This window comes from Aureimonas sp. Leaf324 (assembly GCF_001423245.1).
Taxonomy (GTDB): Bacteria; Pseudomonadota; Alphaproteobacteria; order Rhizobiales; family Rhizobiaceae; genus Aureimonas.
The window spans coordinates 55958-111755 of sequence record NZ_LMOH01000004.1; the positions used below are offsets into that span (position 1 = coordinate 55958).

The 55798-nt window shown below is 69.9% G+C and carries 55 protein-coding genes (2 of these 55 cut by a window edge); 30 read left to right on the forward strand and 25 right to left on the reverse strand.

The features are described 5' to 3' along the window. The 6 genes from mnmE to hemE form a co-directional block, all read right to left on the reverse strand. Window positions 1-1087 carry the 5' portion of a tRNA uridine-5-carboxymethylaminomethyl(34) synthesis GTPase MnmE gene (mnmE, locus tag ASF65_RS04790; protein WP_055885960.1) on the reverse strand. The gene continues 224 nt to the left of window position 1, outside the view, so the window shows 1087 of its 1311 coding nt (coding positions 1-1087); the start codon lies at window positions 1085-1087; its stop codon lies beyond the left edge, outside the window. Next, window positions 1084-1569, reverse strand: coding sequence for a YbaK/EbsC family protein (locus tag ASF65_RS04795; protein ID WP_055885964.1), 486 nt, complete (start codon window positions 1567-1569; stop codon window positions 1084-1086). Before ASF65_RS04795 ends, mnmE begins: the two co-directional genes overlap by 4 nt. A gap of 121 nt (window positions 1570-1690) precedes the next feature. After that, window positions 1691-2956 carry a transcription termination factor Rho gene (gene rho, locus ASF65_RS04800; protein ID WP_055885966.1) on the reverse strand — a complete coding sequence of 422 codons (1266 nt, stop codon included), beginning with the start codon at window positions 2954-2956 and terminating at the stop codon, window positions 1691-1693. 204 nt (window positions 2957-3160) lie between these two features. Further along, window positions 3161-3709 (reverse strand): gluconokinase, encoded by a 549-nt coding sequence (locus tag ASF65_RS04805; RefSeq protein ID WP_348271163.1) that lies wholly within the window; start codon window positions 3707-3709, stop codon window positions 3161-3163. Between the two features lie 71 nt (window positions 3710-3780). Continuing rightward, complete coding sequence (gene hemJ, locus ASF65_RS04810) at window positions 3781-4308, reverse strand: protoporphyrinogen oxidase HemJ (protein WP_082505181.1); 528 nt, start codon at window positions 4306-4308, stop codon at window positions 3781-3783. 138 nt (window positions 4309-4446) lie between these two features. Further along, on the reverse strand, window positions 4447-5472 hold the full coding sequence (gene hemE, locus ASF65_RS04815) for a uroporphyrinogen decarboxylase (RefSeq protein WP_055885972.1): 1026 nt from the start codon (window positions 5470-5472) through the stop codon (window positions 4447-4449). Between the two features lie 615 nt (window positions 5473-6087). Between hemE and ASF65_RS04820 the strand changes: the two genes are divergently transcribed. From ASF65_RS04820 to ASF65_RS04840, 5 genes are read left to right on the forward strand one after another with little or no spacing between them, the layout of a single operon-like run. Then, the gene (locus ASF65_RS04820) at window positions 6088-6687 is read left to right on the forward strand and encodes a Maf-like protein (protein WP_055885974.1); all 600 of its coding nucleotides are present in this window, start codon (window positions 6088-6090) and stop codon (window positions 6685-6687) included. Beyond that, window positions 6680-7516: a shikimate dehydrogenase gene (locus tag ASF65_RS04825; RefSeq protein ID WP_055885977.1), complete on the forward strand. Its 837-nt coding sequence runs from the start codon at window positions 6680-6682 to the stop codon at window positions 7514-7516. The genes ASF65_RS04820 and ASF65_RS04825 overlap by 8 nt, the downstream gene beginning before the upstream one ends. Then, entirely contained in the window at window positions 7513-8106 is a 594-nt protein-coding gene (gene coaE, locus ASF65_RS04830; protein WP_055885980.1) for a dephospho-CoA kinase, read from the forward strand. The genes ASF65_RS04825 and coaE overlap by 4 nt, the downstream gene beginning before the upstream one ends. A 59-nt stretch (window positions 8107-8165) precedes the next feature. Then, window positions 8166-8876, forward strand: coding sequence for a DNA polymerase III subunit epsilon (dnaQ, locus tag ASF65_RS04835; RefSeq protein WP_055885983.1), 711 nt, complete (start codon window positions 8166-8168; stop codon window positions 8874-8876). Window positions 8877-8924: 48 nt separating this feature from the next. Continuing rightward, window positions 8925-9815: an EamA family transporter gene (locus ASF65_RS04840; protein ID WP_055885986.1), complete on the forward strand. Its 891-nt coding sequence runs from the start codon at window positions 8925-8927 to the stop codon at window positions 9813-9815. Window positions 9816-9876: 61 nt separating this feature from the next. Here ASF65_RS04840 and secB read toward each other — a convergent pair whose 3' ends face one another. Both secB and ASF65_RS04850 read right to left on the reverse strand, forming a co-directional pair. Then, the gene (gene secB, locus ASF65_RS04845) at window positions 9877-10398 is read right to left on the reverse strand and encodes a protein-export chaperone SecB (RefSeq protein WP_055885990.1); all 522 of its coding nucleotides are present in this window, start codon (window positions 10396-10398) and stop codon (window positions 9877-9879) included. A gap of 120 nt (window positions 10399-10518) precedes the next feature. Next, window positions 10519-11046, reverse strand: coding sequence for an FxsA family protein (locus ASF65_RS04850; protein WP_055885993.1), 528 nt, complete (start codon window positions 11044-11046; stop codon window positions 10519-10521). Between the two features lie 150 nt (window positions 11047-11196). Here ASF65_RS04850 and ASF65_RS04855 point away from each other — a divergent pair, with 150 nt between their 5' ends. The 6 genes from ASF65_RS04855 (at window position 11197) to ASF65_RS04880 (ending at window position 15049) form a co-directional block, all read left to right on the forward strand. Next, on the forward strand, window positions 11197-11889 hold the full coding sequence (locus tag ASF65_RS04855; protein WP_055885996.1) for a Tim44/TimA family putative adaptor protein: 693 nt from the start codon (window positions 11197-11199) through the stop codon (window positions 11887-11889). Window positions 11890-11914: 25 nt separating this feature from the next. Continuing rightward, window positions 11915-13033 (forward strand): MltA domain-containing protein, encoded by a 1119-nt coding sequence (locus ASF65_RS04860; protein ID WP_055885999.1) that lies wholly within the window; start codon window positions 11915-11917, stop codon window positions 13031-13033. Further along, on the forward strand, window positions 13030-13572 hold the full coding sequence (locus ASF65_RS04865; RefSeq protein WP_055886002.1) for a Smr/MutS family protein: 543 nt from the start codon (window positions 13030-13032) through the stop codon (window positions 13570-13572). Before ASF65_RS04860 ends, ASF65_RS04865 begins: the two co-directional genes overlap by 4 nt. Beyond that, window positions 13569-13964, forward strand: a complete 396-nt coding sequence (locus ASF65_RS04870; RefSeq protein ID WP_055886006.1) for a helix-turn-helix transcriptional regulator — start codon at window positions 13569-13571, stop codon at window positions 13962-13964. The genes ASF65_RS04865 and ASF65_RS04870 overlap by 4 nt, the downstream gene beginning before the upstream one ends. A gap of 75 nt (window positions 13965-14039) precedes the next feature. Then, window positions 14040-14567 (forward strand): hypothetical protein, encoded by a 528-nt coding sequence (locus ASF65_RS04875; protein ID WP_055886010.1) that lies wholly within the window; start codon window positions 14040-14042, stop codon window positions 14565-14567. Beyond that, on the forward strand, window positions 14567-15049 hold the full coding sequence (locus ASF65_RS04880) for a YetF domain-containing protein (RefSeq protein WP_055886014.1): 483 nt from the start codon (window positions 14567-14569) through the stop codon (window positions 15047-15049). The genes ASF65_RS04875 and ASF65_RS04880 overlap by 1 nt, the downstream gene beginning before the upstream one ends. 4 nt (window positions 15050-15053) lie before the next feature. On the opposite strand, the gene ASF65_RS04885 is transcribed toward ASF65_RS04880, so the two are convergent. Next, window positions 15054-16019 carry a DUF1402 family protein gene (locus ASF65_RS04885; RefSeq protein WP_055886109.1) on the reverse strand — a complete coding sequence of 322 codons (966 nt, stop codon included), beginning with the start codon at window positions 16017-16019 and terminating at the stop codon, window positions 15054-15056. 131 nt (window positions 16020-16150) lie between these two features. Beyond that, window positions 16151-16612, reverse strand: coding sequence for an Lrp/AsnC family transcriptional regulator (locus ASF65_RS04890; RefSeq protein ID WP_055886111.1), 462 nt, complete (start codon window positions 16610-16612; stop codon window positions 16151-16153). 173 nt (window positions 16613-16785) lie between these two features. Here ASF65_RS04890 and ASF65_RS04895 point away from each other — a divergent pair, with 173 nt between their 5' ends. From ASF65_RS04895 to ilvD, 3 genes are all read left to right on the forward strand, one after another. Beyond that, the gene (locus tag ASF65_RS04895) at window positions 16786-17511 is read left to right on the forward strand and encodes an aspartate/glutamate racemase family protein (RefSeq protein ID WP_055886016.1); all 726 of its coding nucleotides are present in this window, start codon (window positions 16786-16788) and stop codon (window positions 17509-17511) included. A gap of 212 nt (window positions 17512-17723) precedes the next feature. Further along, a complete protein-coding gene (locus ASF65_RS04900; protein ID WP_055886019.1) occupies window positions 17724-18518 on the forward strand; it encodes a class II glutamine amidotransferase in 795 nt (264 codons plus the stop codon). A 151-nt stretch (window positions 18519-18669) separates the two neighbouring features. Continuing rightward, on the forward strand, window positions 18670-20514 hold the full coding sequence (gene ilvD, locus ASF65_RS04905; RefSeq protein WP_055886114.1) for a dihydroxy-acid dehydratase: 1845 nt from the start codon (window positions 18670-18672) through the stop codon (window positions 20512-20514). A 6-nt stretch (window positions 20515-20520) separates the two neighbouring features. On the opposite strand, the gene ASF65_RS04910 is transcribed toward ilvD, so the two are convergent. Both ASF65_RS04910 and hslU read right to left on the reverse strand, forming a co-directional pair. Then, complete coding sequence (locus ASF65_RS04910) at window positions 20521-21711, reverse strand: GGDEF domain-containing protein (RefSeq protein ID WP_055886022.1); 1191 nt, start codon at window positions 21709-21711, stop codon at window positions 20521-20523. Between the two features lie 162 nt (window positions 21712-21873). Next, a complete protein-coding gene (gene hslU / locus ASF65_RS04915; protein WP_055886025.1) occupies window positions 21874-23184 on the reverse strand; it encodes an ATP-dependent protease ATPase subunit HslU in 1311 nt (436 codons plus the stop codon). Window positions 23185-23495: 311 nt separating this feature from the next. On the opposite strand from hslU, the gene ASF65_RS04920 reads away from it, so the two are divergent. Both ASF65_RS04920 and ASF65_RS04925 read left to right on the forward strand, forming a co-directional pair. After that, window positions 23496-24218 (forward strand): LuxR family transcriptional regulator, encoded by a 723-nt coding sequence (locus tag ASF65_RS04920; RefSeq protein WP_055886028.1) that lies wholly within the window; start codon window positions 23496-23498, stop codon window positions 24216-24218. Further along, a complete protein-coding gene (locus ASF65_RS04925; protein ID WP_055886031.1) occupies window positions 24215-24835 on the forward strand; it encodes an alpha-ketoglutarate-dependent dioxygenase AlkB in 621 nt (206 codons plus the stop codon). Before ASF65_RS04920 ends, ASF65_RS04925 begins: the two co-directional genes overlap by 4 nt. Window positions 24836-24853: 18 nt before the next feature. Here the strand turns inward: ASF65_RS04925 and ASF65_RS04930 are convergent, their stop codons facing one another. The 9 genes from ASF65_RS04930 to hisB form a co-directional block, all read right to left on the reverse strand. Next, window positions 24854-26416 (reverse strand): glucan biosynthesis protein, encoded by a 1563-nt coding sequence (locus ASF65_RS04930; protein ID WP_055886034.1) that lies wholly within the window; start codon window positions 26414-26416, stop codon window positions 24854-24856. Between the two features lie 145 nt (window positions 26417-26561). Next, the gene (gene coaA, locus ASF65_RS04935; protein WP_055886036.1) at window positions 26562-27539 is read right to left on the reverse strand and encodes a type I pantothenate kinase; all 978 of its coding nucleotides are present in this window, start codon (window positions 27537-27539) and stop codon (window positions 26562-26564) included. Further along, complete coding sequence (locus ASF65_RS04940) at window positions 27529-27849, reverse strand: phosphoribosyl-ATP diphosphatase (protein ID WP_055886038.1); 321 nt, start codon at window positions 27847-27849, stop codon at window positions 27529-27531. The genes coaA and ASF65_RS04940 overlap by 11 nt, the downstream gene beginning before the upstream one ends. Window positions 27850-27860: 11 nt before the next feature. Continuing rightward, window positions 27861-28673 carry an imidazole glycerol phosphate synthase subunit HisF gene (gene hisF / locus ASF65_RS04945; RefSeq protein ID WP_055886040.1) on the reverse strand — a complete coding sequence of 271 codons (813 nt, stop codon included), beginning with the start codon at window positions 28671-28673 and terminating at the stop codon, window positions 27861-27863. Window positions 28674-28725: 52 nt separating this feature from the next. Then, window positions 28726-29283: a Uma2 family endonuclease gene (locus ASF65_RS04950; protein WP_055886043.1), complete on the reverse strand. Its 558-nt coding sequence runs from the start codon at window positions 29281-29283 to the stop codon at window positions 28726-28728. Between the two features lie 64 nt (window positions 29284-29347). Next, window positions 29348-30082 carry a 1-(5-phosphoribosyl)-5-[(5-phosphoribosylamino)methylideneamino]imidazole-4-carboxamide isomerase gene (hisA, locus tag ASF65_RS04955; RefSeq protein ID WP_055886116.1) on the reverse strand — a complete coding sequence of 245 codons (735 nt, stop codon included), beginning with the start codon at window positions 30080-30082 and terminating at the stop codon, window positions 29348-29350. Window positions 30083-30587: 505 nt separating this feature from the next. Continuing rightward, a complete protein-coding gene (gene hisH / locus ASF65_RS04960) occupies window positions 30588-31241 on the reverse strand; it encodes an imidazole glycerol phosphate synthase subunit HisH (RefSeq protein ID WP_156369167.1) in 654 nt (217 codons plus the stop codon). Window positions 31242-31243: 2 nt separating this feature from the next. Beyond that, window positions 31244-31702, reverse strand: coding sequence for a DUF2628 domain-containing protein (locus ASF65_RS04965; RefSeq protein ID WP_162239452.1), 459 nt, complete (start codon window positions 31700-31702; stop codon window positions 31244-31246). After that, window positions 31699-32307 (reverse strand): imidazoleglycerol-phosphate dehydratase HisB, encoded by a 609-nt coding sequence (hisB, locus tag ASF65_RS04970; RefSeq protein ID WP_055886051.1) that lies wholly within the window; start codon window positions 32305-32307, stop codon window positions 31699-31701. The genes ASF65_RS04965 and hisB overlap by 4 nt, the downstream gene beginning before the upstream one ends. A 333-nt stretch (window positions 32308-32640) precedes the next feature. On the opposite strand from hisB, the gene hslV reads away from it, so the two are divergent. The 5 genes from hslV (at window position 32641) to ASF65_RS04995 (ending at window position 37689) form a co-directional block, all read left to right on the forward strand. Then, a complete protein-coding gene (gene hslV, locus ASF65_RS04975; RefSeq protein WP_055886054.1) occupies window positions 32641-33198 on the forward strand; it encodes an ATP-dependent protease subunit HslV in 558 nt (185 codons plus the stop codon). A gap of 66 nt (window positions 33199-33264) precedes the next feature. Then, entirely contained in the window at window positions 33265-34080 is an 816-nt protein-coding gene (locus tag ASF65_RS04980) for a potassium channel family protein (RefSeq protein WP_055886057.1), read from the forward strand. Between the two features lie 102 nt (window positions 34081-34182). Further along, complete coding sequence (locus ASF65_RS04985) at window positions 34183-34506, forward strand: DUF1236 domain-containing protein (protein ID WP_082505186.1); 324 nt, start codon at window positions 34183-34185, stop codon at window positions 34504-34506. Window positions 34507-34847: 341 nt separating this feature from the next. Continuing rightward, window positions 34848-36074, forward strand: coding sequence for an EAL domain-containing protein (locus ASF65_RS04990; protein WP_162239453.1), 1227 nt, complete (start codon window positions 34848-34850; stop codon window positions 36072-36074). A 139-nt stretch (window positions 36075-36213) separates the two neighbouring features. Further along, entirely contained in the window at window positions 36214-37689 is a 1476-nt protein-coding gene (locus tag ASF65_RS04995) for a mannitol dehydrogenase family protein (RefSeq protein ID WP_055886062.1), read from the forward strand. Window positions 37690-37693: 4 nt separating this feature from the next. On the opposite strand, the gene ASF65_RS05000 is transcribed toward ASF65_RS04995, so the two are convergent. Continuing rightward, on the reverse strand, window positions 37694-38398 hold the full coding sequence (locus tag ASF65_RS05000; protein WP_156369171.1) for an SDR family oxidoreductase: 705 nt from the start codon (window positions 38396-38398) through the stop codon (window positions 37694-37696). Window positions 38399-38616: 218 nt separating this feature from the next. On the opposite strand from ASF65_RS05000, the gene ASF65_RS05005 reads away from it, so the two are divergent. Together ASF65_RS05005 and ASF65_RS05010 are read left to right on the forward strand one after the other, a co-directional pair. Next, entirely contained in the window at window positions 38617-40119 is a 1503-nt protein-coding gene (locus tag ASF65_RS05005) for an ATPase domain-containing protein (protein ID WP_055886064.1), read from the forward strand. After that, the gene (locus ASF65_RS05010; RefSeq protein WP_055886067.1) at window positions 40112-42196 is read left to right on the forward strand and encodes a PAS domain-containing protein; all 2085 of its coding nucleotides are present in this window, start codon (window positions 40112-40114) and stop codon (window positions 42194-42196) included. Before ASF65_RS05005 ends, ASF65_RS05010 begins: the two co-directional genes overlap by 8 nt. Window positions 42197-42215: 19 nt before the next feature. On the opposite strand, the gene ASF65_RS05015 is transcribed toward ASF65_RS05010, so the two are convergent. After that, entirely contained in the window at window positions 42216-42599 is a 384-nt protein-coding gene (locus ASF65_RS05015) for a hypothetical protein (protein WP_055886069.1), read from the reverse strand. Between the two features lie 263 nt (window positions 42600-42862). Between ASF65_RS05015 and ASF65_RS05020 the strand changes: the two genes are divergently transcribed. Together ASF65_RS05020 and ASF65_RS05025 are read left to right on the forward strand one after the other, a co-directional pair. After that, window positions 42863-43621: an SH3 domain-containing protein gene (locus tag ASF65_RS05020; RefSeq protein ID WP_055886072.1), complete on the forward strand. Its 759-nt coding sequence runs from the start codon at window positions 42863-42865 to the stop codon at window positions 43619-43621. A 248-nt stretch (window positions 43622-43869) separates the two neighbouring features. Beyond that, a complete protein-coding gene (locus tag ASF65_RS05025; protein WP_162239455.1) occupies window positions 43870-46083 on the forward strand; it encodes a methyl-accepting chemotaxis protein in 2214 nt (737 codons plus the stop codon). A gap of 4 nt (window positions 46084-46087) precedes the next feature. On the opposite strand, the gene ASF65_RS05030 is transcribed toward ASF65_RS05025, so the two are convergent. Next, a complete protein-coding gene (locus ASF65_RS05030; protein WP_156369168.1) occupies window positions 46088-47008 on the reverse strand; it encodes a response regulator transcription factor in 921 nt (306 codons plus the stop codon). Next, complete coding sequence (locus tag ASF65_RS05035; protein ID WP_055886079.1) at window positions 47001-50381, reverse strand: ATP-binding protein; 3381 nt, start codon at window positions 50379-50381, stop codon at window positions 47001-47003. Before ASF65_RS05035 ends, ASF65_RS05030 begins: the two co-directional genes overlap by 8 nt. Window positions 50382-50535: 154 nt before the next feature. Between ASF65_RS05035 and urtA the strand changes: the two genes are divergently transcribed. The 5 genes from urtA to urtE all read left to right on the forward strand — a co-directional run. Further along, window positions 50536-51840 carry an urea ABC transporter substrate-binding protein gene (gene urtA, locus ASF65_RS05040; protein WP_055886082.1) on the forward strand — a complete coding sequence of 435 codons (1305 nt, stop codon included), beginning with the start codon at window positions 50536-50538 and terminating at the stop codon, window positions 51838-51840. Between the two features lie 137 nt (window positions 51841-51977). Next, the gene (gene urtB / locus ASF65_RS05045) at window positions 51978-53627 is read left to right on the forward strand and encodes an urea ABC transporter permease subunit UrtB (protein ID WP_055886084.1); all 1650 of its coding nucleotides are present in this window, start codon (window positions 51978-51980) and stop codon (window positions 53625-53627) included. Beyond that, window positions 53624-54784 carry an urea ABC transporter permease subunit UrtC gene (urtC, locus tag ASF65_RS05050; RefSeq protein ID WP_055886087.1) on the forward strand — a complete coding sequence of 387 codons (1161 nt, stop codon included), beginning with the start codon at window positions 53624-53626 and terminating at the stop codon, window positions 54782-54784. The genes urtB and urtC overlap by 4 nt, the downstream gene beginning before the upstream one ends. Window positions 54785-54843: 59 nt before the next feature. Further along, entirely contained in the window at window positions 54844-55626 is a 783-nt protein-coding gene (urtD, locus tag ASF65_RS05055; protein WP_055886126.1) for an urea ABC transporter ATP-binding protein UrtD, read from the forward strand. Window positions 55627-55776: 150 nt separating this feature from the next. Further along, a protein-coding gene (gene urtE, locus ASF65_RS05060; protein ID WP_055886092.1) for an urea ABC transporter ATP-binding subunit UrtE crosses the window boundary here: on the forward strand, window positions 55777-55798 show its 5' portion. 674 nt of this gene lie beyond the right edge of the window; only the first 22 of its 696 coding nucleotides appear in the window; the start codon lies at window positions 55777-55779; its stop codon lies beyond the right edge, outside the window.

The following is a 55798-nucleotide window of genomic DNA, read 5'->3' on the forward strand; positions in this document are numbered from 1 at the left end:
TGTCACGCGCGGCGGCGGTGATCCGATCGAGAAGCTTGCCGATCCCGTGGCCATCACGCGCGGAAACCGCGAGGTCGAAGTTTGCCGGCAAACCTTGCGGAGCGAGATCGGACTTGGTGCGAACGTGAAATACCGGCGCGTGGGTCTCCAGCGTTGCCGTTTCCCCCTCCGGCGCGACGAGATGGAGCACGAGATCGGCCGCGTCGAGCGCCCGGCGCGCGCGCTCGACGCCGATCGCCTCGACGACGTCGCCGGTCTCGCGCAGTCCCGCGGTGTCCGACAGGCGCACGGGGATGCCAGTGAGGTCGAGCCGCACTTCGATGACGTCGCGCGTCGTGCCGGGGATCGCCGAGACGATCGCGACGTCCCGCTCGGCCAGCGCGTTGAGGAGGCTGGACTTACCGGCATTCGGCGCTCCCGCGATCACGACGTGGAAGCCGTCGCGCCAGATCTCGCCACGCCGTGCGCCAGAGAGGCTCTCGCGCATCTCGGCGGCGAGGCGCCGCACCTCGGCCGAGACGCCCGCCGACACGTCGTCCGCAACGTCGCCCTCGTCGGAGAAGTCGAACGCCGCTTCGATCAGTGCCCGCGCCCTGAGGAGCCGCCGCATCCATCCGTCTGCGAGCTGGCGCATGCCGCCCTCGGCCTGGGCGAGCGCCTGCGCGCGCTGGCCCTCGGTCTCGGCGGCAAGGAGATCGGCAAGCCCTTCCGCTTCCGTCAGATCGATCCGGCCGTTCTCGAAAGCGCGGCGGGTGAACTCGCCGGCCTCGGCAAGGCGGATGCCGGGCAGGGCGCAGAGCGCGGCCAGCATCGCGCCGGCGACCGCCCGTCCGCCATGGACGTGAAACTCGGCGAGATCCTCGCCCGAGACCGAACCCGGCGCCGGAAAGAACAGGAGCAGCCCGCGATCGATCGGCGCGCCCGTGCCGTCGCGAAAGGTCCGGAGGGACGCGCGGCGCGGCTCCGGCACGCCGCCGGCGATCCGCTCCATCGCCAGACGCGCCTGCGAGCCGCTGACCCGCAGAACCGCGATGCCCGCCGGCAGCGCGCCGGAGGACAGGGCGGCGATCGTGTCCTCAAAGCTCACCGGACGGCGATCACGTCGGCGTCGCACGCGATGCGAAGCGCGTCCGGCACGGTCTCGAAGACGTGGAACGGCGTGCCCGCCGCCGCCCAGACGAAGGGGAAAGCCAGGAGGTCGCGGTCCATGAAGGTGCGCAAGGGGCGCGGGGCGCCGAGCGGCGCGACGCCGCCGATCGCAAAGCCGGTCACGTCCCGCACGAAGTCGGCGTCCGCCCGGCCGAGCGCCTCGCCGACCACGGTCGCGACCGCCTTCTCGTCCACGCGGTTGGCGCCGGACACGAGGAGGAGATAGGGCTCGCCCGTCTCCTTGCCGCGGAACACGAGGCTTTTCACGATCTGGCCGACCGCGACCGAGACGGCGCGCGCCGCTTCTTCCGCGGTGCGCGCGATGGTTTCCGTTTCCACGACGCGGATGGGCAGGCTTTTCGCGAGCGCCGCGATCTCCACGCGCCGCACGGCATCGGGTCGGGTCGGACGATCGGACATGGCGGCGCGGCCTCGGGCTGGTGGCGTCGCCTCCGGCTCTAGCGCATCGCGGCGCGCGATCCCACGAAAAAGGCCGCCGTGTCGCCACGGCGGCCCTTCGATGCGCGCTCGGCCTGCGGCCTTACGTGTTCATCGAGTCGAAGAAGTCGGTGTTCGACTTCGTCTGCTTCAGCTTGTCGTTGAGGAACTCGATCGCGTCGGTCGTGCCCATGGGCGCGAGGATGCGGCGCAGGACGAAGATCTTCTGCAGGTCCTGGCGCGGCACGAGGAGGTCCTCCTTGCGCGTGCCGGACTTGAGGATGTCCATCGCCGGGAAGATGCGCTTGTCGGCGACCTTGCGGTCGAGCACGAGCTCGGAATTGCCGGTGCCCTTGAACTCCTCGAAGATCACCTCGTCCATGCGCGAGCCGGTGTCGATGAGGGCCGTCGCGATGATGGTGAGCGAGCCGCCTTCCTCAATGTTGCGCGCCGCGCCGAAGAAGCGCTTGGGCCGCTGGAGGGCGTTGGCGTCGACACCGCCGGTCAGGACCTTGCCGGAGGATGGGACGACCGTGTTGTAGGCGCGGCCGAGGCGGGTGATCGAATCCAGAAGGATCACGACGTCACGTCCGTGCTCGACGAGGCGCTTGGCCTTCTCGATCACCATCTCGGCGACCTGCACGTGGCGCGTCGCCGGCTCGTCGAAGGTGGAGGAGACGACCTCGCCCTTCACCGAGCGCTGCATGTCGGTCACTTCCTCGGGGCGCTCGTCGATGAGCAGCACGATGAGGTAGCATTCCGGGTGGTTGGCGGTGATCGAATGCGCGATGTTCTGCAGAAGCACCGTCTTGCCGGTGCGCGGCGGGGCGACGATCAGCGCGCGCTGGCCCTTGCCGAGCGGGGCGACGAGATCGATGACGCGGGCCGAGAGGTCCTTCTTGGTGGAGTCGGCGAACTCCATCTTGAAGCGCTCGTTCGGGTAGAGCGGCGTCAGGTTGTCGAAGTGGCTCTTGTGCTTGATCTTCTCCGGGTCGTCGAAGTTGATCGTGTTGACCTTCATGAGGGCGAAGTAGCGCTCGCCGTCCTTGGGGCTTCGGATCGTGCCCTCGACCGTGTCGCCGGTCTTCAGCGAGAAGCGGCGCAGCTGGGAAGGGCTAATGTAGATGTCGTCCGGGCCGGGCAGGTAGTTGGCCTCCGGCGAGCGCAGGAAGCCGAAGCCGTCCTGCAGCACCTCGACGACGCCCTCGCCGATGATCTCGACGTCCTGCGCGGCGAGGCGCTTCAGGATGGCGAAAAGGAGCTCCTGCTTGCGCAGGACGGAGGCGTTCTCGACCTCGTTCTCCTCGGCAAAGGCGACCAGTTCGGCGGCGTTCTTGTTCTTGAGGTCCTGGAGTTTGATCTCGGACATGTCAAAAGGGCTCCAACCCCATCCGGACCTTCGAAGGGTCGCGCGGCACGGGGGCGTCAACGATCGGGGGATGGGTCAGGCCGGAACGAGGATGGACATGTTCGGCTGAACGGGCGGGATCGCAGGCATGGCTGCGTCGCGCCGGAGGCGGGTTACGCGTTCAGTCTATAAGGCCGCAGGCGGGCCAGCGCAAGCGGGCTTCGCTCAGCCGCCGATCGGCGCCACGGGTCCGAGGGAAAGCTGGTGCAGCGCGTCGTCCACCACGGCCTCCGGCGACGCCTCGACCGACACGCGCACGCCGTCCTCGTCCGGCTGCAACGGCTCGAAGTCGGCATATTGCGAGGCGAGCAGCGAGGGCGGCATGTAGTGTCCCTTGCGCTTCTCCATGCGCTCGCGGATCAGCGCCTCGTCGCCCTTCAACTCCACGAAGCGCACCCGCGCCGCCGCCCCGCGCAACACATCGCGATAGCGCCGCTTCAGCGCCGAGCAGGTGATCACGGTGGAACGCCCGGCCGCCGCCTCGCCCGACACCCAGTCGCGGATCGCGACCAGCCAGGGCGCCCGGTCTTCGTCGTTCAGCGGGATGCCGGCCGACATCTTGTCGATATTGGCCTTCGGGTGAAACTCGTCGGCCTCGGCGAAGCGCCAGCCGAGCCCCGTCGCCAGCCCCTTCGCCGTGGTCGTCTTGCCGGTGCCGGACGGGCCCATGACGACGAGGCAGACGGGGCGGTCGGAGGCTGGGGCTACGGACAAGGGGAACCTCGGCTCCGGGGGATTTCAGGTCCGCGTTAGATCGCACCGGCGGGGCGAAAGGCAAGCCGCGATCAGAAGGGCTTCACCACCACGAGGATCACGATCACCACCATGAGGAGCGCCGGCACCTCGTTCATGATCCGCCAATGCCGGCTCGACTTGGTGATCTCGTCGCGCTCCAGCCGCTTGCGCGAAGCCGACAGGTAGCCGTGGACGCCCGACAAGAGCACCACGAAGAGGAGCTTGGCATGCAGCCAGCCGCCCCGGAACTGGAACACCTCGATCGCGAGCCACAGGCCCGCCACCCAGGTCACGACCATCGCCGGGTTGATGATGCCGCGCATCAGGCGCCGCTCCATCACCTTGAACGTCTCGGCCTCGCGCGACCCCGCCCCCGCCTCCGTGTGGTAGACGAAGAGGCGCGGCAGATAGAGCATCCCCGCCATCCACGAGATCACCGCGAGGATGTGAAGGCTCTTCACCCACGCTTGCGCCTCGAGCGGCACCAGCCCGAACAGGACGATTGCCAGCACCACGCCGCCGGCCAGCGCATAGAGCAGCGAACGGTCCTTCGCGACGGGCTTGGGCAAAACGGTCATGGCATCCTCCGGCAGGGCTCCCCGCCTGCCTAGTCGAGAACCGCACCGAACGGAAGCGGTGGGGTGAAGACGGGGGCGCCGCCCCCGACCCCGCCAGGGGAAATGATTTCCCCTGGCGGGGTCGGGGCGGCAGCCCCGCTATCCCCCCCGCCGCACCCGCTCGACGAGGTGCTCGACATGGGCGATCGGCGCGTCAGGCGTGATGCCGTGGCCGAGGTTGAAGATCAGCGGGCCGTGGCCGAGGCTCCGGAGGATGGCGTCGATGCCCTCGTCCAGCGCGCGGCCGCCGGCGATGAGGCGGAGCGGGTCGAGGTTGCCCTGGACCGGGCCCTGCCGCTGGAGATCGGCGGCGAAGGAGAAGGGGACGGACCAGTCGAGGCCGACGGCATCGACGCCCGTGCCCTCGCGATAGGCGGGCAGGAGCGGTCCGGCGCCCTTGGGGAAGCCGATGATGCGGGCCTGGGGCACGGCGGCGCGCACGCGCTCGACGATGCGCCGGGTGGGGCCGATCGAGAAGCGATGGAAGGACAGTTCGTCGAGGACGCCCGCCCAGGAATCGAAGATCTGGACGCAGTCGGCCCCCGCCTGCAGCTGGCGGATCAGGTACTCGGCGCTCATCTCGGCGAGGAGCTCCAGAAGTTCGTCCATGGCCTCCGGGTGCTGGTAGGCGAAGCGCCGCGCCGGACCCTGGTCGGGTGTGCCGTGGCCGGCGATCATGTAGGTCGCCACCGTCCAGGGCGCGCCGCAGAAGCCGATGAGGGTGGTCTCCTCGGGGAGTTCGGCGCGCAGGCGCGTGACGGTTGCGATCACGGGCGCGAGGTGGGTCTCGGCGTTGGTGGGGTCGAGGCCGGCGATCTCGTGCGGCGCGATCGGATCCATCTGCGGACCCTCGCCTTGCACGAAACGAACGTTGCGCCGCAGGGCATCGGGGATCACGAGAATGTCGGAAAAGAGGATCGCCGCGTCGAAGCCGAAGCGGCGGATCGGCTGCAGCGTCACCTCGGTCGCAAGATCCGGATTGTAGCAGAGGTCGAGGAAGCCGCCGGCCCGCGCCCGCGTCTCGCGGTATTCGGGGAGGTAGCGCCCGGCCTGGCGCATCAGCCAGATGGGGGGCGGGAACACGGTCTCGCCGGCGAGAACGCGCAGGAGCTTGCGCTCTGGCATGGGACACCTTTCGGGAAGCGGCACGGGCGAGGCGAGGGATGCCCGGCGCGAGACCCCGCGTCCAGTCTCTTTCGAGACGGCCGGAGGGCTGAGCGCCGACCGCTCGTCAGATAGCCCGGAGGGTTTTCCCGTCCGCCCCTCTTAGAAAAGAAATCCATGAATCTGAGATTCTGATTCTATGAGTCGGTGGATCATGGGAATTCACAGGGGCGAAACGATGGGCCGCAAACCGGGGTCCGATGCGGCAGGCGGCGCGATGGGGCGAAGTGGCTGCGGCATCAGGCGGTTGGCCGCGATCGCGGCTCGGGGGTCAGCGGGCGCGTCCCCGAAATTCACAAGCGCACGCCCACAGCCTCCCGGCGCTCGTGAACTGTGGATGACGGCGGAGTTTTCAAACGGGGCGAAATCGCTTGCCAGCCGGCCGCGCCGCCGGTCCCCTGATTCCCACAGAGGGCCGACAATTGCGGGGGGCGCTTCAGCTTTCGCTGGACGGGCGGGGGAGAATCGAGTCCCGCTTCGTCCGGCGGCTTCCCGCATTTCGCGGGCTCAAATAAACAAGCGCTGTTTGAACAAAGATTTAAGGACGCGCGGCAACGCGCGGGAAAGGATGCCGGCATGAATCGCGATCTCGTCCTGGCCTCGGGAAGCCGCCACCGGCAGGCGCTGCTCACGCAAGCCGGCATCCGGGCCGAGGCCGATCCCTCGACGCTGGACGAGCGACTGGTCGAGGCGCCGCTGAAGGATTCCGGCGCGACGCCCGACGAGGTGGCGCTGGTGCTGGCCGAGGCGAAGGCGGTCGACGTGTCCGAGCGGCGCCCCGGGGCGCTGGTGATCGGGGCCGACCAGGTCCTGTCGGTCGGCGACGAGATCCTGCACAAGCCGGCCGACATGGAGGCCGCGCGTCGCACGCTCCTGAAACTGTCGGGCCGCACGCACGATCTCGACAGCGCCGTGGTGCTGGCCGAAGGGGGGGCGGCGGTCTGGCGGCATGTCTCGCGCGCCTCGATCACCTTCCGCGACCTCACGCCGGCCGAGATCGGGCGCTACCTCGCCGCGGCCGGAGACGGGGTGCTGACGAGCGTCGGCGCCTATCAGGTGGAGGGGCGCGGCCTGCAGCTGATGGAGCGGATCGAGGGCGACCTCTTCACCATCATCGGCCTGCCCATGCTGCCGCTGATCCGGGAACTCCGGGCGCGGGGCGCGCTCGATGCGTGAGGCCCCCCGCGCCTTCGTCACCGGCTGGCCGATCTCCCATTCCCGCTCGCCGCTGATCCACGGGACGTGGCTTCGCGACCTGCGGATCCCGGGCTCGTATGAGCGGATCGCCGTACCGCCGGAGGATTTCTCGAGGTTTCTCGACCGGCTGCAGGGCGAGGGCTTTGCCGGCGGCAACGTCACCATCCCGCACAAGGAAGCCGCGTTCGCGGCCGCCGCCCGGCTCGACGCGGCGGCCGAGGCGATCGGCGCGGTCAATACGCTCTGGTTCGAGGACGGCCTGCTGACCGGCGGCAACACCGACGCCTACGGCTTCTCCGCCAATCTCGACGAGCGGCTGGCGGGCTGGCGCGAGGCGCGAACTGCGGTGGTGCTGGGCGCGGGCGGTGCGGCCCGCGCCGTGGTGCATGCGCTGCGAGAAGCCGGGATCGCCCGCATCACCATCCTCAACCGGACGCGCGCACGCGCCGAGCGTCTGGCGGACGCCTTCGGGGCCGAGGCGGGCGGCGAGGACGACTTTTCCGCGCTCGCCCGGTCCTGCGACCTCGTGGTCAACACGCGGCCCGCCGACCCGGAGGGCCTCCGCGAGGCCGACACGCGCGCGATCGAGGCCCTGCCGGAGGGTGCCCTCGTCACCGACATCGTCTATGTCCCGCTGGCAACGCCGATCCTTCAGGCCGCCTCCGCGCGCGGCCTTCGCACCGCCGACGGGCTCGGCATGCTCCTGCATCAGGCGGTGCCGGGCTTCGAGCGCTGGTTCGGGCAGCGGCCCACCGTCGACGAGGCGCTGCGTCGGGCCGTGATCGCCGACATCGAGGCGCACGCGTGAAGGTCCTCGGCCTCACCGGCTCGATCGGCATGGGCAAGTCGACGACGGCCGAGATGTTCGAAGCGCTCGGCGTGCCCGTCCATTCCGCCGACGCCGCCGTGCACCGCCTCTATGCCGGGCGCGCCGCGCCGCTGGTGGAGGCGCGCTTTCCCGGCACGGTGCGGGACGGCGTCGTCGATCGTGCGGCGCTCGGCGCGCGTGTCCTCGGCGACGCCGAAGCGCTTGCCGCGCTGGAAGCCATCGTCCACCCGCTGGTGCGCGAGGAGGAGCGGGCGTTCCTTGAGGCCGCGCGCGAGGCCGGGGCGCCGCTGGCAGTCCTCGACATTCCCCTTCTCTTCGAGACCGGCGGCGAGGGGCGGGTCGATGCCGTCCTCGTCGTCACCGCGCCGCCGGATGTCCAGCGCGCGCGCGTCCTCGCGCGCCCCGGCATGACGGCCGAGCGGTTCGAAAAGATCCTCACGAGCCAGATGCCGGACGCCGAGAAGCGACGCCGCGCCGACTTCGTGATCGACACGGGCGAGGGACTGGAACCTGCACGAGCCGCGGTGCGGCGGATCGTCGAGGGGTTCGGCGCGCTGCCCAAGACCTGAGGCTTGCGCGCGGGCGCCGCCTGTCCGACATGGAGGGGGACAGCCTTAAGGGAAGTTCCATGCGCGAGATCGTCTTCGACACCGAAACCACCGGGCTCGACTTCGCCGAGGACCGCGTGATCGAGATCGGCGGCATCGAACTGTGGAACCACATCCCGACGGGGCGGGAGTTCCACTGCTTCATCCGCCCGCAGGGGCGGAAGGTGGATCCCGGCGCCTTCGACATCCACGGCATCTCCGACGACTTCCTGAAGGACAAGCCGGTTTTCGCCGAGGTGGTGGACGACGTCCTCGCCTTCTTCGACGACGCCCGGCTGATCGCGCACAACGGCACGTTCGACATGCGCTTCATCAATGCCGAGCTCGCGCGCCTCGACCGGCCGCCGATCCCGGCCGATCGCCTGATCGACACCCTGACCATGGCGCGGCGCAAGTTTCCGATGGCGCCCGCGACGCTCGACGCGCTCTGCTCGCGCTTCTCGATCGACACCTCGAAGCGCGACAAGCACGGGGCGCTGGTCGACTCGGAGCTTCTCGCGCAGGTCTATATCGAGCTGATCGGCGGCCGGCAGTCGGCGCTGCGCCTCGTCACCGAGGACGAGGCGCGGGCGAACGAGGGCGGCGAGGGCGGGGCGCGCCGTGCGCTGCCGCCGCGTCCCGTGCCGCTGAAGCCCCGCCTCACTGCGGCTGAGATCGAGGCGCACCGTGCCTTTGTCTCGGGCCTCGGCGACGCGCCCCTGTGGCGTCGCGTCGAAGGCTACGACGCCTGACGACCGCGCGCCTGTTCAGGACCGCGCAGAGCTTCTAGAAGCGGCGGCATGGATGCGCCGCTTCTCCCGTTTCGCCATTTCCTTCTCGGTCTCGCGGTGGTCGCGGTCTGGGGCACCAATTTCGTGGTGATCCACGAGGGTCTGAAGCATCTGCCGCCGCTCCTCTTTGCGGCCCTTCGCTTCCTATTCGCGGCCCTGCCCGGCATCCTCCTGTTTCCGCGCCCGCGCGTGCCTTGGAGCCATCTCGCCGCCTACGGCATCCTGATCGGCACCGGCCAGTTCGGGCTCCTGTTCATCGCGATGAACGGCTTCATCTCGCCGGGGCTCGCGTCCCTCGTCATCCAAAGCCAAGTGTTCTTCACGATCGCGCTGGCGATGCGCCTGTCGGGCGAGACGATCCGCCCGTTCCAGTGGGTGGCGCTCGGCCTCGGGCTTGCCGGCCTCGGGGTCATCCTCACGCACACCGACGGCACCACGACGCCCCTCGGGCTGGCCTTGGTGCTCCTGGCGTCCCTGTCCTGGGCGGGCGGCAACATCGTGGCCCGCCACAGCCGCGTCACCAACATGCTGCCCTACGTCATCTGGGGCAGCGTCTTCTCGGCGCCGCCGCTCTTTGCCCTGTCCTTCGCGCTGGAGGGCTGGGACGCGATCCGCGCCGGCCTGGCGCGGGCCGACGCCCTGACCTTTGCCGCCGTCCTCTGGCAGACCGTCGGCAACACGCTGTTCGGCTATGCCGCCTGGGGCTGGCTCCTGTCGCGCCACCCGGCCGCGCTGATCACGCCGATGGCGCTCCTCGTGCCGCTGTTCGGCATGGGGGCCTCGGCGCTGCTCCTCGGCGAACTGCTGCCGCCGTGGAAGATCGGGGCGGCGCTCCTCGTCATGTCCGGCCTCGTCCTCGGCCTTCTCTACCCGCGCTGGCAGCGCCGCCGCGCCGCCTGACGAAAAAGGGCGCCGCCGGTCTCCCGGGGCGCCCTTCGTCGATGGCTTGGCGAGGCGCCGGTCAGACGACCGGCTGGACCTGCGCCTTCGTGCGCTCCTCGGCGAGGCGCTGCGTGAAGAGCGCCGCGAAGTCGATCGGGTCGATCATCAGCGGCGGGAAGCCGGCATTGCGCGTCACGTCGGCGACGATCTGCCGCGCGAACGGGAACAGGAGGCGCGGGCACTCGATGAAGAGGACCGGCAGCATGTGCTCTTGCGGGAAACCCTCGAGGCGGAACACGCCGCCGTATTCGAGTTCCACGTGAAACAGCGTGTCGGCGCCCTCGCCGGCGCGCGCGTTCAGCGTCAGGCGGACGTCGTATTCGTGGTCGCCGCCCTGGACCGGGTTGGCGCCGACATTGACGCCGATGTTGATGCCGGGCGCGCGCGACTGGCCGCGCAGCGAGGCGGGCGCGCCGGGGCTCTCGAACGACAGGTCCTTGATGTACTGGGCGAGGATGTTGAGCGAGGGCTGGGCCGCCTGGCTCGCACCGTTGGCGCCGTTCGCGCCGTTGGCACCGTTGGTGTGGTCGATCTGGGACATCGGGGCTCCTCGGGCGCGTCTGCGGCGCCCCTTCCAAGATGGCGGCGTTTCAGCCGCGGCTCGGGGCCGCAGCTATCACGGGGCCGGGGGGAGAAACAAGCACGGGCGCCGCAACGCCCCTCAGTGCAGCGTGCGCGGTCCCCGCTCGTCCGGATCCTCGCCCGGGCCGCCGAGGCGGGTCCACGGGCTGCCGTCGGTGCCGTCGCGGCGGCGGAACTCGCCGCCGGTGAGGTCGATCACCTCGGGGCCCGGCTGGCGGTAGGGCGCGGTGCGCGCGCCGGTCGGGCCGACCACGACGATGCGCGAGCGCAGGCGATGCCACACGAAGTCGCGCACCGGCGGCAGGAACAGGAGAAGGCCGACGACGTCGGTCACGAAGCCCGGCAGGATCAGGAGAATGCCGGCCAGCGCGATCATCGCGCCGTGCACGATCTGGCGCTCGGGCAGGCGGCCGGCGCGCGCCTCGGCCTGCGCGGCGCGCAAGGTCGACAGGGTCTGGCGCTTCAGGAGCGCGGCGCCCAAGAGGATCGAGGCGACGACCAGTGCCAGCGTCGGCCAGACGCCGATCTCGCCGCCGACCCAGATGAACACGCCGATCTCGATCAGCGGCAGCGCCAGAAGCGCCAGGGGGATGAGGATCAGCGGCATGAGAGGGCTCGAGGTCTCCGAAGCGGCGGGAGGGGCCCGCCGGTGCGCGCTCAACATAGGACGCGGAAGCGTGAATTTGAATGCGCGCCGCCCTGGCTCTATATGACGGAGGCATAACCATCGCTTGATCCACGGGACATACGGGCATTCATGGGCTTCGGGACGATCTTCTTCATCGTGGTAGCGGCGATCGTCCTGTACCAGTTGCGCTCGGTCCTTGGCCGGCGGACCGGAAACGAGCGTCCGCCCTTCGATCCTTATTCCCGTCCGACCGAGGGTCCGGCGCCGGCGCAGGGCAATGTCGTGACGCTGCCCTCGCGCCGCGTGAACGCCGACGAGACGGCCGTCAGCCCCTACGAGGCGATCGACAAGGCGACCGTGCCCGGCACCCCGGCCAACGAGGGCCTGCGCCGGATCAAGGACGCCGACCCGAGTTTCGAGGTCGCGACCTTCGTCGAGGGCGCCAAGACCGCCTACGAGATGATCGTCACCGCCTTTGCCGATGGCGACCGCAAGCTTCTCCAGAACCTCCTGTCGCCCGAGGTCTACCAGGGCTTTGACGCCTCGATCTCGCAGCGCGAGGCGCGGGGCGAGCGGCTGCAGTCCTCGTTCGTCGGCATCAACGACGCGACGATCACCGGGGCCGAGCTGAAGGACCGCGAGGCGCTGGTGACGATGCGCATCGTCTCGCAACTGATCTCGGCGACGCTGAAAGCCGACGGCACGGTGGCCGACGGCGATCCCGAGACGGTGGTCGAGGTGATCGACGTCTGGACCTTCGCCCGCGACACGCGCTCGCGCGATCCGAACTGGCGTCTGGTGGAAACCGAGTCCGAGGACTGACCGCCGGCGCGCGAGGGGCATCCGCATGACCGCCTCCCCGAGCCGAGCCGGACCGGAGCCCCGCTTCGCACCGCTCGGCTTCTCCGACCTTCCCGACTGGGGCCGCGCCGATCATCGGCCGGCCTTTTTCGCGTTCCGGCGCTCGGCGCCGTCGCTCCTCGCCTCGCCAGGCCCGGCGGCCGCCGTCAAGCTCCCGCCCGCTGCCTTCGCCCCCGCCGCGCGCGCCGCGCTGGCGATGGGCGACGATCCCTCCGCCGCGGATGTCCGCGCCTTCTTCGAGGCGGCCTTCCGCCCGGCAGACATTCTCGACGCCGGCGCGCCGGCGCGCGGCTTCGTGACGGGCTACTACGAGCCGGAACTCCCCGCCTCGCGCACGCGCACCGCCCGCTTCCGCGTGCCGCTCTACCGCCCGCCGGCCGACCTCGTCGCGCTGACCGATGGCGAGAGCGTCGAGGGCCTCGAGGCCGGCACGCGCTTTGCCATGCGCTCCGATGACGGGACGCTCGTTCCCTATCCGGCGCGCGCCGAGATCGAGGAGGGCTGGCTCCGGGGCCGCGGTCTCGAACTCGCCTTTCTCGACAGCGAGGCGGATGCCTTCTTCGTCCACGTCCAGGGCTCGGCCCGCCTCGTGCTGCCGGACGGGGCGCTGATGCGCGTCGGCTATGCCGCCAAGAACGGCCATCGCTTCACCGCGATCGGCCGCGTCCTCGTGCAGGAGGGCGAACTGCCGCTGGACGGGGCCGACATGGCCGGCATCCGCCGCTGGCTCGCCGCCCATCCCGACCGGGCGCGCGCGCTCCTCCGGCGCAACCGCTCGTTCATCTTCTTCCGCGAAGTGCCGCTGGAGCCCGGGGCCGGCCCGATCGGCGGCATGGGCGTGCCGCTGACGCCGCTCGGCTCGCTGGCGGTCGACGCCTCGCTCCATACCTACGGCATGCCGGTCTTCGTCGACGCGCCCGATCTCGTGATCGGCGACCGCCCCTTCCGCCGGCTTCTCGTCGCGCAGGACACGGGCTCGGCGATCGTCGGCCCGGCGCGCGGCGACATCTTCGTCGGCTTCGGCGCGGCGGCAGGGCAACTGGCGGGGACCGTGCGCCACGCGGCGCGCCTCGTTGCCCTCGTGCCGCGCGCGAGCCTGCCATGAGGCGCCGGCGCGACCTCTCCGGCGAGGAGCGGCGTCTCTGGGCGAGCGTCGCGCGCTCGGCCGTGCCGCTGCCCGGCAAGGCGACGCCCGAAGCCCCGCCCGAGCCGGCGGTGCCTGCACCCGCCGCCAAGCCCGAGCCGCTGCGCGCCGGCACGATGGCGGCGGCCTTTCCCGCCGCCGTTCGTCCGCGCCTTGCCCCGACGCCCCCGCCGCTGTCGCCGATCGACCGGCCGGTGCGGCGCAAGATCGGCAAGGGACGCATCGAGCTGGAGGACCGGATCGACCTCCACGGCTGGACCGAGGCGGTGGCGCACGGGGCGCTTCTCCATTTCCTGCGCTCCGCCAAGGCGCGGGGCCTGCGCCACGTTCTCGTGATCACCGGGCGCGGCGCGTCCTACGGCTCGACGGGAAGCCTGAAGCGCGCGCTGCCGCACTGGTTCTCGACCCCGGACTTCCGCACTCTCGTGTCGGGCTACGATCAGGCCGAGCGCGGGCACGGCGGCGAGGGGGCGTTCTATGTGCGGGTGCGGCGGCGATGACGCCGTTCGGCCTGCGCGTGCGGGCGCTTCGTGCCGAGCGCGGCATCACGCAAGGCGAGATGGCGAAAGCGCTCGGCGTCTCGGCCGCCTACCTCTCGGCCTTGGAACACGGCAAGCGCGGGCGCCCGACCTGGTCGATGCTCCAGCGCATCATCGGCTATCTCAACGTGATCTGGGACGACGCAGAGGACCTGGAGCGCCTCGCCGAGCTCTCCCATCCCAAAGTGGTCCTCGAGACCGGAACCCTGAGCCCGGAGGCGACCGCCTTCGCCAACCGGCTCGCCGAAGCCCTGCCGCTTCTCCAAGCCGCCGACATCGCGGCGCTCGACACACTCCTGCAGGAAGCCGCCGCTCGCGGCGAGGCGGCCGAACGGGCCCGTCGCCGGCGCTAGAACCGACGCCTTGAAGCGCGATGCCGGGACGATAGCTCACAAGACGACGCTGCCTCCTTCGAGACGTGCTGCTCCGTGTCCGATACCGACTTTCCCGATGGCCTCGGCCATCCGCATCTTAAGGCGCCCGCGGCGATCAAGCGCCATGCGAGCCCGCTGTCGCTTCTGGTGCTCGGCTCGTTGATGGCGGCGGCCGCGCTGGGCGCCTTCGGTGGGGAAGGTCTCGACACGACGGCGGTCGATGGCGCGGGAGCGCGGCTCGTGGTCGAGGCGCCCGACACGCTGCGCAACGGCGAGTTCTACGAAATGCGCGTCTACGTCACACCGTCGCGGCCGGTGGGCGATCTCGTCCTGTCGGTGGATGCGGGGCTCTGGCGGCAGACGACGCAGAACTCGATGCTGCCGGCCGCCGCGGAGGAAGGCTTCGAAGACGGGGCCTTCCACTTCTCCTACGGCGCGGCGGAGGCGGGGCGCACGATCCTCGTCAAGATGGACTTCCAGCTCAACCCGTCGCTTCTGGGCGATGTCGCGGGGCGGATCCGCGTTCTCGACGGATCGCAGGACCTTGCCGCCCTGCCGCTCGAGATCGAGGTCAGGCCCTGATGGACATTGTCGTGCGCGCCACCGTGATGTTCGCGGTGCTCTATCTCCTGCTTCGGCTCCTCGGCAAACGCGAGCTCGCGCAGATGACGCCGTTCGAGCTGGTGGTGTTGATCGTGATGGGCGATCTCATCCAGCAGGGCGTCACCCACAACGACTTCTCGCTCACCGGCGCGACACTGGCCGTCGTCACCTTCGCCTTTTGGGGGTTGGTCCTGTCCTGGGCGACCTATCTCAGCCCGCGCGCCGAGCGCCTGCTCAATGGCGCGCCGCGCGTCATCGTCCGCAACGGCGTCATCCTGGAGGACAACCTGCGGCGCGATCGGATCACGCGGCTGGAGGTGGAGTCGGAAATGCGACTGGCCGGCATCGCTCGCCTCTCGGACGTCGCCTGGGCGATCATCGAGCCGCAGGGCAAGATCAGCTTCATCGCCGTCGACCGGGGCGGACCGGCCAAGGCGCCGGACGACGGCACGGTGACATGACGCGTCAGGGGAAGATCGCCTCGAGGTCGGTGATCTTCTCGTTCACCAGCCAGCCGTAGTAGTTCTCCTCCGGCAGGCGCCCGGCGCCCGCGCGGTTGGCGGCCGCGAGCGTCTCGGCGCGCCCGAACGGATCGCCGACATTGTAGAGCGTCGCGACGACGCCCGGATTGCCCGAGATGTCGAAGCCCGCGATGTCCTCGTAGGCGTCGATCGAGACGCGGATCACGGCGGCCATGTAGGCGAGCGTCCGGTCGGGATCCATGATCGAGGCGTAGACCTCGCCGGCGTCGCGCATGTCGAGCCGGGCATAGCCGGACACGCGATGCACCATGTCCGACACCGAAAGCGCGGTCAGCGGGTTGAGCTGGCCGAGGCCGAAGGTCTGGCCGGCGTAGAAGGGCTGGAAGAACACCGCGCCGAAGCGGTTGTCGGGAAAGCTGGTGCCGCCCACCGTCCGGCCGCGGAAGCGCTTCTCGAACACCGCCTCGCGGCAGGCCCAGAGCCGGGCGTCGCCGCGGGCGCTCTCGCAAGGTCGGAACTCGGGACGGGCCACGAAGTCGGCGACGCTCTCGCCGCGATAGGCGAAGTCGACCCCGGCGTTGAGGTAAGACGCTGCCTTCACGTAGTAGCTCTGGAGCTGGTCCATCGCGTCGACATTGTAGGTGTGCTCGCCGACCAGCGCGCCCGCGATGTGGATCGGGCGGATGCCGTAGGCGCGTGCGGCCTTGCGGATCTTGTCCTGCAGGCTGCGGTTCTCGGCGAGAAGCGCGTGGATCTTCTCGTACTTCGCCGCGAAGGAGGACCGCGTCGCCTGGGTGCGCGAGCGCGACCCGCCGGGGATGTCCGGCTGCTCGGCATGGCGGTTGCCGGGCGGCACGCGGATGTCGGCGAGCGACGGCTGCGCGCCGAGGCAGGCGAGGGCGACGAGAAGGGCGGTGCGGGCCACGACCCGCTGGGCAAGGGACGGCATGGCCATCCGCTAACCCATCGGGTCGGCCCACGGAAAGCGATTTTCACGGCGAATGTACAGCTGCAACCCGGAGTGCGACCAAACCACCACAGGTCATGGCGCAGGGCAGGCCCTCTGCTTCACGTGAAACATCACGCATAGCGCGTCGGCAGGGCGACGTCGGCCTTCACGGTCTCCATCGAGATATAGGCCGAGACGTCGAACAGCTCGACCCGCGCCACCAGCCGCTTGTAGATCGTGTCGTAGGTCTCGACGTCCGGCAGCACCACCTTCAGGATGTAGTCGAAGTTTCCGGTGAGGCGGTGTACCTCGACGATCTCGGGGATCGCGGCGAGCGCGGCGCGGAACTCGTCGAGCCAGGTGCCGGAATGGCGCGAGGTCTTCACGATCACGAAAACGGTGGTCGGCAGGTTGATGCGCTTGCGGTCGACCAGCGCGATGCGGCGCTTGAGATAGCCCTCGTCGCGCAGGCGCTGGATGCGCCGCGAGCAGGCCGAGGCCGACAGCGAGGCGCGCTCGGCCAGTTCCTGCACCGGGCGGTCGGCATCGTCTTGGAGGAGGTCGAGGAGGAGGCGGTCGCGATCGTCCAGCATGGGCAAGGTATGCGCGGTTCTGAGCCGGGACGCAAGCTGGATGCGTAAAAGATTGGTTTCGCGCATCTTCATTGCGCCGTTTTACTACTCGTTCATGAACTAAGCGCGCCGATTGCGCGGTGGTCGCGCTAGTCTTTCCCGCATCGGCATCGAGACGGTTGGGGGAACACGAGATGAAGCGGATCGGTCTGATCGGGGGCATGAGCTGGGAATCCACCGCCGTCTACTACCGCCTCCTCAACGAGGCGGTGCGGCAGGCGGGCGGTCCGCTGGACTCGGCCGACATCCTCCTCCACTCGCTGAACTTTTCCGAGGTGGTGGCCCTCCAGAAGGCCGGCCGCTGGGATCTCGCCGCGGCCATGCTCGCCGACAGCGCCCGGCGCCTCGAGCGGGCCGGCGCCGACTGCGTCCTCATCTGCACCAACACGATGCACCTCGTCTCGGCCGAGGTCGCGGGCGCCGTGTCGATCCCGCTGATCGACATCATCGCCGAGACCGGCGCGGCGCTCGCGGCACGCGGCGCGCGCCGCCCGCTGCTCCTCGCCACCCGCTACACGATGGAGCACGGCTTCTACGCCGACCGGCTGGCCCAGGCCACCGGCTTCCGCCCCATGGTGCCGCAGGCCGCCGACCGCGAGACGGTGCACCGCGTGATCTTCGAGGAACTGTGCGCGGGCCGGGTCCTCGACAGCTCGCGGCGCGAACTCACCGCGATCGTCGAGCGCGGGGTGGCGGCGGGCGCCGACAGCGTCATCCTCGGCTGCACCGAGATCGTCCTGTCGCTCGACCCGGACGCGCTACCGGTGCCGGGCTTCGATTCCACCGCGATCCACGCGGCCGCCGCCGCGCGCTTCGCGATGGCGTTCCGGGACCAGCTTCGCGAACGCATGGTGGCCTAGAACCGGGACCAGGACCCAGCGGGTCGGCCTGTCGGTATTTTCCGCCGCCGGACGTCGTTGCCGATGCTCTCCGATGCGCTGCATCGGCTCCGCTCGGCGCCTCGCCGGCGACGAAAACTCCTCGCCAGTCCTCCGCCGCCGGGACCTGGTCTCGGTTCTGGGCCTTCGAGGCTTCGACGAAAGATCGGCCGAACGCTTGCCAGGACCGCCCCATGTGCCGCCTCCTCGCCTATCTCGGAACGCCGCTGTTCCTGGAAGACCTGCTGATCCGGCCGGAGGGCTCGCTGGTCTCCCAGTCGCTGAAGGCGCGCGAGGCGCGCACCGTCGTCAATGGCGACGGCTGCGGGCTCGGCTGGTACGGCGAGCGCCCGGAGCCCGGCCTCTACCGCGGCGTCCTGCCGGCGTGGTCGGATGCCAACCTCGCCTCGCTCTGCCGCCAGATCCGCTCCGGCCTGTTCCTCGCCCACGTGCGGGCGGCGACCTCGGGCGGCGTCTCCACCGCCAACTGCCACCCGTTCGCGCTCGGGTCCCGCCTCTTCATGCACAACGGGCAGATCGGCGACTACGCCCGCGTGCGCCGGCAGGTCGAGGGCATGATCCCCGACGACGCCTATGCCGCGCGCACCGGCACCTGCGACTCGGAGGCGCTGTTTCTCGCCGCGCTGGCCCATGGCCTCGAGGACGACCCGGCCGGCGCCTTCTCACGCACGCTTGCCGCCATCGAGGCGCTCAAAAGGCCGGACGCCGAACCCACACGCTTTGCCGCCGTCCACACCGACGGCCATCGCCTGTTCGCCTTCCGCTGGGCGAGCGACGGCCAGCCGCCCTCGCTCTATTCGCGCTACGACGCCGGCGGCGTGATGATCGCTTCCGAGCCCTGCGGGTCGGAGCCCGACGCCTGGGTCGCCATGCCCTCGGGAAGCGTCCTGGAGGCGGGGCCGGGCGGCGCCTGGCTGCGCGCCTTCGACGTCGCGACGAGTACGCCGGGGGCGCGCCGCGCCGCCTGAGCCGATGGCGCTCGCCATCTGCCATCCTTTTGACGCGGGCGTCATTTCGGCTTGTCTGGAACGATTATCGCCTTTGTTCGCCCGTCCCTGTTGGTCTCCGGCCGAAACAGGTGTAATGGCGGGTACGCCTCAAGAGATCGGCAGGTATCCCATGCCCCATTACCGTTCCCGCACCACCACGCATGGCCGCAACATGGCCGGAGCCCGCGGCCTGTGGCGCGCGACCGGCATGAAGGACGAGGATTTCGGCAAGCCGATCATCGCAGTGGTCAACTCCTTCACGCAGTTCGTGCCCGGCCACGTCCACCTGAAGGACCTCGGCCAGCTCGTCGCGCGCGAGATCGAAGCGGCCGGCGGCGTCGCCAAGGAGTTCAACACGATCGCGGTCGACGACGGCATCGCGATGGGCCACGACGGCATGCTCTATTCGCTGCCCTCGCGCGAGATCATCGCCGATAGCGTCGAGTACATGGTCAACGCGCACTGCGCCGACGCGATGGTCTGCATCTCGAACTGCGACAAGATCACGCCGGGCATGCTGATGGCAGCGCTCCGCCTGAACATCCCCGTCGTCTTCGTCTCGGGCGGCCCGATGGAGGCCGGCAAGGTGAAGCTCAGCGACGGCAAGATCCACGCGCTCGATCTCGTCGACGCGATGGTCGCGGCGGCCGACGACCGGATGTCGGACGAGGACGTCCAGGTGATCGAGCGCTCGGCCTGCCCGACCTGCGGCTCGTGCTCTGGCATGTTCACCGCCAATTCGATGAACTGCCTGACCGAAGCCCTCGGCCTGTCGCTGCCCGGCAACGGCTCGACGCTCGCGACCCACGCCGATCGCGAGGACCTGTTCCTCGAGGCCGGACAGCGCATCGTCTCGCTCGCCAAGCGCTACTACGAGGGCGAGGACGAGACGGCCCTGCCGCGCACCATCGCCACGAAGGCCGCGTTCGAGAACGCCATGGCGCTCGACATCGCGATGGGCGGCTCGACCAACACCGTCCTCCACATCCTCGCCGCCGCGCACGAGGCCGAGGTCGACTTCACCATGGCCGACATCGACCGCATGTCGCGCCGGGTGCCGTGCCTGTCCAAGGTCGCGCCCGCCAAGGCCGACGTGCACATGGAGGACGTCCACCGCGCCGGCGGCATCATGGCGATCCTCGGCGAACTCGGCCGGGCGGGCCTTCTCAACCTCGACGTGCCGACCGTCCATACCGCGACCTTGGGCGAGGCGATCGCCAAGTGGGACATCGCGACCAGCAAGGACCCGAGGGCGCTCAAGCTCTTCAGCGCGGCGCCCGGCGGCGTGCCGACCCAGGTCGCCTTCAGCCAGAACGCCCGCTGGAAGGAACTCGACACCGATCGCGCCGGCGGCGTCATCCGCGATCGCGAGCATGCCTTCAGCCAGGACGGCGGCCTCGCGGTCCTCTTCGGCAATCTCGCCGAGGACGGCTGCATCGTGAAGACGGCGGGCGTTGACGAGTGCATCCTCAAGTTCACTGGCCGCGCGCGCGTCTTCGAGAGCCAGGACGCCTCGGTCAAGGCGATCCTGTCGAACGAGGTGCATCCGGGCGACATCGTCCTCATCCGCTACGAGGGTCCGCGCGGCGGCCCCGGCATGCAGGAAATGCTCTATCCGACGAGCTACCTGAAATCGAAGGGCCTTGGCAAAGCCTGCGCCCTCGTCACCGACGGGCGCTTCTCCGGCGGCTCCTCGGGCCTGTCGATCGGCCACGTCTCGCCGGAAGCGGCGGAAGGCGGCCTGATCGCGCTGGTGCACGAGGGCGACACGATCGAGATCGACATCCCCAACCGCTCGATCCACCTCGCGGTCGACGACGCCGAGATCGCGCGCCGCCGCGGCGAGATGGCCGAGCGCGGGGCCGGGGCCTGGAAGCCGACCGAGGTGCGCAAGCGCAAGGTCACGACGGCGCTGCGCGCCTACGCCTCGATGACGACCAGCGCGGCGCGGGGCGCGGTGCGTCAGGTCGACTGACGCGCCTCAGGCATAGGTCATGGCGGCGGGCGCCTGCCCGTCGCCGGAGACCGGGTCGTCCTCCTCGACCCGGTTGCGGCCGTTGCTCTTGGCGCGGTAGAGCGCGCGGTCGGCGCGGCGCAGGAGATCCTCCACCGAGCGCCTGTCGCCCGCCGCGGCAACGGCCAGCCCGATGCTCACCGTCACGGCCGGGTGTCCTGCCCGCCGGTCCGCCGCGATCTCGGCCCGGATCGCCTCGCCGACCCGGCGCGCATCCTCGCGGTCGGCGCCGGGCAGGAGGCAGACGAATTCCTCGCCCCCCATGCGAGCGAGGATCGCCGGGCGGGCCAGCCCTTTCGACGCCGAGATCACCGAACGCAGCGCTGCGGCGAAACGCACGAGCGCGTCGTCGCCCCCGGCATGGCCCCACTCGTCGTTGATGCGCTTGAAGTGATCGATGTCGAGCACGAGGACGGCCCCGCCCCGGTCGAGACACTCGGGATGCTCGGTCCGCTCGCGAAAGGCGCGGCGGTTGAGAAGGCCGGTCAGCCCGTCGGTGGAGGCGGCCGTGCGGTGCCGGTCGGCCTCGTTGCCGAGTTCCAGCGTCGTCACCGCCAGCACGAGCACGAGATAGATCACCATGTAGAGGAGCAGCCACAGCGCCGCGACGGGTTGTCGTGCGAGGAGCGGCGTGACCACTTCGGCCTGCATTGCCGTGTAAAGGGTGAGGGCCAGCGAGGCCGCCGATAGAAAAAGGAGGAGGACCGCCGCCAGCCAGCGGTTCGGCATCGGGCGCGCCCTGAGCATCTCGAAGGCCATGGCGAGGCAGTAGACGGCGAAGAAGAGCGTCGCCAGGACGTTGCGCGGCTGCTCGGCGGCAAACAGCGGCGGCACGAGGCAGGCCGCCGTCCACGCCGCGGACGCGGCGAACACCCGCCCGAGAGGGCGCGGCCGCTCGTGGACGAGCCGCACGCCGGCCCACAGGAAGGCGAAGACCTGGATGAAGAAGACCTGCGCGGCCCAGACCGCGACCCAGTCGGGCACCAGCTGGCGCAGCATGTAGAGGAAGCAGCCGAGCGTCGCGCTGGTCGTCGACAGGGCAAGCCACAGATGGATGGTCCGGTCCCGCTGGCCGAGCCAGAGCGTCCAGAAGTAGACGGACATGACGAGGTCGATGGCGACGGAGGCGAGAAACAGCGTGGCCGTATCGAGCGTCACCGGTAGATTCCCTGCCTAACCCGATTGCCGGCCTCGTCCGCCGGAATGGTTGGACGTCTACCATATCCTCCAAAGGACAGGCGACAGGCGCCACACGCGAGACCGGTGACGTCGGGACGCCTGGCGGCCTGCCGCGAGGGGCAGAGGCCGCCAAGCTTTTGGTCAGAGGATGAAGCGCGACAGGTCGACGTTGCCGGCGATGCCGTCGAGCACCCGGCGCACGTAGTCGCCGTCGACCCGGTAGCTCTGGCCGCCGCGGTCGGGCGCCTCGAACGAGATGTCGTCGAGGACCCGCTCCATCACCGTCTGGAGGCGGCGCGCGCCGATGTTCTCGACCGAGCCGTTCAGCGCGACCGCGACGTCGGCGATGGCGTCCACCGCGTCGTCGGTGATCTCGAGATCGACGTTCTCGGTCTTCAGGAGCGCCACATACTGCTTGAGGAGCGAGGCCTCGGTCTCCGTCAGGATGCGCCGGAAGTCGTCGCGGTCGAGCGCCTTCAGCTCGACGCGGATCGGCAGGCGGCCCTGCAACTCGGGCAGGAGGTCGGAGGGCTTCGACACGTGGAAGGCTCCGCTCGCGATGAAGAGGATGTGGTCCGTCTTCACCTGGCCGTGCTTGGTGGCGACCGTCGTGCCCTCGACGAGCGGCAGGAGGTCGCGCTGCACGCCCTCGCGCGACACCCCCGCGCCGCCGCGCGCCTCGCCGTTGTTGGCGACCTTGTCGATCTCGTCGAGGAAGACGATGCCGTTGTTCTCGACCGCGCGGATCGCGTCGGCGACGAGCGCCTCGTTGTCGAGGAGCTTGTCGGACTCCTCGTTGATGAGCAGCGCGTAGCTGTCCTTCACCGTGGTGCGGCGCGTCTTGGTGCGCCCGCCCATCGCCTTGCCGAACATCTCCGACAGGTTGAGGACGCCGATATTGCCGCCGGGCATGCCGGGGATGTCCATGCCGCCCATCGGGTTGGAGGTGTCGGCCACCTCGACGTCGATCTCCTTGTCGTCGAGCTCGCCCGCGCGCAGGCGCTTGCGGAAGCTGTCGCGCGTCGCCGGCGAGGCGGTCTTGCCGACCAGGGCGTCGAGCACCCGGTCCTCGGCGCCGGCATGGGCCTTGGCGCGGACCTCCTCGCGCTTCTTGTCGCGCGTCAGGCCGATGCCGATCTCCACGAGGTCGCGGATGATCTGCTCGACATCGCGCCCGACATAGCCGACCTCGGTGAACTTCGTCGCCTCGACCTTGATGAAGGGGGCGCCCGCGAGCTTGGCGAGGCGGCGCGAGATCTCGGTTTTGCCGACGCCCGTCGGCCCGATCATCAGGATGTTCTTCGGGCTCACCTCCTCGCGGAGCGACCCGTCGAGCTGCTGGCGGCGCCAGCGGTTGCGCAAGGCCACGGCCACGGCGCGCTTGGCGTCCTTCTGGCCGATGATGTGGCGGTCCAGCTCGGACACGATCTCGCGAGGGGAAAAGTCGGTCATGGACGGAAAGAGTCTCGGATCGGTTGCGGTCCCCGGCCGGATGCCGGGAGCTTGGCGCCCACCCGACATGGGAATGCGCCGCGCCGCGCGCCAGAGGGGCGGTTCCGGGTTGCAGGCGGGGCTCGCGAAAAACAACCGGAGGAAGGGTCGTTTCGAGAGCGCTTCGCGGTAGGATAGACTACGCAGGTTCGCTGACGTTCCGCGAATCGCCATCCTGACCCGGCCGAACGCGCCCCGTCCTTGGAAAGGATCGCCATGTCTGGATCCCCGATCCGCGTCCGCCCGGCCGCCGCCGCGTCCCGTTCCGCCGCATGAGACGTCCGGAAGCCAGCCTCGTCGGCCGCCTGGAGCGGCCGTGGACGGAAGAGGCGTTGAAGACGGCGGTCGGCGAGATCGTCGCGGCGAGCGGCTTCGACCGCTTCGCCCTGATGACCATCCCCTCCACCGACGAGGCCGGCGCCGAGATGCGCCCGATCCTGTCGAACTGGGAGAACGAGTTCCGCATCGGCTTCGAACGCCAGGGGCTTCACCGCTTTTCGCCGGTGGTGCGCGCGCTCGTCGGCGGCTCGCTGCCCTTCGTCTGGGATGCCGAGTTCGTCTACGGCTACGACCCCGACGATCCCGACGGTTCGCCGCCGCAGGGCCGGTTCCTCGCCGCGCACGGGTGCTTGTCGGGCGCCTACTGCCCGGTGCACGGCGTCTCCGGCTTCACCGGGGTGCTCGCCGTCTCGGGACGCGGGCCGGCGATCGCGGAAGCCGAGGCGGACGGGCTGCAGCTTCTGGCCTTTGCCGCCTTCGGGGTGCTGGCCGCCTGCCGCTACGAGGAGAACCGGCGCAACAACCCGCTGACGGGGCGCGAGCGCGACTGCCTGAAGCTCGCCATGCTCGGCAAGACCTCGTCCGAGATCGGCACGATCCTGAAGCTCTCCGAGCACACGATCTCGCAATACCTGACCTCGGCGACGCGCAAGCTCGACGCCTCCAACCGCACCCACGCCGTGGCGCTCGCCGCGCAGCTCGGCTACCTTTCGTGAGCGCGCCGGGCGCCCTGCCGCCCGGGCTCGACCATCATCCCGGACGGCTCGACGGATCGGCGCAGGCCGCGCTTCTGGCCGCCGTGCGGGCGGTCACCGCCGCCGCGCCCCTCTATCGCCCGGCGATGCCCGGCACCGGCCGTCCCTTCTCCGTGCGGATGACGAACTGCGGTTCGCTGGGCTGGGTGTCGGACCGGACGGGCTACCGCTACCAGCCGCACCATCCCGAGACCGGCCGGCCCTGGCCGGAAATCCCGCCGGTGCTTCTCGATCTCTGGCACGAACTCGGCGGCTACCCGCATCCGCCCGAAGCCTGCCTCGTCAACTTCTACGATCCGGCAGCGCGGCTCGGCCTGCATCAGGACAAGGACGAGGATGACCTCGCGGCGCCCGTCGTGTCGGTCTCGCTCGGCGACGACGGTCTCTTCCGCTTCGGCGGGCCGACCCGGGGCGGACCGACGCGCTCGCTGCGGCTGCGGTCGGGCGACGTGCTGGTCATGGGCGGGGAGAGCCGCCTCCTGTTTCACGGCGTCGACCGGATCGACCCCGGCACCTCGACGCTCCTGAAGGGCGAGGGCCGCATCAACCTCACCCTCAGGCGGGTGACGCGGCCCTGAGCCTCGTCGAGACGGGCGTCAGGCGCCCATCGAGGCCGGCAGGAACTGGTAGGCCCAGGTCTCCGTCAGCACCTTGTCGCCCTGGCGCATGTAGAGGCGCAACTCCACCGGATCGTTCCCCTCGGCCGTGAGGTCGAAGGTGACGCGCCAGGCGGTGCCGACCTTGACCGAGTAGCAGTCGACCTTGCCGACCGTGCCCCGCGAGGCGGTGGCGATCGCCTCGACGCCCTTGGCCTCGCGGTCGAGCGCGGCGACGAGCCCGCCGTCGAAGTCGACGACGATCTTGGTGACGCCGACCGGACGCGGCTGGCCGGCGATGCCGCCGCGCCCGAGGCGCGTCGCCACGACCTTGCCGACGTCGCCCGGGAAGGGCTCGCGGTTCGACCAGTGCAGGACGTAGTCGAGCGCGATCGCGTCGCCCTTTCGCACGGGCTTGGCCGACAGCCAGTAGGCGGCGATGTTGTCGTGGATCTCGTCGTCGGTCGGGATCTCGACGAGCTGCACCATGCCGGCGCCCCAATCGCCCTTCGGCTCGACCCAGACGCAGGCGCGCTTTTCGTAGAAGACGCCGTCATCCTCGTAGTTGGCGAAATCCCGGTCGCGCTGGAGGAGACCGAAGCCGCGGGGCTTCTCGTCGGAGAAGCTCGACGTCATGACGCGCGGCGGGTTGTTGAGCGGGCGCCAGATGCGCTCGCCCGCACCCGTCCACATCGCGAGGCCATCGGAATCGTGCACTTCCGGCCGCCAGTCGATGCGGCGCTGCTTGTCGGTCTCGGAGTACCAGTACATCGAGGTGAGGGCGGCGATGCCGAAGCGCTCGATGTCGTCGCGCGCGAAATAGCGCGACTGGATGTCCATGACGATCGGCCCGCCCTTCTTGATGTCCATGCGCAGGACGCCGGCGACGCGGGGAGAGTTGAGGAGGCAGGTGATGACCAGCCGGCCGTCCGCCGAGGGCTCGAGGAAGAAGTCGGTAAAGCGCGGGAACTCTTCGGGCGTCGGCATGGCGACGTCGATGGCGAGCGCGCGGGCCGACATGCCGAACTGGTTGTCCTCGCCCGACGTGCGGAAATAGGCAGCGCCCAGGAAGGCCAGCCAGTCGGCGTCCGAGCCCGGCTCGAGCACGCGAAAGCCCGCAAAGCCGATGTCGTCCGGAAGTTCCTTGGCGGGCGAGTCCGACGGGATCGTGAAGAGGTTGGGGTCATAGCGCAGCGTGCGCGCCTCGCCGTTCTCGACGACGTGGATGCCGACCGGCAGCTTGAAGTAGCGGCCGAGATGGAAGAAGCGGATCGGCGCCTTGCCGTCGTTCAGCTCCAGCGTCTCGCTCTTCTTGTACTGGATGCGCCAGTGCTGGTCGAAGTCGATGCGCTCGAGGACATCGGCCGAGCGCGGCACCTCCGGCACGTAAGGGGCGGCTGCCAGCGCCCGCGCCCGCTCCACCAGCGTGTCGAAGGAGAAGGGCTCAGGGCTCCCGAACCTGAGGAGGTCGCCATCGGCGGCGAGCGCGCCGCGCGTCGCGGAGGCAAGGCCGAGGGCCGCAAGCCCCATCATCCATTCGCGTCGGTTGAGGTCGATCGTCATCGGCGTTCCCACGTCCCTGTTCGAAGCCGGGCCGGGAGTTGGGCCGAGTTGATTTGAATGTCAACTCACGTCGTTTGTCCCGGCGACATGCCGACGGCCAGACGCCGGGGTTCTGCACTCGGGCGGTGGGGCACCGAAGCGCCCGTCAGATCTTGCGCAGCGCCACCTCTTCCACGAGGTGGTCGCCGCCCTTGCGCAGGATGAGGTCGGCGCGCGGGCGGGTGGGGAGGATGTTCTCGTAGAGATTCTTCGCGTTGATCGTTGCCCAGAGCCGTTCGGCGACCTCCAGCGCCTCGGCTTCCGAGATCTTCGAGTAGCGATGGAAGAACGAGGACTCCTGCCGGAACGCCGTCTCGCGCAGGCGCATGAAGCGCGAGATGTACCAGCGGTGGAGATCCCGCTCGTCGGCGTCGATATAGATCGAGTGGTCGAAGAAGTCGGAGACGAAGGGCACGAACTTGCCGTCGCGCGGCATCTCGCGCGTCTGGAGGACGTTGAGCCCCTCGAAGATCAGGATGTCGGGCTGGTCGACCTCGATCAGGTCGCCTTCGATGACGTCGTAGAAGAAGTGCGAGTAGACCGGGGCGGTGACGTGGCGCGCGCCCGCCTTGATCGCGGACAGGAAGCGCAGGATCGCGCCGACGTCGTAGCTCTCGGGGAAGCCCTTGCGCTGCATCAGCCCGTCGCGCTCGAGGACCGCGTTCGGATAGAGGAAGCCGTCGGTGGTCACGAGGTCGACCTTGGGCGTGCCCGGCCAGCGCGCCAGAAGCTCCTTCAGGATACGGGCAGTGGTGGACTTGCCGGCCGCGACCGAGCCGGCGATGCCGATGATGAAGGGCGTCTTCACCTGGGTCGAGCCGCGCAGGAAGCGCTTGCGCTGGCGAAACAGCGCCTGGCTGGATTCGACATGCGAATACAGGAGGCGGGACACGGCGAGATAGATGCGCTCCACCTCGTCGAGGTCGATCGTGTCGCCGAGAGAGCGTAGGCGCCGAACCTCGTCAGCCGTCAGCGTCAGCGCCTCGCGGCCGCGGAACGTCGCCCATTCGGCCGCCGAGAAGAAGTGGTAGGGCGACAGGGTCGCGGGCGCCAGCTGGTCCATCGCCGCCGCCTCAGCCCTCATGCGTCCGCGCGGCCTTTTCGGCAAGCCCCGTGCGCGCGGTGCGCGACTGGAGCTCGGCCATCACGTCGGCAAGCGGAACGCCGCGCAGATGAAGGAGTACGAGAAGGTGGTAGAGAAGGTCCGCCGCCTCGCCGGTCAGCGCCTTGTCGTCCTCCGACAGCGCCGCGATCACGGTCTCGACCGCTTCCTCGCCGACCTTCTGCGCGACCTTGCCCACCCCGCGCCGCGCGAGCTTGGCGGTGTAGGAGTCGGGATCGGGGGAGGCAGCGCGCTCGGCGACGATCGCTTCGAGCCGGGTCAGGTCGAACATCGCAGCGCCTTTCAGGAAGCGACGGGAAGGGGGGCCGGCGTCGAGGCGCCGTCGAGCCGCATCGGGATGCCGGCGGCCGCCATATGGCGCTTGGCCTCGCCGATCGTGTGCGTGCCGAAATGGAAGATCGAGGCGGCCAGCACCGCCGTCGCGCCGCCCTCGCGCACGCCGGCCACGAGATGGTCGAGCGTGCCGACGCCCCCGCTCGCGATCACCGGGACGGCGACGGCGTCGGCGACCGCGCGCGTCAGGCCGAGGTCGAAGCCGGCTTTGGTGCCGTCGCGGTCCATCGAGGTGAGAAGGATCTCGCCTGCGCCGAGCGCCACGACGCGCCGGGCGAACTCGACGGCATCGATGCCGGTCGCCTGCCGGCCGCCATGGGTGAAGATTTCCCAGCGGCCGGCCTCACCCTCGGCTGAGACGCGCTTGGCGTCGATCGCCACGACGATGCACTGGTTGCCGAACTTGTCGGCGGCCTCGGCGACGAACTCCGGACGCTTCACGGCGGCCGTGTTGATCGACACCTTGTCGGCGCCGGCCAAGAGCAGCCGGCGGATGTCGGCGACCTCGCGCACGCCGCCGCCGACCGTCACCGGCATGAAGCAGGCCTCGGCTGTGCGGGCGACGACATCGAAGATCGTCTCGCGGTTGTCGGAGGAGGCGGTGATGTCGAGGAAGCAGAGTTCGTCGGCACCCGCCGCGTCGTAGGCGCGCGCCGCTTCCACGGGATCACCCGCGTCGACGAGGCCCTCGAAGTTGACGCCCTTGACGACGCGACCGTCCTTGACGTCGAGGCAGGGGATGATGCGCGCCTTGAGGGTCACTTCGAAGCCGTCTCCGTTCCGCGTCCGGCGGGCAGGAGCCGGTGTGCCGCGCTTATGCGATGCCGCGATAAAGGTCCGCAAGGGGAAGCGCCAGGCCGAAGCCCGCGAGCGCGACGCTCTCCTCGCGCCCGACGATCATCTCGGGCGAGCCGAACGCCCCGTCCTCGCCGCGCGCCCAGAGCCAGACGCGCGGCTCGTCCTGCGACAGGACGAGATAGTGCAGGAGCGAGGGGAGGGCGGTATACTCCCGGGCCTTTTCGCCGAAGTCGAGAGCCAGCGAGGATGGAGACAGGATCTCGGCCACGAGGAGAGGCTCCGGCGTGGCAAGATCGCGTCCATCCCCCTCACCGCGATGGATCAGGACATCGGGGTAACGGATGCCGTGGGGGGTGCGCACACCGAAGTCGGCCGCCGTCACGCGAAGGGTCGGGTCCGCCAGAGCCTGCTTCAGGAGGAAAGCCAGCTGGAGGAAGAGTTCGGCATGCCGCCGCGAGCCGCCGGTCATCATCTCAACGATCCTTCCATCCACGAACTCACGCTTTCCCTCGCGCCCTTCGTTCCAGCGCAGGAAGTCGTCCGCGGTTCGGATGGTCGGCACCTGGATGTTCATGCGGTCAATCTAGTCCCGTGCGAGCACCCTGCAAAGGCGCCCGCCGGCTGACTCACGTGAAACATCAGCGGCGGAGGCGCGCCAAGGCCTCCGTCGGATCGATGCGCCCGTCGTAGAGGGCGCGGCCGGAGATCGCGCCTTCCAGGAGCGCGGCCTCGGGCGCGGCGAGGCGCTCGATATCGGCCATCGAGGCGAGGCCCCCGGAGGCGATCACGGGAATGCGCACCGCGTTGGCCAGCGCGATGGTCGCGTCCCAGTTGATGCCGGCAAGGATGCCGTCGCGGTCGATGTCGGTGTAGATAATCGCCGAGACGCCGGCGTCCTCGAAGCGACGGGCCATGTCCTCGACGCTGAGTTCGGACGACTCGGCCCAGCCCTCCACCGCGACCTTGCCGCCCTTGGCGTCGATGCCGACCGCGACCTGTCCCGGAAAGCGCCGGGCGGCCTCTCGCACCAATGCGGGATCGCGCACGGCGACCGTGCCGAGGATGACGCGGGCAAGGCCCGCGCCGAGCCAGCGCTCGACATCGGCGAGCGTGCGGATGCCGCCGCCGAGCTGTACCTTCATGTCCTCGCCCACCGTCGCCACGATCGCTTCGACCGCCGCGGCGTTCACCGCTCGGCCCTCGAAGGCGCCGTTGAGATCGACGACGTGGAGATGGGTGAAACCTTGGGTCCGGAACACGCGCGCCTGGGCGGCAGGATCGGCGTTGTAGACGGTCGCCTCCTCCATCAGCCCGAGCTTCAGGCGCACGCACGCGCCGTCCTTGAGGTCGATGGCGGGAAAGAGGATCGGCATCATCTTCAGAAACTGGGGATAGGATTGAAATATAACGCGTTTCGACTCCGACGCACCCAGCGAATCAGGTTACGTACAGTGAGCTAAAGGAAAGGTCAGGGCTGCCACCCCGACCTTTCACGTCCACCATAAGGTACCGTGGACACGCATCTGTTCGATGCCCGCTCCAAATGACATGGGGTTTGGGACAAGGCGATAGCAGCGGTACCACAACCCCCTGTTTTTTCGTTGAGTCTATGAAAAGCCAATTGACGTTCGAAGAGGCCGTCGAGTCCTGGATCTTAAGGGCTCGTGGAATGATGAAGCGCCAGATTTGGGCCCGTTATGGGGTGGATCCGAGAAGGGTCTATGAAGTCTGGATGGGAGAAGAGCACCCTGGAAGTCGAGAGGTCGCAATCGTTGAATATTCAAGATTGTTCCCTCACGATTTGACAGATGGGAGATTTGAGTTTCACGAAGCGAAGCGTGTTGTGAAAACCAAACAGGTGACTTTGCCTCTCTTCGATTAAGGCTTCCAGCGCAGGAAGTTGGCGATCAGGGACAGACCGAGCGTCTGGCTCTTCTCGGGATGGAACTGGGTGCCGGCCTTGTTGCCGCTGGCGACGATCGCCGTCACCGGGCCGCCGTATTCGGCGGTCGCCAGCACCTCGTCGGGCCGGCGCGCCACCAGATGGTAGGAGTGCACGAAATAGGCGTGCAAGCCCGCCTCGCCGGTGGCGATGCCATCCAGAAGCGGGTGGGTCTGTTTCACGTGAATCGTGTTCCAGCCCATCTGCGGGATCTTCAGCGACGGGTCACTCGGGACGATCGGCTCGACGTCGCCGCTGATCCAGCCAAGGCCTTGCGTGATCGTCTTCTCCAGCCCGCGCTCGGCCATCAGCTGCATGCCGACGCAGATCCCGAGGAAGGGCCGGCCACGGTCCTCGACCCCTTCGCGCAGAGCCTCCAGAAGGCCCGGCGCCGCGTCGAGGCCGCGCCGACAATCGGCAAAGGCGCCGACGCCCGGCAGCACCAGACGGTCGGCCGCGCGGATGGCCGCCGGATCGTCGGTCACGAGGATGCGGCTGTCGTCGCCTGCTTCCCGCGCGGCGCGCTCGAAGGCCTTGGCGGCGGAGCGAAGGTTGCCCGAGCCGTAGTCGATGATGGCGACGCTCGGCATCGTCACGCGCTCCTGAGGTCGAACAGGGACTGGCCCGGGCGCAGCGGCGAACGCGGCTCGCCCGACCGGCCGATCGAGGTCGCGGCCTGCGGCATCTCGATCGTTTCACCTACGTAATAAAACAGCTCGGCGTCGATCGCATCGCGCGCCCACACCGCGCCGGCATCCCGCCAGCCCAATCGCACGAGCCGGCGCGCCACGAGCGACGGGCCTTCCAGCGCCACCCCGAGACCCAGGAGGAGCGACAGGAGGGCCGCCGCCGGCAGGTCGTCGCCGGGCGCCGCGGCCATCACGAGGACGTCGACGAGGAACACCGCGACGGCCGGCAGGTACAGGCGATGCCCGAGCAGCCAGAGGCTCGGGAGGACCACGGCCCAAGGGCGGAACCCGTCGCGCAGGAACCGCGCCCCCTCCGTTCGCCCTTCAGTCCCCGGCGGCTCGACGATGCGGTATCGCCTCACGCCAGCATGCCCTTGGTGGAGGGCACGAGGTCGGCCTGCCGCGGATCGATCGACAGCGCCTCGCCGAGCACCCGCGCCACCGCCTTGAAGCAGGTTTCCGCGATATGGTGCGAGTTGTCGCCGTAGAGCGTCTCGATGTGCAGCGTCAGGCCCGCGTTGGTCGCGAAGGCCTGGAAGAACTCGCGCACCAGCTGCGTGTCGAACGTTCCGATCTTCTCGGTCGGAAACTGCGTCCGGAACACCAGGAACGGCCGCCCCGACACATCCACCGCCGCGCGCGTCAGGCACTCGTCCATGGCCAGATCGAGCGAGGCATAACGCCGGATGCCCCGCCGCTCGCCCATGGCCTTGCGGATCGCCTGGCCGAGCGCGATGCCGACGTCCTCCACCGTGTGGTGGTCGTCGATGTGGTAGTCGCCCTTGGCCTCGGCGCGGATGTCGATCAGCGAATGGCGCGCCAGGTGGTCCAGCATGTGGTCGAAGAAGCCGACGCCGGTCGCGACGTCCGCCCGGCCCTGGCCGTCCAGGTCGACGCGCACCCGGATCTGCGTCTCCTTCGTCGCCCGGTCCACCGACGCATCCCGCCGTCCCGCCGTCTCGCCCATCGCCCGTCCATCCTCGATCGTTCCGCCGCTTCATACAGAAGCGCGGGGGCGGAGCCAACCGAGGGCATGGGGAAGACGGGGGCTCTGCCCCCGGCCCCGCCAGGGGAAATGATTTCCCCTGGACCCCTCCTCGCTTTGCGATGTGTCCTAACAGTGGGAGGGCCAGCGGCCCTCCCACTGTTAGGAAAAGTCTCAAAACAAAGCAGGGGTTCGGGGACGTCAGGCCCCGAGCGGGGATCGGGGCGGCAGCCCCGCCATCCCGCCCGCGCCCCTGTTGGCACCGCTTTCGCGCTCCCATATGGGGCGCGGAACGAACAAGGACCGACGAGAATGATGGACCAGCACGACCCGGCGAAGATGTACGGGACGACGATCGTCACGGTACGCAAGGGCGGCAAGGTGGTGGTGGCGGGCGACGGGCAGGTGTCGCTCGGCAACACGGTGATGAAGGGCAACGCCCGCAAGGTGCGGCGCATCGGCAAGGAGGGCAAGGTCATTGCCGGCTTCGCGGGTGCGACGGCGGATGCGTTCACGCTTCTGGAGCGACTGGAGGCCAAGCTCGAGCAGTATCCCGACCAGCTGATGCGGGCCTGCGTGGAGCTTGCCAAGGACTGGCGCACCGACCGGTATCTGCGCCGTCTGGAGGCGATGATGATCGTGGCCGACGCGCGGGTGACGCTGACGCTGACCGGCAATGGCGACGTGCTGGAGCCGGAGAACGGCGTGATCGCGATCGGCTCGGGCGGCAACTACGCGCTGGCGGCGGCGCGCGCGCTCGCCGAGACCGATCTGTCGGCCGAGGAAATCGCGCGGCGCGCCATGCGCATCGCGGCCGAGATCTGCATCTACACCAACGAGAACGTCATCCTGGAAAGCCTCGACGCGGCCTGACGCACCGGGCGGACGGGCGGGCCGCGACCCCTGGCCTGCCGGGCGGCCCCGTTCCATCTTGGCAGGATGGATGCTGCCGCTTCGCCCCGCCCCGACCCCGATCCGCCGCAAGGGCGCTTCCAGCGCTTCCGGCGGCGGCTCGACTTCCTCTACCACGCCGACCATCCGACGGCGGTGCGCTTCCAGGGCTTCGTGGCGATCGTCGATCTCGTGGTGATCGCCTTCTTCGTCATGGCGCCGGTGCTGGAGGAGAAGCGCTACTTCCTGTGGCTCGACTATTCGCTGGCGGCGCTCCTGTCGGTGGATTTCGCGGCACGTGCGCTGGCCGCGCCGAACGTGAAGGCCTGGGCGCGGCGACCGGTGATCTGGGTCGATGCCCTGATCCTCCTGACGCTCCTGCTGCCGACCATGTTCTTCAACGTCGGCTTCCTGCGCATTCTCAGGCTCTGGACCCTGTCGCGCAAGGACGTCCTGTGGCGCTCGCTGCGTCGACGCGGCTGGCAGCAATGGGAGGAGGCGGGACGGGCGGTGATCAACCTCCTGACCTGTCTCTTCCTGGCGACGGGGTTCATCTACACCGCCTTCGTGCGCGAAGGGTCGGGCATCGAGGGCTATGTCGATGCCCTCTACTTCACGGTCGCGACGATGACGACCACGGGCTTCGGCGACGTGACGCTGCCGGGCCCGGCGGGCAAGCTCACCTCGGTCGTGATCATGATCGTCGGCATCTCGCTGTTCGTGCGGCTCGCGCAGACCGTGTTCCGGCCCTACAAGGTGTTCTTCCGCTGCCCGGCCTGCGCGCTGGAGAGGCACGAGCCGGATGCCGTCCATTGCAAGGCCTGTGGCCATATCCTGGCGATCCCGGACGAGGGCGGCGACTGACCGATCGGGCGCGCGGTGTCGGGACCTTGGGGAAGCGATCGTGCAACCTCCGCTCCTGACCGGCGTTCAGGAGCGGTTCTGGATGATAGAAGGATGAACGCGATGCGCCGACTGATCGCCCTTGCGGGCCTTGCCAGCCTGATGGCCGCGCCGGCCCTGGCGCAGACCACGACGACCATCATCACGCAGGAAGCGGCGCCGGCCGCGACCGTGGTCGCCGTTCCCGCGCCGGTGCGCACCTACGTCACGCAGCAGACCATCCCGTCGGTCACCTACGAGCGCCGGATCGTCGTCGGCGAGCCGCTGCCGCAGGCCGTCGAGTATCACGTCATCCCCGACAACGACGGCTACGCCTACGCCGTCGTCAACGACCAGCGGGTGATCGTCGATCCGCAGACGCGCAGCGTGATCGAGGTCTACGACTGAGAATTCTCGAAGGAAAACAATCGGCCCCTTGAAAGGGGCGGAAGGTCCACCCATCTCTCGGTCAGGCGGCGCGTCCCGGTTTCGGTCGAAGCGCCGCCAGACGTACGGCCTGTCGTCCGACCACGGATGTACTGGCGAGGTGTTGGGCCGGATCTCCATTCTTTCAGAATGGACGCGGAGCCGTCGGGAGATCCCCGGCGGCTTTTTCGTGCGCGCTCGGTTCCGGGCCTGCGCCGGTGTTGCCGTTCGGCGCTTGTGCACATATGCAACCTTTGCACGTTATCGTTCGATCTACAGGCGAATACTGACAAACAGGTCGGCAGCCCATGCAGCGTCATGACATGCCCCAGTCCCTCGACGGGTTCCTCGACATCCGGGCCATGCTGCGCCTGGTGCGACAGAACCTCGGACTGGACGTCGCCTTCATCGGGGAATTCGTCGGCGACCGGCGCATCTTCCGGCATGTCGACGCCGATGCGCCGAGCACGCTGATCGAGGGGGCCGGCGATCGCCTCGACACCTCCTATTGCGGCCGTGTCGCCGACGGCCGGCTTCCCGAACTTATCCCCGACACCGCGGCCTTTCCCGAAGCGCAGCGTCTGGCGGCGACCCGCACCCTGCCGGTCGGCTCGCATCTCAGCGTGCCCATCCGCCTGTCGAACGGCATGGTCTACGGCACGTTCTGCTGCTTCGGCCACGCGCCGGACCATTCGCTGAACGAGCGCGATCTCGCCGTCATGCGCACCTTCGCCGGGCTCGTCGCGCAGCGGATCGACCGCGACCTCCAGGCCGAAAGCCTTCTGGCGGCCAAGCGCGGGCGCATCCGCCGGCTTCTCGACGAGGGCGGGCCGTCGATCGTCTTCCAGCCGATCTTCCTTCTCGACGCGCTCGCGCCGGCCGGCGCCGAGGCGCTCTCGCGTTTTCCCGCGGACCCCCACCGCTCGGTGGAAACCTGGTTCACCGATGCCGCCGAGGTGGGTCTCCAGATCGAGCTCGAGCACCGGGCCATCGCCAACGCGCTTGCGGCCTACGCCCCGGTCTGGGCGCGACACCGGGTGCAGCTCGGGATCAACGCCTCGCCGGCCGCCATCCTCGCGCCCGGCTTCACGGACCTTCTGGCGGCGAGCCCGGCCGACCGGATCGTCCTCGAGATCACCGAGCATGAGCGGATCGACGATTACGGGCCACTCCTCGCCGCTCTGGCGCACCTGCGCGACCGGGGCGTGCGCATCGCGATCGACGACGTGGGCGCGGGATATTCCTCGATGAGCCGTGTCGTCGCGATCCGCCCCGACATCATCAAGCTCGACCGGGAGATCGTGCGCGGGCTCGACGGCGACCCGATGCGCCAGGCGCTGGCCCGCGCGCTCGTCGACTTCGCCGCGCGCTGCGGGTGCAAGGTCGTGGCCGAGGGCGTCGAGACGCCGGGCGAACTGGCGGTCCTGTCGGAACTCGAGGTCCAGGCCCTTCAGGGCTATCTCCTCGGCCGGCCCGCAGGCATCGAAGCCCTGGAACGGGTCTTCGCGCAGGGCGCGCGACGCGTCGATGCGATGGCCGATGCTGGCTGACGGATCCCGCGACGGCGATTGACAGCGTCTTGCGGTCGGTCGAAGACAGGAGCGGGTGCCGCGAGGGGAGGCGACGGCGTTGCCCGAGTTCTTCCGCGCGCCTCCCGTCTTCCGCCGAGACCAGCGAGGCCCTTTTCCCGTGACCCAGCGCCTGTCCGACGACACCCTGTCCGCGATCCCGTCCGATGTCGCGCGGCCCCGCTTCGACCGGGCCGCCACGCGCATCGGCATCGTGCATCTCGGCCTCGGCGCCTTCCACCGGGCCCATCAGGCCGTGGCGACGCAGGCGGTGCTGGACCGGGGCGACCTCGCCTGGGGCATTGCCGGCGTGTCGCTGCGCTCGCCCGACACGCGCGACGCGCTCCAGCCCCAGGACGGGCTTTATACGGTCGCGGTGCGCTCCGGGGAGGGCGACCGGTTCGAGGTCGTCGGCGCGATCCTGCGCCAGCTGGTCGCCCCGGAGGACCCGGAAGCCGTGCTCGCCCTGATGGCGGCGCCCGATACGCGCATCGTCTCGCTCACTGTCACCGAGAAGGGTTATTGCCACCATCCGGCGACCGGCGCGCTCGACGAGGCCCATCCCGACATCGTTCACGACCTCGCCCACCCGCACGCGCCCCGCTCGGCGCCGGGCTTCCTGGTCGAGGCGCTGCGTCGACGGCGCGAGGCGGGTCTGCCGCCCTTCACGGTCCTTTCCTGCGACAACCTTCCCGCCAACGGCGAGACGGCACGGCGCGTCGTCTCGGCCTTTGCCGAACGGCGCGGGGCCGCGCTCGGCAGCTTCGTCGCCCGCGAGGTGCCGTTCCCCTCAACCATGGTGGACCGGATCGTGCCCGCCACCACCGACGCGGACCGGGCGCTGGTGACGGAGCGGCTTGGGGTCGAGGACGCCTGGCCGGTGATGACCGAGCCCTTCTCGCAATGGGTGATCGAGGACCACTTCGCCGACGGGCGGCCGGACTGGACGCTGGGGGGCGCGCGCTTCGTCGCCGACGTCGAGCCCTTCGAGCTGATGAAGCTGCGCCTCCTCAACGGCTCGCACTCGACGCTCGCCTATCTCGGCTATCTCGCCGGCCACGAGACCGTGTCGCAGGCGATGGCCGACGCGCCCTTCGCAGCCCTTCTCGCCGCGATGATGGAACGGGAGATCGCGCCGACCCTGCCGCCGCTCTTCGGCTTCGATCTCGCCGCCTACCGGGCCGAGCTCCTCCAACGCTTCCGCAACCCGTCGCTGCGGCACCGGACCTGGCAGATCGCCATGGACGGCTCGCAGAAGGTGCCCCAGCGCCTGCTCGGTACGATCCGCGACCGGCTCAAGGCGGGCGAGCCGTTCGATCGGCTGGCGCTCGGCCTCGCCGGCTGGATCCGCTATGCCGGCGGTCGTGACGAGCGAGGCGGGACGATCGACGTGCGCGACCCGATGGCCGCGCGCCTGAAGGGTTTGAGCGACGAGGCGGGGGAGGATCCGGCGCGCCTTGCCGACGCCTTCCTGTCGCTCCACGAGGTCTTCGGCGACGACCTGCCGGCCGACCCGCGCTTCCGCCGCGCGCTGGAAGGCGCGCTCGAACGGCTGATCACCGTCGGCGCGGCGAAGGCGGTCGCCGAGCGCGGCTGAGGCGTCAGACCGAGCGCATCAGGCCGCCGTCGACGCGGATGTTCTGGCCGGTGATGTAGCCGGCGCCGTCCGAGGCGAGGAAGGCGATGGTGGCGGCGATCTCCGCCATCGTCCCGTAGCGGCCCATCGGTACGCTCTGCCGGCGCTCCTCCGTGCCCGGCAGGCTGTCGATCCAGCCCGGCAGGACGTTGTTCATGCGCACGTTCTGCGGCGCGTGGGCGTCGGCGAAGAGCTTGGTGAAGGCGGCCAGCCCCGCACGGAAGACGGCCGAGGTCGGAAACAGGGGACTCGGCTCGAAAGCCCAGGCCGTCGACACGTTGATGATCGCCCCGCCGCCGTTCGCCGCCATGATCGGCGCGACGAGGCGCGACGGGCGCACGACGTTGAGGAAGTAGGTGTCGAGGCCGCGATGCCAGTCCTCGTCGGTGATGTCGAGAATGGCCGCGCGCGGCCCGTGGCCGGCGCTGTTGACGAGGACATCGATCCGCCCCCAGCGCTCCATCGCGCCGTCGACGAGGCGCCCGAGGTCGTCCGCCGACTGGTTCGAGCCGGTGACGCCGAAGCCGCCGAGTGCTTGCGCGAGCGCCTCGCCCTTGCCGGACGACGACAGGACCGCGACCCGGCATCCATCCTCGGCGAGCCGCCGCGCCGCCGCCGCGCCCATGCCGCTGCCGCCCGCCGTCACCAGCGCCACCCTGTCCGCCATGATCTCGTCCTCGTCCCTGGTCCACGCGCCGATCGTCGCACGCCCGTTGCCCATCCTCGCACGGGCCGGCAAGCCGGCGAAAGGGCTGCGGCCCGCGGGCGAGTCGCCCCATGCGTTCGCGCACACGCGCAAATGCGTTGCGCGGGCCGGAGGGCTTGGCTAGTCAAGGAAGTGCGGTCCCGTCCGGCCGCCGAGCGACCCGTGAGCCGATGAGTTTTCCGATGCGTCAGACGTCCGATCGGACCTCGTCCGGCAATGCCGAACTCGACCATATCCTGAACGGCGGCCTGCCGACGGGGCGGCTCTACCTCGTGGAAGGGGCGCCCGGCTCCGGCAAGACGACGCTCGCCATGCGCTTCCTGATCGACGGGGCGGAGCGCGGCGAGCGCTGCCTCTACGTCACCCTGTCGGAGACGCGCGAGGAGCTTCTGGCGGTCGCGGCCTCGCACGGGTTCGACCTGTCGGCGATCGACATCTTCGAATTGTCGTCGGCGGAAGCCGTGCTCGGCGAGGGCCGCGAACAGTCGATCCTGCATTCCTTCGAGGTCGAACTCGGTGGGATGATCCAGCTGATCCAGGACGAGGTGGAGCGCGTGCGACCGCACCGCGTCGTGTTCGACAGCCTGTCGGAAATGCGGCTCCTGGCGCAGGACGCCTTGCGCTATCGCCGGCAGGTCCTGCTCCTGAAGCAATTCTTCGCCCCGCGCGGGGCCACCGTGATCCTGATCGACGACCTGACGGCGGAGGAATCCGGACGCCGCGACACCCATCTGCACAGTCTTTGCCACGGCGTCCTGACGCTGGAGCGCGTGACCCTCGACTTCGGCGCGGCGCGCCGCCGTCTTCAGGTGCAGAAGTTGCGCGGGGTCGATTTCGTGGCGGGCTACCACGACTTCACGATCCGGCGCGGCGGTCTGGCCGTGTTTCCGCGCCTGATTGCCGCCCGGCATCACCTCCCCTTCCTCGGCGACCCTATGGAAAGTGGCATCGCCGAACTCGACGCCCTGCTTTATGGGGGACCCCTGCGCGGTACGAGCACGCTGATCACCGGTCCGGCCGGCACTGGCAAGACGACGCTCGCGCTCCAGTACGTCGATGCTGCATGCCGGCGCGGCGAGCCTGCCACGATCTACGAGTTCGACGAGCGCATCGGCACGATGATGGTGCGTGCGAAGGCCATGGGGCTCGACCTCCAGCCGCATCTGGACACCGGGCTCCTGCACGTCATACAGATCGATCCGGCCGAAATCTCTCCCGGCGAATTCGCCTTCGGCGTCCAGCGCGAGGTGGAGGAGCGCGGCTGCCGCCTTCTCGTGATCGACAGCCTCAACGGCTATCTCGCGGCGATGCCTCAGGAGCAGCAGCTGATCCTGCAGATCCACGAGCTCCTGTCCTATCTCAACCAGAAGGGCGTCGGCACTTTCCTGATCAACCCGCAGCACGGGCTGGTCGGCACCATGTCGACGGGCACCTTGAACATCTCCTATGTCGCCGACACGGTGATCCTGATCCGCTTCTTCGAGGCGGAGGGGCGGTTCCGCAAGGCGATCTCGGTCCTGAAGAACCGCAGCGGCCCGCACGAGGAGGCCATCCGCGAGCTCCGCATCGATGCCGGGGGCATACGCGTCGGCGAACCGCTCGTGCAGTTCCGCGGCATTCTCACCGGCACGCCGGAATATTCTGGCGAAGTGGGACCGCTGATGGAAGAGCGAACACGTGCATAGGCGGGCGGCGCAAGGGTTCGAGATCCTCATCTGCGCCCCCTTCGGGCGCGATGCCGAAAGCATGCGCGGACTGCTGACGCAGGAGGATTACCAGGCGACCGTCTGCGCCGACCTGAAGACGCTCAGCGCGCTGGTGGCCGGCGAGGCGGGCGGAAGCGTCGGGCTGATCCTCGTCACGCAGGAGGCCCTCGAGCTTGGCTTCGACACCCTGGCTGCCGCCCTTCGGACTCAGCCCGACTGGTCCGATATCCCGATCATGGTTCTGGCCGCGCGGCGCACGGGGCGAACCGATGCGATCGTCGGCCTGCGTCACCGCTTGCCCGACACCGTCACCAACGTGATGATCCTGGAGCGGCCGCTCGGCATCGAGTCGCTGGTCAGCTCCATCGCCTCGTGCATGCGCGCGCGCCAGAAGCAGTTCGAGATGCGCGACCGGCTGCGCGAGCTGACCGCCAGCCGCGAGGCGCTGGCCGCGTCCGAGCGCGAGCTGCGGCTCGTCACCGACTCGCTGCCGGTCCTCATCGCCTTCGTCGATCGCGACCTCGTCTACCGCTTCGCCAACCGCGCCTACGAGGATTGGTTCGGCTCGGGGCCGGAAGCGGTGATCGGCCGCACGATCCCCGACATTCTCGGGCCGGACGCGTTCGAAACGCGCCGCGAGGCGGTGCGCCAGGCGCTCTCCGGCGAGCCGGCGCTGTTCGAGGCCCGGCTCGCCCGGCCCGGCCGGCCCGACCGCTTGTCGGAAATCCGCTACCTGCCGCGGCGCGACACGGCGGGCCGGGTCGACGGGTTCCACATCTTCGTGCTCGACGTAACGGCGCAGAAGCGCATGGAGACCGAGCTGCGCGAGGCGGCGGTGATGCTGGAGGCGCGCGTTGCCGAGCGCACCGAGGCGCTGTCGGCCGAGATGGCCCGGCGCGAGGGGGCGGAGGAGGCGCTGCGCCAGTCGCAGAAGATGGAGGCGATCGGCCAGCTGACGGGCGGCATCGCCCACGACTTCAACAACATGCTGGCCGGCGTCATCGGCTCGCTCGACCTGATGCGCCGTCGCATCGACACCGGCGACATGGAGGCCCTGGAGCGCTATCGCACCAACGCCATGCAGGCGGCCCAGCGTGCGGCGACCCTGACCGCGCGCCTCCTCGCCTTCGGCCGCCGGCAGTCGCTCGACCTCAAGGCGCTCGACCTCAACGCCGTCGTCGAGGGCATGGAGGACCTCCTGCGCCGGACGCTCGGCGAGAACATCGAGATCGCGACGGACCTGTGCGACGAGCCGCTCGTCGCGCGCACCGACGTCAGCCAGCTCGAGAACTCGCTCCTGAACCTGGCGATCAACGCGCGCGACGCGATGCCGGACGGCGGGCGCCTCACCATCACGGCGCGCCGCGCCACCCCGGCGGAGACGGCCGCCGCTGCGCGCCCCGGACCCTTCGCCGTCCTGGAAGTCGCCGATACGGGCTCGGGCATGTCGCCCGAGACACTCGCCAAGGCCTTCGAGCCCTTCTTCACCACCAAGCCGCTCGGCCAGGGCACCGGCCTCGGCCTGTCGCAGATCTACGGTTTCGCCCGCCAGTCAGGCGGCCATGTCGCGATCGAGAGCCGGGAGGGCGAGGGGACGCGCATCCGCCTCCTCCTGCCCGCGGAAGCCGGGATGGTCGCGACGGAGACGGCAGCGGCGGTGGGCGAGGCGCCGGCGGGCGAGGGCGAGACGGTTCTCGTGGTGGAGGACGAGGGGCTCGTGCGCATGCTGATCGTCGACGTTCTCGGCGATCTCGGCTACCAGCCCCTCGAAGCGGTCGACGCCGCGATGGCGCTGCCGATGCTGGAATCCTCGGCGCGCATCGACCTTCTCGTCACCGATGTCGGCCTGCCCGGGATGAACGGCCGCCAGCTCGCCGAGATCGCGCGCCGCCTGCGGCCCGAACTCAAGATCCTGTTCGTCACGGGCTACGCGGAATCGGCCTCGGTGCGCGGCGAGTTCCTCGGCGAGAACATGGACCTCATCGCCAAGCCCTTCGAATACGAGGCGCTGGGCGCCAAGGTGCGCGAGATGATCGTGGGGCGGCCTGCCGGCTGACCGGCCGCCCGCTCGCGGATCAGCAGTTGGCGGCGATGCCCTGCGTGTCGTTGGCCGCGCGCGCCGTCTGGCAGGCCGCGTCGCGCGTCAGGTTGTTGAGGCCCTGCTTGGCGGCGTCGATCGCCTGACCCGTCGCCTCCTGGGCGCGCTGGAGCGCCGGGGCGGCGGCATCGCGCGCCTCGGTCGCCGCGGCGCCGATCGCCTGGCCGGTCTCGCGGCCCGCCTGTCCGATCGCGTCCGCGGCTTCCTGCGCCTCGGTGCGCGCCGTGCCGGCGGGCGTCGTTGCCGTGGTGGTGGTGGTCGTCGTGGCCGGCGCGGTGGCGGCCGGCGTCGAGGGCGCGTCGTCGCCGCAGGCGGCCAGCGCCAGCGTCGCTGCGATGGCGAAGGGCGTCAGCTTGTTCATTCGTTGAGATCCTCTGTTGAAGCCGCGTGTGCGGCGTCCCCCCTGTCCCGCAAGGTGCGGCGCGCCGGACCGGTTTCAAGAGCCGGCTACCGGCGGCGGGGCGAGCGCCTTCGCGATGGAGGCGCGGGAGATATCGAACCGGAACAACAGGTTGCGGGGCGAACGTTCGAATGTGCCGCCGGGCGCTCTCGAAATGTTCACCATCCATGCACCTTCGCCGCGTAAGTCTTCGGCAAACGCCCGTCAGCCGAGGGAGCCGCGTCATGACCCAGCGCAAGCCGCGTTCGCGCAAGGGCGCCAAGCCGTCCGCCGCCGCCGCGCGCCGGGTCGGCCCGGTGTGGTGGGGGCTCGGTATCCTCGCGGTCGGCTGGATCGCCTTCGACGCCAACCGCGCGGTCGTCGAGCGGCACGTGCCGCAGGTTGCCGCGCTGGAGCGGATGCTGACCGGAGCAAAGCCGCCCGCCCCGGCCCGCCGCGACGCCGCGCCGAAGCGCGCGGCCGAGCCGCCGGTGGCCGTGGAGCGACCCCGCGCCGCCGAACCGCGCGCCGCCGACCCGAGACAGGCGGCGCTTCGCCCGCCCGCGGCCAACCCGCTGCCGCCGCGCGCGGCCGTGCCGGATGCGCGCCCGGCCTCCGCCGCGCCCGCGTCGGCCCCGGCTCCGACCCCGGCCGCCCGGTCGGCCGTCGCCGTGTCCGCCAGGGTCGAGCGAGCGGCCCCGGCCGGCGAGGGGCGGTTCGTCACCCGATCGCCGACGCCGCTGCGCCGCGCTCCGTCCGCCGGCGCGCCCGCCTGGATGGTGCTGGACGCCGGGCGGCCGCTGCGCGTCACGCGCCGCGAGGGGCACTTCGCCCGCGTGGAATCGGGCATCTTCACCGGCTGGGTCGAGGCTGCCGTGGTGCCCGACGCCGCCGCGCCTTCGGCCGCCCCGGTGCCGGCGCGCGCGACCACCATGCCGACGCTGGCCGCGGCCGACGCCCGCCGCGGCGGGCCGGTGCCTTCGGCGAGCGTGCCTGGCCGCTGAACGACCCCGGATTTGTTCGGCAGCGGCGTGAGGGATTACAGCGCCGCCGGTCATGCGGCACCGCGCCAACGGCGCTGCAGCAGAATGTTCCAAAAGGCGGCAGCCGATCGCGCCGAACCGATCATCATTCTTCAATGAGTTTCACTCACGATTTCGGCATTCCGACGTCGTGGACGCGGCGTGGCCTCTCGAGGCTCGCGGCGTCCGGTCATAACCTCGCGTGAGGCGCCCTGCCGATGAAGATGACGATGAGCCACATCAGGATCGGCACGCGGATCCTCGTCGTCGCGGCGATCCCGACGCTGGCGCTTCTCGGCATGGCGGTGAAGACCAATCTGTCGACCCTGCGGGCGGCATCCGAGGCCGGGATGGTGGCGGACCTGTCCGGCACGGCCGCGGCGATCGGCGCGGTGATGCACGAGGTGCAGAAGGAGCGCGCGACCTCCACCGGCTTCACCGCCGCCAAGGGCAAGGGCGAGTTCGCCGGGCTTCTCGACCAGCAGCGCACAGCGGTGGACGCGGCGATCGCGCGCTTCCGGGCGCTCGACCTCGCCGCGCCCGAGGCGCCGGGCGACGCTGTCCTGAAGGATCTGGCGCGCGACGCGCAGACCCGCCTCGACGCGATCGCGCCGATCCGCGAGGGCATCTCGGCGCTGAAGGCCAAGCCCGCCGACGTCGCGGCCACCTTCGGGCAGGCGGTCGACAGCCTGATCGCCGTGGTCGGATCGATGAACCGGCTGACCACCAACAGCGAAATCTCGGACCGCATCCTCGCCTACACCTCGCTGCTGCAGGCCAAGGAGGGGGCGGGCCGCGAGCGCACCGCCGGCGTCACCGCCTTCACCGCCGGCGGCTTCACGCCCGAACTCTACCGCGACTTCGTCGGCGAGGCGGCGGCGCAGAACGCCCGCTTCTCGAGCTTCCGGGACCGCGCGACGCCGGACGCCCGGCAGGCGCTCGACGCCATGCTGAAGAGCCCTGTCGGCAAGCGCGTCGACGGCATGCGCACGACCGGCCTCCAGGGGCCCTTCGGCGGCACGATCTCGTTCGTCACCGGCAAGGACTGGTTCGACGCGAGCTCGGCCCGCATCGACGCCCTGAAGGACATCCAGGATACGGTGAGCGCGGACCTCGGCGCCTTCGCCACCACGACGGCCGCGACCGAGAAGCAGGCGCTCGTCCTGTCGCTGGGTCTGACGGCGGGCCTTCTCCTGCTCGTCGCGCTGATGGTCGCCTCGGTGACGCGCTCGATCACGCGGCCCGTCGGGCGCCTCGTGCGCATCATGCGGGACCTTGCGGGCGGGCAGGCCGACACGGCCCTCGACGTCGCGCCGGACCGCAGCGAGATCGGCGACATGGTGCGCTGCGTCACCGTGTTCCGCGACAACGCCGTCGAACGGCTGCGGCTGGAGGGCGAGATCGACGCCAACCGCTCGCTTTCGGAGCGCGAGCGGCTGGAGCGCGACCGCGCCCGGACTGAGGAGGCGGCCGAGATCACGCTCGCGATGGAGCGGCTCGCCGCGGGCCTTCATGCCATCGCGGACGGCCAGCTCACCCACCGCATCGACACCGCGTTCGCCCCGCGCCTCGAGCCGGTCCGCCTCGATTTCAACGGCGCGATCGCGCGGCTGGAGGAGACGCTGATGGACGTGCGCACCAACGCGCAGGCCATCGCCACCGGTTCCAGCGAGATCGCGGCGGCCGCGGGCGACCTGTCGCAGCGCACCGAGCAGCAGGCGGCCAATCTCGAGGAGACGGTGGCCGCGCTCGGTGAGGTGACGCGCGGCATCAACTTGGCGGCCGCCGACGCCGGCAAGGCGCAAGGGTCGGCCACGCAGGCGTTGCGCAGTGCCGAGAAGGGGGGCGAGATCGTCGCCCGAGCCGTCTCGGCGATGAGCGAGATCGAAGCCTCGTCCCAGCGTATCGGCTCGATCATCGGCGTCATCGACGAGATCGCCTTCCAGACCAACCTGCTGGCGCTCAACGCCGGCGTCGAGGCAGCACGCGCCGGCGAAGCCGGGCGCGGGTTCGCGGTGGTGGCGCAGGAGGTGCGGGGTCTCGCCCAGCGCTCGGCCGAAGCCGCCAAGGAGATCAAGACCCTCATCGCGCTTTCGCGAACGCAGGTCGAGGCGGGTGTCGATCTCGTCACCGCCTCGGGACGCAGCCTCGAGGACATCGTCTTGCAGGTCGGCGACGTCACCCGCACGGTGGAAGGCATCGCCCGCGCGGCGCGCGAACAGGCCGCCTCGCTGAAGGAGGTGTCGATCGCCGCCGACCAGATGGACAAGGTCACCCAGCAGAACGCCGCGATGGTCGAGGAGATTACTGCCGCGACGCAGAACCTGATGCGCGAAACCGACGATCTCGCCGGGCTCGTCGACCGGTTCGAGACGCGGCAGAGCGGCAGCGGCGCGGCGACCCAAGCGGTCGTTCACGCGATGCCCCGCCGTCGCGCAGCCTGACGCGTCAGCGCTCCGACAGGGTCTTCATCACCAGGAACGTCGCCGACGCCCGGTTCTCGACGCCGAGCTTGGCGAAGACGACCTCGAGATGCTTGTTCACGGTGCGCGGGGAAAGCGACAGGATCTCGGCGATGTCGCGGTTGGACTTGCCGCGCGACAGCCAGACGAGGACGTCGGCCTCGCGCGCGGTGAGCTGAAAGCGGTCGCGCAAGGTCGCTTCCTCGGCGGACGCGTCCTCGACGGCGAGGCGGAAGAGGTGTTCGCCGTCGCTCATCCGGCCGACGAAATTGAGCGTCGTGCGGCGGTCGGGATCGGAGGGCAGGGCCCATCCGCCGGCCGGCACGCGCGCCGGCTCGGCCCCTGCCGCCAGCCACTCCTGCGCGGCCGAGGGCAGAGCGGCCTCGCCGGCCCCGCCGCCCAGAAGTCGTCCCGCCTGCGGCGTCGCCCACAGGATGCGGCCCGCCCCGTCGGCGGCGAACAGGAAGCGACCCGTCGTGTCGAGCGCGGCGCGCGCGCTCTGCGCCGAGCGGGCATTGCCGAGATGGACGCGGATGCGGGCGAGAAGCTCGTCCGGCACGATCGGCTTCACCACGTAGTCGACGCCGCCGGCCTCCAGCCCACGCACCACGTGCTCGGTCTCGCCGAGCCCGGTCATGAAGATCACCGGCACATGGCGCAGCGCCGGGTCGGCCTTGAGGCGGCGCGTCGTCTCGAACCCGTCGATGCCCGGCATCATCGCGTCCATCAGGACGATGTCGGGCGTGATCTCGGCGGCGATGCCGAGTGCCTGCTCGCCTTCCAGCGCCACCAGCACCGTCGCCCCCGTCGCCTCGATCGCATCGGTGAGGAGGCGCAGCGTGTCGGGCGAATCGTCCACCACCAGCACGATATGGCTCTCGCCGCCTCGGCCGCCGTCCTCACGCATCATCGGCCTCCTCGAGGATCGCCGTGAAGCGCTTCCAGTCGAAGTCGCGCGCGGGCTCGCGCAGGCGGGCGACGAAGTCGCGGGTGGCGGGGTTGTCCTCGAGGGCTGCAAGCTTGCGCTCGATCCCCTTGGCAAAGCCGATCCGCCCGAGGCGCGCGAGTTCGGCAAGGTCTGCGGCGTCCAGGCGCCCGTGGCCGCCCATTGCGGGGGTTTCGGGCGGCGCGGGTTCGTCGCGCGTCCAGTCGAGCGCCAGCGCACGGCCGATCGCCGAGAGGAGCGCCCGGAGATCGACGGGCTTCGTCAGCGCGCCCGCGACGCCCGGGTCGTCCTCCGCCTCAAGACCGGGCGCCGGCATTTCGGCGAGCGTTGCCGACAGCATCAGGATCGCCCCGTCCTGCCCCTCGGTGCGCAGGCGCCGGGCGAGCTGCCAACCGTCCATGCCGGGCATCTGGATGTCGAGAAGGAAGAGGTCGGGGCGGATTTCGGCCACCAGCCGGAGCGCCGTCGGCCCGTCGGCGGCCGTCAGGACGATGAAGCCGAGCGGGCGCAGAAGCTCCACCATCAGATCGCGGTGCGCCTCGTCGTCGTCGGCGACGAGAATGGTGCGGCGCGGGCCGGCATAGCCGCGCACCGGCGCGTCAGGCTCGGGCGCTTGCGCCGCGCCGTTCGCGGCAGGGCGCGGCGGGGCGGCCGACAGCATGACCCGCACAGCGAAGCGGCTGCCCTCGCCGGGGCGGCTTTCCATCGTCACGTCGCCGCCCATCAGGCTGGCGAGGAGGCGCGTGATGGTGAGGCCGAGGCCGAGGCCCGGCAGCTTGCCGCGGGCTGCACTGCCCCGCTCGAACGGCTCGAAAATGCGCTCCGCTTCCGTCTCGGCGATGCCGGGGCCGGTGTCGGTGATCGAGAGAATCGCGACCTGGCTGCGATAGGCGACCTCGAAGGTGACCGAGCCACGCTCGGTGTATTTCACCGCGTTGGACAGGAGGTTGATCAGGATCTGGCGCAGGCGCTTCTCGTCGGTGCGCACGACCTCGGGAAGGTTTGCCGGCTTCACGAAGCGGAAGGCGAGGCCCTTGGCCTCGGCCTGAAGGCGGATCATGTCGACGATCTGGGCGAGGAAGTCGTCGAGCCGCACGTCGGAGCGCTGCAGCGTCAGCCGGCCGGTCTCGATGCGCGAGATGTCGAGGATGCCGTCGATGAGGCCGGATAGGTGCTCGGCCGAGCGCCGGATGGTGCGGATGCCGCCCGCCTTCTCGCGCGGGATCGCGGCGTCGCCTTCGAGGAGCTGGGCGTAGCCGAGAACGGCGTTGAGCGGCGTGCGCAGCTCGTGGCTCATGCCCACGACATAGCGGCTCTTGGCGAGGCTTGCCGCCTCCGCCCGCTCCTTGGCGGCCTGCAGCGCGGCGTCGGTGCGCTTGTGGGCGGCGATCTCCTTGAGGAGGAGGCTTGTCTGGCGGGCCGATTCCTCCTGCGCGACGCGGCGCGATTCCTGCGCCAGCACGAAGAACCAGGTCGCGATGCCCGAGACGATGAGGAGGATGAAGAAGGCGGCCCAGAGCGCGGCGGCGATCGTCTCGGAATCCTCGGGGCTCGCGAGCGTCGCCTGGTAGTCGATCAGCCCGAGCACCAGCGACAGGACGAAGGCAAGGAGCGAGACGCCGCCGAGATAGCGCCCGGTGCGCGAGCCGATGCGCGCAAGGAGGGACCGCGGCAGCGTCGCGCGGGCGAGCGAGGCGGCTTGCGCGGCAAAGCGCGCGTGCGGCTTGCAAAGGTCGTGGCAGCGCGCGTCGAGCGAGCAGCAGAGCGAGCAGATCGGCGCGGCATAGGCGGGACAGTACGCCATGTCCTCCGGCTCGAACGGATGCTCGCAGACCCGGCAGGCGATGGTCTTCCGCCGCGCCCATTCGGCGCGCGGCTTGCGGGCGAGATAGAACCGGCCCCCGGTGGCCCAAGCGATCAGGGGGGCGGTGACGAGCGCCGTGCCGAGCGCCACGAAGACCGACAGCGCCTGCAGCGCCGCGCCGAAGAGGCCCGCGAAGGCCAGCATCGACAGGAGCGTCGCCAGTCCCATCGAGCCGAGCCCGACGGGATTGAGGTCGTAGAGATGGGCGCGCTTGAACTCGATGCCGGGAGGCGAGAGGCCTAGCGGCTTATTGATCGCAAGATCCGCGACGATCGCGCCGAGCCAGGCGACCGCGACATTGGCGAAGAGGCCGAAGGTCGCCTCCAGCGCCCGGTAGATGCCGAGCTCCATCAGGAGGAGCGCGATCGCCACGTTGAACACCAGCCAGACGACGCGGCCCGGATGGGAGTGAGTGAGGCGCGAGAAGAAGTTCGACCAGGCGAGCGAGCCCGCATAGGCGTTCATCACGTTGATCTTGAGCTGGCTGACCACGACGAAGGCGGCCGTCAGGAGAAGGACCGCCGTCTCGTTCGGCACCACGAAGCCGAAGGCCGCCCGGTACATGTAGGCGGGCTCGGCGGCGTGTTCGCTGGAGACGCCCGAGCGCAGCGCGAGGACCGCGAGGAACGAGCCGAAGAGGAGCTTCGGCGCGCCCAGCACGATCCAGCCGGGGCCGGCGGCGAACAGCGAGAACCACCAGTTCCATGTCTTGGCGCGGCCGTTGCCCGGCAGGAAGCGCAGGATGTCCACCTGCTCGCCGATCTGGGGCATCAGCGCGAGGATCACGGCCGCCGCCGCGCCGAACTTCAGGAGGTCGAACCCGTCCGGGCCCGTCGCGTCCAGCCCCGGAAACGCCATCCAGGCCTCCACCGAGCCCCAGTCCTGCACGAGGATGAAGCCGACGGGCAGGAGGTTCAGCCCGATCCAGAGCGGCTGCGTCCACAACTGGAAGCGGCTGATCCAGGTGACGCCGTGGGTGACGAGCGGGATCACCACCACGGCCGAGACGATGTAGCCGATCCACAGCGGCAGGCCGAAGGCGAGCTCCAGCGCCGCCGTCATGATCGAGGCCTCGACCGCGAAGAGGATGAAGGTGAAGCTCGCATAGATCAGCGAGGTGACGGTGGAGCCGATGTAGCCGAAGCCGGCGCCGCGGGTGAGGAGGTCGATGTCGACGCCGTGTCGCGCGGCATAGAGGCTGATCGGGATGCCGGTGACGAAGAGGATCACGGTGGCGGCGAGGATCGCGGCCACCGCGTTGGCGAAGCCGAAGGAGAGCGTGATCGCCCCGCCGACGGCTTCCAGCGCCAGGAAGGAGATCGCGCCGATCGCCGTCTGCGAGACGCGCGCGGCCGTCCAGCGCCGGGCGGATTTCGCCGTGAAGCGCAGCGCGTAGTCTTCCAGCGTCTGGTTGGCGACCCAGCGATTGTATTCGCGGCGGACGGGAAGGATGCGCTGGCGGCCGTTCATTCCGGTCCCGGTCGGTTGGCTTGGCCCCCGATCCTATGCGCAGGCCGGAGGCCGGCGTCTACGTCATTTGACGTATGTCCCCGCGCGGCGCGCCGTCCGATGGTCCCGTCCGTGCGGCGGGGGTGCCGCGAACCATCCATGAGGGGATCAACCCATGCGAGTTTCGACGAAGGCCGGTTGGCTCTTGGGCGCCTATGCCGCCACCACGTTCGCGGCGGGTCTTGCCGCCCATGCGCAGGAAGACACGATCAAGGTCGGCATCCTCCACTCGCTGTCGGGCACGATGGCGATCTCGGAGACGACCCTGAAGGACGCCATGCTCATGCTCATCGACGAGCAGAACAAGAAGGGTGGCCTCCTCGGCAAGAAGCTCGAGGCAGTGGTTGTCGACCCCGCGTCCGACTGGCCGCTCTTCGCCGAGCGTGCGCGCGGCCTCATCGCGCAGGACAAGGTCGCGGCCGTCTTCGGCTGCTGGACCTCGGTCTCACGCAAGTCGGTGCTGCCGGTGTTCAAGGAGCTGAACTCGATCCTGTTCTACCCCGTCCAGTACGAGGGCGAGGAATCCGAGCGCAACGTCTTCTACACGGGCGCCGCGCCCAACCAGCAGGCGATCCCGGCCGTCGACTACCTGATGAACGAGGGCGTCGAGCGCTGGGTGCTGGAAGGCACCGACTACGTCTATCCGCGCACCACCAACAAGATTCTCGAGGCGTACCTCAAGTCCAAAGGCGTCGCGGCGGAGGACATCAAGGTCAACTACACGCCCTTCGGCTTCTCCGACTGGCAGACCGAGGTCTCGCAGATCAAGGAGTTCGGCGGCGCCGGCAAGAAGACCGCGGTGGTCTCGACCGTCAACGGCGACGCCAACGTGCCCTTCTACAAGGAACTCGCCAACCAGGGCGTGTCGGCCTCCGACATCCCGGTCGTCGCCTTCTCGGTCGGCGAGGAGGAACTCGCCGGCATCGACACCAAGCCGCTGGTCGGCCACCTCGCGGCCTGGAACTACTTCCAGTCGGTCGACACGCCGGAGAACGAGGCGTTCATCGCCAAGTGGCGTGAGTTCACCAAGGACGACAAGCGCGTGACCAACGACCCGATGGAGGCCCACTACATCGGCTTCAACATGTGGGTGAAGGCCGTCGAGGCCGCCGGCACCACCGACACCGACAAGGTGATCGACGCGATGGTCGGCGTCTCCGTGCCGAACCTCACCGGCGGCTTCTCCTCGATGGGCGCTAATCACCACATCACCAAGCCCGTCCTGATCGGCGAGATCCAGGAAGACGGCCAGTTCGAGGTGGTGAACGAGACGGCGGGCCTCGTGCTCGGCGACGAGTGGTCCGACTATCTCCCGGAATCCAAGCCGCTCATCGCCGACTGGCGCGCCCCGATGTCCTGCGGAAACTTCAACACCGAGACCGGCAAGTGCGGCGGTGCCGGAGTTGCGGCCTCCAACTGACCGCGCGGGGAGGGGCCGTCCCGGCGGCCCCTCCCGATCCTCTCGCCCCGCCGGCCCGGCGGGGCGCTCGTCCTTCGATCTTCCGCGAGCGTCGGCCCCACCTCGACGAGCGCGCGACCCCGGTCTGGAGTGGACCCATGCCCGATTGGCTTCGCCGGCTTATCGCCCTGCGCCCTGCCCTTCTCGTCCTCGCCTTCGCCGCGGCCCTGGTGCTCCTGCCGTCCTCTCCGGCATCGGCGCAAGGCGCCGACCCCGCCTCGCTGATCCAGGCCTTCGGCGGCAAGAAGAGCTTCGAGGATACGGAAGCGACGATCCGCGCGCTGGCCGCCACCGGCGATCCCGCGGTCGCCCCGGCGCTGCAGGCGCTCGCCGACGGCAATCTCTACTATGAGAAGGACGGGGGCCGCGTCGTGATCGGCGAGGGGCGCGGCGCGTCGCTCGCTGTGCGCGATCCCCTCACCGGCGAGGCGCTCGGGGAACGGCCCAAGGCGGCCTTGGAAAAGGTCCGCGTCAAGAACTCCATCCGCACGCTCGTCGCCGAGGCGATGGGGGCGCTGACGCTCGGCTCGGCCGATCCGGCCGCGCGCCTCGCCTCCGCCTCCGCCCTCTTCGAGCGCGCCTCGCCGGACCAGATCGACATGCTGGACGCTGCGATCGCCCGCGAGGACGACGCCCGCGTCGACGCGGCGCTGGCCGAGGCGCGCGCCGCCGCGGTCCTGAAGTCCGACCGCCCGGCACCCGAGCGCGTGGCGGCCGTGGCGACGCTCGAGGCGCGCGGCGACCGTGCGGCGCTCAACATGCTGCGCACGGCGGCCGGCGACGCCGATCCGGCGGTGGCCGCCGCCGCGCAGAAGGGCGCCGCCACGGTGGAGGGTACGATCGCGCTCTGGGGCCATGCGCAGACCGTCTGGTACGGGCTGTCGCTCGGCTCCGTCCTGCTTCTCGCCGCCATCGGCCTCGCCATCACCTTCGGCGTCATGGGCGTGATCAACATGGCGCATGGCGAGATGGTGATGCTCGGCGCCTACACGACCTTCGTCGTGCAGCAGGCGATGCGCGATCACGCGCCGGAATGGCTCGACTGGTCGCTCGCCGTCGCCCTGCCGCTCGCCTTCCTCGTCTCGGGCCTCGTCGGCCTCGTGATGGAGCGCGGCATCATCCGCTTCCTTTACGGGCGCCCGCTGGAAACCCTGCTCGCGACCTTCGGCGTGTCGCTGATCCTCCAGCAGGCCATCCGCATGATCTTCGGGCCGACCAACCGCGAGGTGTCGAACCCGTCCTGGATGTCCGGCTCCTTCGACATCGGCCAGATGGCCGTGACCTGGAACCGGCTCTGGATCATCGTCTTTGCCCTTTGCGTCTTCGCCGCGCTCCTCTTCGTCCTCAACCGGACCTCGGCGGGCCTCAAGATGCGCGCCGTCACGCAGAACCGGCGCATGGCGGCCGCGATGGGCATCCGCACGCCGATGGTGGACGCGCTGACCTTCGCGCTCGGGTCGGGCATCGCCGGCATGGCGGGCGTCGCGCTCTCCCAGGTCGACAACGTCTCGCCGGATCTGGGTGGGGGCTACATCATCGACAGCTTCATGGTCGTCGTGTTCGGCGGCGTCGGAAACTTGTGGGGCACGCTCGTCGGCGCCTTCTCGCTCGGCATCGTCAACAAGCTCCTCGAGCCCTATGCCGGCGCCGTGCTCGGCAAGATCGTCGTGCTCGTGCTGATCATCCTCTTCATCCAGAAACGGCCGCGCGGCCTCTTCGCCCTCAAGGGAAGGTTCGTGGACGCATGATCACCGCACGGTTTCTCGGCCCCCGCGCCGTCTGGCTGGCGCTCGCCCTCTTAGGTCTCGCCGTCCTCGTCCCGGTGCTCAATCTGGCGCTGGCGCCGACCCATCCGCTCCATGTGCCCGACCACCTCGTGCCGCTCTTCGGCAAGTATCTTGCCTATGCGCTGCTCGCGCTCAGCCTCGATCTCGTCTGGGGCTATGTCGGCATCCTGTCGCTCGGCCACGGCGCCTTCTTCGCGCTTGGGGCCTACGCGATGGGCATGTACCTGATGCGCCAGATCGGCGCGCGCGGCGTCTACGGCAACCCGGACCTGCCGGACTTCATGGTGTTCCTGAACTACCGGGAGCTGCCCTGGTTCTGGCATGGCTTCGACCAGTTCTGGTTCGCCGCCCTGATGGTCGTCCTGATGCCGGGGCTGCTGGCCTTCCTGTTCGGCTACTTCGCCTTCCGCTCCCGCGTGACTGGCGTCTATCTCTCGATCATCACGCAGGCGCTGACCTACGCGCTGCTCCTTGCCTTCTTCCGCAACGACATGGGGTTCGGCGGCAACAACGGCCTCACCGACTTCAAGGAGATTCTTGGCTTCCCGCTCCAGGCCGCCACGACGCGCGCCGGGCTGTTCGCCGCCACCGCCGTCGCGCTCGCCGCCGGCGTTCTCGTCGTCGCCGCCGTCACGCGCTCCAAGCTCGGGGCGCTGATGGTGGCGGTGCGCGACGCGGAAGGGCGCACGCGGTTCCTGGGCTGGCGTGCCGAGCACGTGAAGCTCTTCGCCTTCACGCTCTCGGCCATGATGGCGGGCGTCGCGGGCGCCCTCTACGTGCCGCAGGTCGGCATCGTGAACCCCGGCGAGTTCGCCCCGCTCAACTCGATCGAGGTCGTCGTGTGGACGGCGGTCGGCGGGCGCGCGACGATCCTCGGGCCGGTCGTCGGCGCCGTCCTCGTCAACGGCGGCAAGAGCTACTTCACCGCGGCCGCACCCGACGCCTGGCTCTTCATCCTCGGCGGGCTCTTCGTCTTCGTGACCCTCTTCCTGCCGCGTGGGATCGTCGGCACCTTTGACCACGGCTGGCGGGCCCTCAGGGAGCGCGGCCGGGCCGCCCGCGCCGAGACGGGCGTCGACACTAGCCTCGGCGACACCGCCGCCAACCCCGCGGAGTGATGACGATGCTGCAAGACACCACGCCCGCCCGCGTCTCGCCCCATCCTTTCGCCACCGCGATGGCGGACCGGCGCGAGGCCGACGCCAAACTCCGCCCGCCCCGCGGCGAGACGCTTCTCTATCTCAACGGGGTCAACAAGGCCTTCGATGGGTTCAAGGCGATCAACGACCTGTCGCTGGTCGTGGCGCGCGGCGAGATGCGCGCGATCATCGGCCCGAACGGGGCCGGCAAGACCACGATGATGGACATCATCACCGGCAAGACGCGGCCCGACACGGGCGATGTCTATTTCGCCGGCGATACCGACCTCACCCGGCACGACGAGGCCGAGATCGCCTCGATGGGCATCGGCCGCAAGTTCCAGAAGCCGACGGTCTTCGAGGGCCATACGGTGGAGGACAACCTCCGCCTCGCGCTCGCCGGTTCCCGCTCGATCTTCGCCGCGCTCCTGCACAAGCGAAGTGCCGCCGAGGATGCGCGGATCGACGAGATCCTTGCGACCGTGCGCCTCGCCGACAAGCGCGCGGCGTCCGCCGCCGACCTCAGCCACGGCCAGAAGCAGTGGCTGGAGATCGGCATGCTCCTGGCGCAGGACCCCGAGCTTCTCCTCGTCGACGAGCCCGTCGCTGGCATGACCGATGCCGAGACCGAGGAAACGGCGCGTCTCCTGCGCGACATCGCAAGGGAGCGCTCGGTCGTCGTGGTCGAGCACGACATGCATTTCGTGCGCATGCTGGGCGTCAAGGTGACGTGCCTGCACGAGGGCCACGTGCTCGCCGAAGGCCCGCTCGACGACGTCTCGGCGAATCCGCGCGTCATCGAGGTCTATCTCGGGCGTTAGCGCGTTTTCGATGGCCTCGAGCGGGTCGGGCCGGCGGGTCTCGTCCGTCGCTTGGCCGACGCTCCGGCACCGAGTGCGCCCGGCTTCTCCGGGCGACGAAACAATCCTCGCCGGCCCTTCGCCGCCGGCCACACGAAAGGGCGCAGACCCATGCTGACCGTTTCCGACGTCG

Coding starts and splice junctions, on each gene's coding strand:
- ASF65_RS04865 (WP_055886002.1), top strand. CDS start 13,030: ATGAGGCGCCGGCGCGACCTCTCCGGCGAGGAGCGGCGTCTCTGGGCG.
- ASF65_RS04980 (WP_055886057.1), top strand. CDS start 33,265: ATGGATGCTGCCGCTTCGCCCCGCCCCGACCCCGATCCGCCGCAAGGG.
- ASF65_RS05030 (WP_156369168.1), bottom strand. CDS start 47,008: ATGCGTGAGGACGGCGGCCGAGGCGGCGAGAGCCATATCGTGCTGGTG.
- ASF65_RS04855 (WP_055885996.1), top strand. CDS start 11,197: ATGGGCTTCGGGACGATCTTCTTCATCGTGGTAGCGGCGATCGTCCTG.
- ASF65_RS04795 (WP_055885964.1), bottom strand. CDS start 1,569: ATGTCCGATCGTCCGACCCGACCCGATGCCGTGCGGCGCGTGGAGATC.
- dnaQ (WP_055885983.1), top strand. CDS start 8,166: ATGCGCGAGATCGTCTTCGACACCGAAACCACCGGGCTCGACTTCGCC.
- ASF65_RS04880 (WP_055886014.1), top strand. CDS start 14,567: ATGGACATTGTCGTGCGCGCCACCGTGATGTTCGCGGTGCTCTATCTC.
- ASF65_RS04820 (WP_055885974.1), top strand. CDS start 6,088: ATGAATCGCGATCTCGTCCTGGCCTCGGGAAGCCGCCACCGGCAGGCG.
- hisH (WP_156369167.1), bottom strand. CDS start 31,241: ATGCCGAGCGTCGCCATCATCGACTACGGCTCGGGCAACCTTCGCTCC.
- ASF65_RS04900 (WP_055886019.1), top strand. CDS start 17,724: ATGTGCCGCCTCCTCGCCTATCTCGGAACGCCGCTGTTCCTGGAAGAC.
- ASF65_RS05025 (WP_162239455.1), top strand. CDS start 43,870: ATGAGCCACATCAGGATCGGCACGCGGATCCTCGTCGTCGCGGCGATC.
- ASF65_RS04985 (WP_082505186.1), top strand. CDS start 34,183: ATGCGCCGACTGATCGCCCTTGCGGGCCTTGCCAGCCTGATGGCCGCG.
- hslV (WP_055886054.1), top strand. CDS start 32,641: ATGGACCAGCACGACCCGGCGAAGATGTACGGGACGACGATCGTCACG.
- urtD (WP_055886126.1), top strand. CDS start 54,844: ATGGCGGACCGGCGCGAGGCCGACGCCAAACTCCGCCCGCCCCGCGGC.
- hemJ (WP_082505181.1), bottom strand. CDS start 4,308: ATGACCGTTTTGCCCAAGCCCGTCGCGAAGGACCGTTCGCTGCTCTAT.
- ASF65_RS04930 (WP_055886034.1), bottom strand. CDS start 26,416: ATGACGATCGACCTCAACCGACGCGAATGGATGATGGGGCTTGCGGCC.
- ASF65_RS04920 (WP_055886028.1), top strand. CDS start 23,496: ATGAGACGTCCGGAAGCCAGCCTCGTCGGCCGCCTGGAGCGGCCGTGG.
- ASF65_RS04860 (WP_055885999.1), top strand. CDS start 11,915: ATGACCGCCTCCCCGAGCCGAGCCGGACCGGAGCCCCGCTTCGCACCG.
- secB (WP_055885990.1), bottom strand. CDS start 10,398: ATGTCCCAGATCGACCACACCAACGGTGCCAACGGCGCGAACGGCGCC.
- ASF65_RS04850 (WP_055885993.1), bottom strand. CDS start 11,046: ATGCCGCTGATCCTCATCCCCCTGGCGCTTCTGGCGCTGCCGCTGATC.
- ASF65_RS05035 (WP_055886079.1), bottom strand. CDS start 50,381: ATGAACGGCCGCCAGCGCATCCTTCCCGTCCGCCGCGAATACAATCGC.
- ASF65_RS04990 (WP_162239453.1), top strand. CDS start 34,848: ATGCCCCAGTCCCTCGACGGGTTCCTCGACATCCGGGCCATGCTGCGC.
- ASF65_RS04895 (WP_055886016.1), top strand. CDS start 16,786: ATGAAGCGGATCGGTCTGATCGGGGGCATGAGCTGGGAATCCACCGCC.
- coaA (WP_055886036.1), bottom strand. CDS start 27,539: ATGAGGGCTGAGGCGGCGGCGATGGACCAGCTGGCGCCCGCGACCCTG.
- hslU (WP_055886025.1), bottom strand. CDS start 23,184: ATGACCGACTTTTCCCCTCGCGAGATCGTGTCCGAGCTGGACCGCCAC.
- hisB (WP_055886051.1), bottom strand. CDS start 32,307: ATGGGCGAGACGGCGGGACGGCGGGATGCGTCGGTGGACCGGGCGACG.
- ASF65_RS04840 (WP_055885986.1), top strand. CDS start 8,925: ATGGATGCGCCGCTTCTCCCGTTTCGCCATTTCCTTCTCGGTCTCGCG.
- ASF65_RS05015 (WP_055886069.1), bottom strand. CDS start 42,599: ATGAACAAGCTGACGCCCTTCGCCATCGCAGCGACGCTGGCGCTGGCC.
- ASF65_RS04825 (WP_055885977.1), top strand. CDS start 6,680: ATGCGTGAGGCCCCCCGCGCCTTCGTCACCGGCTGGCCGATCTCCCAT.
- ASF65_RS05020 (WP_055886072.1), top strand. CDS start 42,863: ATGACCCAGCGCAAGCCGCGTTCGCGCAAGGGCGCCAAGCCGTCCGCC.
- ASF65_RS05005 (WP_055886064.1), top strand. CDS start 38,617: ATGCGTCAGACGTCCGATCGGACCTCGTCCGGCAATGCCGAACTCGAC.
- ilvD (WP_055886114.1), top strand. CDS start 18,670: ATGCCCCATTACCGTTCCCGCACCACCACGCATGGCCGCAACATGGCC.
- urtA (WP_055886082.1), top strand. CDS start 50,536: ATGCGAGTTTCGACGAAGGCCGGTTGGCTCTTGGGCGCCTATGCCGCC.
- urtB (WP_055886084.1), top strand. CDS start 51,978: ATGCCCGATTGGCTTCGCCGGCTTATCGCCCTGCGCCCTGCCCTTCTC.
- rho (WP_055885966.1), bottom strand. CDS start 2,956: ATGTCCGAGATCAAACTCCAGGACCTCAAGAACAAGAACGCCGCCGAA.
- hisA (WP_055886116.1), bottom strand. CDS start 30,082: ATGCCGATCCTCTTTCCCGCCATCGACCTCAAGGACGGCGCGTGCGTG.
- ASF65_RS04885 (WP_055886109.1), bottom strand. CDS start 16,019: ATGCCGTCCCTTGCCCAGCGGGTCGTGGCCCGCACCGCCCTTCTCGTC.
- ASF65_RS04870 (WP_055886006.1), top strand. CDS start 13,569: ATGACGCCGTTCGGCCTGCGCGTGCGGGCGCTTCGTGCCGAGCGCGGC.
- ASF65_RS04950 (WP_055886043.1), bottom strand. CDS start 29,283: ATGAACATCCAGGTGCCGACCATCCGAACCGCGGACGACTTCCTGCGC.
- ASF65_RS04940 (WP_055886038.1), bottom strand. CDS start 27,849: ATGTTCGACCTGACCCGGCTCGAAGCGATCGTCGCCGAGCGCGCTGCC.
- ASF65_RS04890 (WP_055886111.1), bottom strand. CDS start 16,612: ATGCTGGACGATCGCGACCGCCTCCTCCTCGACCTCCTCCAAGACGAT.
- urtC (WP_055886087.1), top strand. CDS start 53,624: ATGATCACCGCACGGTTTCTCGGCCCCCGCGCCGTCTGGCTGGCGCTC.
- hemE (WP_055885972.1), bottom strand. CDS start 5,472: ATGCCAGAGCGCAAGCTCCTGCGCGTTCTCGCCGGCGAGACCGTGTTC.